At 65.4% G+C, this 42236-nt stretch carries 36 protein-coding genes; 29 read left to right on the top strand and 7 right to left on the bottom strand.

The genetic code is table 11. The features are described 5' to 3' along the window. The 10 genes from OXK16_14105 to OXK16_14060 all read left to right on the top strand — a co-directional run. The coding region (locus OXK16_14105; GenBank protein ID MDE0377078.1) for an aminotransferase class III-fold pyridoxal phosphate-dependent enzyme at window positions 1-350 on the top strand (350 nt) is incomplete at its 5' end. Continuing rightward, on the top strand, window positions 350-1735 hold the full coding sequence (locus tag OXK16_14100) for an amidohydrolase (protein ID MDE0377077.1): 1386 nt from the start codon (window positions 350-352) through the stop codon (window positions 1733-1735). The genes OXK16_14105 and OXK16_14100, both read left to right, overlap by 1 nt. Next, window positions 1732-3306, top strand: coding sequence for an NAD(P)/FAD-dependent oxidoreductase (locus OXK16_14095; GenBank protein MDE0377076.1), 1575 nt, complete (start codon window positions 1732-1734; stop codon window positions 3304-3306). The genes OXK16_14100 and OXK16_14095 overlap by 4 nt, the downstream gene beginning before the upstream one ends. Then, window positions 3303-4274 (top strand): methyltransferase, encoded by a 972-nt coding sequence (locus OXK16_14090; protein ID MDE0377075.1) that lies wholly within the window; start codon window positions 3303-3305, stop codon window positions 4272-4274. Before OXK16_14095 ends, OXK16_14090 begins: the two co-directional genes overlap by 4 nt. Before the next feature lie 232 nt (window positions 4275-4506). Next, window positions 4507-5856, top strand: coding sequence for an extracellular solute-binding protein (locus tag OXK16_14085; GenBank protein MDE0377074.1), 1350 nt, complete (start codon window positions 4507-4509; stop codon window positions 5854-5856). A 57-nt stretch (window positions 5857-5913) separates the two neighbouring features. Beyond that, a complete protein-coding gene (locus OXK16_14080) occupies window positions 5914-6966 on the top strand; it encodes an alcohol dehydrogenase catalytic domain-containing protein (GenBank protein MDE0377073.1) in 1053 nt (350 codons plus the stop codon). Window positions 6967-7069: 103 nt separating this feature from the next. Continuing rightward, a complete protein-coding gene (locus OXK16_14075; GenBank protein MDE0377072.1) occupies window positions 7070-8395 on the top strand; it encodes a M20/M25/M40 family metallo-hydrolase in 1326 nt (441 codons plus the stop codon). Continuing rightward, the gene (locus tag OXK16_14070) at window positions 8392-9525 is read left to right on the top strand and encodes an ABC transporter ATP-binding protein (GenBank protein ID MDE0377071.1); all 1134 of its coding nucleotides are present in this window, start codon (window positions 8392-8394) and stop codon (window positions 9523-9525) included. Before OXK16_14075 ends, OXK16_14070 begins: the two co-directional genes overlap by 4 nt. A 128-nt stretch (window positions 9526-9653) precedes the next feature. Further along, on the top strand, window positions 9654-10400 hold the full coding sequence (locus OXK16_14065; GenBank protein MDE0377070.1) for an ABC transporter permease: 747 nt from the start codon (window positions 9654-9656) through the stop codon (window positions 10398-10400). Beyond that, the gene (locus OXK16_14060; protein ID MDE0377069.1) at window positions 10397-11200 is read left to right on the top strand and encodes an ABC transporter permease; all 804 of its coding nucleotides are present in this window, start codon (window positions 10397-10399) and stop codon (window positions 11198-11200) included. The genes OXK16_14065 and OXK16_14060 overlap by 4 nt, the downstream gene beginning before the upstream one ends. Here the strand turns inward: OXK16_14060 and OXK16_14055 are convergent. Further along, window positions 11197-12192 (bottom strand): LLM class flavin-dependent oxidoreductase, encoded by a 996-nt coding sequence (locus OXK16_14055; GenBank protein MDE0377068.1) that lies wholly within the window; start codon window positions 12190-12192, stop codon window positions 11197-11199. The genes OXK16_14060 and OXK16_14055 overlap by 4 nt on opposite strands. A gap of 479 nt (window positions 12193-12671) precedes the next feature. Here OXK16_14055 and OXK16_14050 point away from each other — a divergent pair, with 479 nt between their 5' ends. Further along, window positions 12672-13661, top strand: a complete 990-nt coding sequence (locus OXK16_14050; protein ID MDE0377067.1) for a mechanosensitive ion channel family protein — start codon at window positions 12672-12674, stop codon at window positions 13659-13661. Between the two features lie 119 nt (window positions 13662-13780). Here OXK16_14050 and OXK16_14045 read toward each other — a convergent pair whose 3' ends face one another. From OXK16_14045 to OXK16_14025, 5 genes are all read right to left on the bottom strand, one after another. After that, window positions 13781-15133 (bottom strand): amidohydrolase, encoded by a 1353-nt coding sequence (locus tag OXK16_14045; protein MDE0377066.1) that lies wholly within the window; start codon window positions 15131-15133, stop codon window positions 13781-13783. Then, window positions 15130-15996 carry a carbon-nitrogen hydrolase family protein gene (locus tag OXK16_14040; GenBank protein ID MDE0377065.1) on the bottom strand — a complete coding sequence of 289 codons (867 nt, stop codon included), beginning with the start codon at window positions 15994-15996 and terminating at the stop codon, window positions 15130-15132. Before OXK16_14040 ends, OXK16_14045 begins: the two co-directional genes overlap by 4 nt. A gap of 4 nt (window positions 15997-16000) precedes the next feature. Beyond that, window positions 16001-17203 (bottom strand): hypothetical protein, encoded by a 1203-nt coding sequence (locus tag OXK16_14035; protein MDE0377064.1) that lies wholly within the window; start codon window positions 17201-17203, stop codon window positions 16001-16003. A gap of 79 nt (window positions 17204-17282) precedes the next feature. Next, the gene (locus OXK16_14030; protein MDE0377063.1) at window positions 17283-18140 is read right to left on the bottom strand and encodes an ABC transporter permease; all 858 of its coding nucleotides are present in this window, start codon (window positions 18138-18140) and stop codon (window positions 17283-17285) included. Beyond that, window positions 18137-18865, bottom strand: coding sequence for an ABC transporter ATP-binding protein (locus OXK16_14025; GenBank protein MDE0377062.1), 729 nt, complete (start codon window positions 18863-18865; stop codon window positions 18137-18139). Before OXK16_14025 ends, OXK16_14030 begins: the two co-directional genes overlap by 4 nt. Before the next feature lie 336 nt (window positions 18866-19201). Between OXK16_14025 and OXK16_14020 the strand changes: the two genes are divergently transcribed. The 13 genes from OXK16_14020 to OXK16_13960 all read left to right on the top strand — a co-directional run bounded on the left by OXK16_14020 (window position 19202) and on the right by OXK16_13960 (window position 33771). Beyond that, window positions 19202-20221 (top strand): histone deacetylase family protein, encoded by a 1020-nt coding sequence (locus tag OXK16_14020; protein MDE0377061.1) that lies wholly within the window; start codon window positions 19202-19204, stop codon window positions 20219-20221. Between the two features lie 176 nt (window positions 20222-20397). Beyond that, a complete protein-coding gene (ppk2, locus tag OXK16_14015; GenBank protein ID MDE0377060.1) occupies window positions 20398-21228 on the top strand; it encodes a polyphosphate kinase 2 in 831 nt (276 codons plus the stop codon). 18 nt (window positions 21229-21246) lie between these two features. Further along, window positions 21247-22053: a CoA transferase subunit A gene (locus tag OXK16_14010; GenBank protein ID MDE0377059.1), complete on the top strand. Its 807-nt coding sequence runs from the start codon at window positions 21247-21249 to the stop codon at window positions 22051-22053. A gap of 42 nt (window positions 22054-22095) precedes the next feature. Further along, window positions 22096-22821, top strand: coding sequence for a CoA-transferase subunit beta (locus tag OXK16_14005; GenBank protein ID MDE0377058.1), 726 nt, complete (start codon window positions 22096-22098; stop codon window positions 22819-22821). Between the two features lie 81 nt (window positions 22822-22902). After that, a complete protein-coding gene (locus tag OXK16_14000; protein ID MDE0377057.1) occupies window positions 22903-24045 on the top strand; it encodes an FAD-binding oxidoreductase in 1143 nt (380 codons plus the stop codon). A gap of 91 nt (window positions 24046-24136) precedes the next feature. Further along, complete coding sequence (locus tag OXK16_13995; GenBank protein MDE0377056.1) at window positions 24137-24814, top strand: AroM family protein; 678 nt, start codon at window positions 24137-24139, stop codon at window positions 24812-24814. A gap of 369 nt (window positions 24815-25183) precedes the next feature. Then, window positions 25184-26374, top strand: coding sequence for an ROK family transcriptional regulator (locus OXK16_13990; protein ID MDE0377055.1), 1191 nt, complete (start codon window positions 25184-25186; stop codon window positions 26372-26374). Next, a complete protein-coding gene (locus OXK16_13985; GenBank protein MDE0377054.1) occupies window positions 26371-27657 on the top strand; it encodes a M20 family metallopeptidase in 1287 nt (428 codons plus the stop codon). The genes OXK16_13990 and OXK16_13985 overlap by 4 nt, the downstream gene beginning before the upstream one ends. Further along, window positions 27654-29846 (top strand): substrate-binding domain-containing protein, encoded by a 2193-nt coding sequence (locus OXK16_13980; GenBank protein MDE0377053.1) that lies wholly within the window; start codon window positions 27654-27656, stop codon window positions 29844-29846. Before OXK16_13985 ends, OXK16_13980 begins: the two co-directional genes overlap by 4 nt. Window positions 29847-29925: 79 nt before the next feature. Next, a complete protein-coding gene (locus OXK16_13975; protein MDE0377052.1) occupies window positions 29926-30882 on the top strand; it encodes an ABC transporter permease in 957 nt (318 codons plus the stop codon). 6 nt (window positions 30883-30888) lie between these two features. Beyond that, window positions 30889-32094, top strand: a complete 1206-nt coding sequence (locus OXK16_13970; protein ID MDE0377051.1) for an alanine racemase — start codon at window positions 30889-30891, stop codon at window positions 32092-32094. Next, a complete protein-coding gene (locus tag OXK16_13965; GenBank protein ID MDE0377050.1) occupies window positions 32091-32885 on the top strand; it encodes an ATP-binding cassette domain-containing protein in 795 nt (264 codons plus the stop codon). The genes OXK16_13970 and OXK16_13965 overlap by 4 nt, the downstream gene beginning before the upstream one ends. Before the next feature lie 115 nt (window positions 32886-33000). Continuing rightward, entirely contained in the window at window positions 33001-33771 is a 771-nt protein-coding gene (locus OXK16_13960; protein MDE0377049.1) for a glucosamine-6-phosphate deaminase, read from the top strand. 134 nt (window positions 33772-33905) lie between these two features. On the opposite strand, the gene OXK16_13955 is transcribed toward OXK16_13960, so the two are convergent. After that, window positions 33906-35021: an NAD(+)/NADH kinase gene (locus tag OXK16_13955; GenBank protein ID MDE0377048.1), complete on the bottom strand. Its 1116-nt coding sequence runs from the start codon at window positions 35019-35021 to the stop codon at window positions 33906-33908. Window positions 35022-35174: 153 nt separating this feature from the next. Here OXK16_13955 and gcvPA point away from each other — a divergent pair, with 153 nt between their 5' ends. The 5 genes from gcvPA to OXK16_13930 all read left to right on the top strand — a co-directional run bounded on the left by gcvPA (window position 35175) and on the right by OXK16_13930 (window position 42067). Further along, window positions 35175-36551: an aminomethyl-transferring glycine dehydrogenase subunit GcvPA gene (gcvPA, locus tag OXK16_13950; protein ID MDE0377047.1), complete on the top strand. Its 1377-nt coding sequence runs from the start codon at window positions 35175-35177 to the stop codon at window positions 36549-36551. Next, window positions 36548-38104: an aminomethyl-transferring glycine dehydrogenase subunit GcvPB gene (gene gcvPB / locus OXK16_13945; protein ID MDE0377046.1), complete on the top strand. Its 1557-nt coding sequence runs from the start codon at window positions 36548-36550 to the stop codon at window positions 38102-38104. Before gcvPA ends, gcvPB begins: the two co-directional genes overlap by 4 nt. Before the next feature lie 7 nt (window positions 38105-38111). Next, window positions 38112-39842, top strand: coding sequence for an FAD-dependent oxidoreductase (locus tag OXK16_13940; GenBank protein ID MDE0377045.1), 1731 nt, complete (start codon window positions 38112-38114; stop codon window positions 39840-39842). A gap of 130 nt (window positions 39843-39972) precedes the next feature. Further along, window positions 39973-40905 (top strand): dihydrodipicolinate synthase family protein, encoded by a 933-nt coding sequence (locus tag OXK16_13935; protein ID MDE0377044.1) that lies wholly within the window; start codon window positions 39973-39975, stop codon window positions 40903-40905. 190 nt (window positions 40906-41095) lie between these two features. Beyond that, window positions 41096-42067, top strand: coding sequence for a 3-hydroxyacyl-CoA dehydrogenase (locus tag OXK16_13930; protein MDE0377043.1), 972 nt, complete (start codon window positions 41096-41098; stop codon window positions 42065-42067). The last annotated feature ends 169 nt before the right edge of the window (window positions 42068-42236 follow it).

Genomic DNA, 42236 nt, shown 5'->3' with positions numbered 1-42236 from the left:
CCTGCGCCGCCGCCATAGCCGCCTTCGACGTGATCCGGAACGAGGGCCTGGTGGAGCGGGCCGCGGATATGGGGGAGTACCTCCGGAGCGGCCTCCGTTCCGTCCGCCGGAACCATCCCGGGACGTTGGCAGGCATCCGCGGCATGGGCCTGTGGTGTGCGTTCGACGTCCAACCGGCCGAGCTGGCTCAGCCCCTGGTAGAGGAGATGGCCCGCCGCGGTGTAGTGGTCGGGTCGATGCTCAACTCGGCGGGAACGGTCCGGGTGGCCCCACCGCTGGTGGTCGAGCAGGAACACATCGACCGGTTCCTCGGGATCCTGGAAAGCTCCCTGAACGCCCTGGAGGGCTGATGCCGCCTTCCGTTCCTCCCGGCGAGCAGGTGATCGTCCGGGGCGCCTGGGTGCTGACCATGGGACCCGTTGGCGCCATCGAGGACGGGGCCGTCCATATCGAGGGTGGCGGGATCACCTCGGTGGGTCCCTACCGGGAGTTGAGGAGGCAGCATCCAGACGTAGCCGTGGTCGGCGACGAGCACAGCATCGTGCTTCCGGGTCTCATCAACGCTCACACCCACCTCTCCGAGGCGCTCATTCCGGGTATGGGCTCGGAGCTGAGCCTCTACGAATGGGGCGAACGCCTGGTCACTCCCGTTTCGAGGAACCTCACCGCGGAGATGGCGCGGGAGGGGACCATCCTGAAGGCCGCCGAGATGATCCGTTCCGGGATCACCTTCGTCAACGACATGTTCGTCCACTCGAATCCCGGGACCCGCGCTTCGCTGGGCGTGGTCGAGGGCCTCGTGGAAGTCGGCCTTCGTGGAGCGGTCAGCTTCGGGGCGGAGGACGCCCTGGGCGACACCTCCTCGATCCCCCCGATGGGGGTGGAGGAGGTCCTTGAGGAGCATCACGATCTGGCGACCGCTGCTCGGGAGTCCGGCCTGGTGGGATTCCGGTACGGGATCGGGACCCTGCTCGGGCAGTCCGACGAGTTGCTCGAAGCCGGAGCGGCAGCCTGCCGCGAGAACGGCTGGGGGGTTCACACCCATCTCTCCGAGGTACGGGAGGAGGTTGTCCACTCCTCCTTGCGGTGGGGGCGGCGCCCGGTATCGCAAGCCGCTCACCTGGGCTTTCTCGATGTCCCGCTCCTGGCGGCTCACGCCATCTGGGTCACCCAGGAGGACATCGAGATACTGGCCGGGGCGCAGGCGGGGATAGCCCACAACCCGGTCGCCAACATGATCCTGGGTTCGGGTGTGTGCCCGCTGGCGCGGCTCCGAGCCGCGGGCCTCGAGGTGGGGATCGGAACCGACGGGGCGGCTTCCAACGACTCCCAGAACATGCTCGAAGCCGTGAAGATGGCCGCGCTCCTCCAGAAGGTTCACGAGTTGGATCCGGCAGTGATCTCGGCCGATGAGGTCCTGGCGATGGCGACCATCGGCGGCGCCCGGGTGCTGGGCGTTGATAGCGAGGTGGGCAGCCTGGAGGCCGGGAAGCGGGCCGACCTGGTCCTGCTCCGTGGAACGGTCGAGTTGGCCGCAGTCCACGACCCCTACCAGCAGGTCGTCTACTGCGCCGGTCCGGGCTCGGTCAGCGATGTCTGGGTGGACGGGCGCCGGCTTCTGGCGGAACGATCCCTGACCACTATCGACGAGGCCGCCCAGATAGCCCGGGGGCGGTCGCTGGCCCGCGCGGTGGTCCGGGAAGCGGGGCTGAGCGGGGTTCACTCCCTCTTATGACCCGCGTGGCGGTCATCGGAGGGGGCCACAACGGCCTGGTCTGCGCATGCTTCCTTGCCAGAGCCGGCCTCGACGTTACCGTTTTCGAGGCCAACGCGACGGCGGGCGGGTGTATCTGGACCGACCAGCTTGCTTCCGGCTACCGCCTGGAGCGGGGCGCCATCGATCATGGCATGATCCTCGGCATCGCTGAAGAGCTGGGTCTGGCCCGGTTCGGCCTGGAGTACGCCTTCCGGGAGGTGTCGGTCGGGGCAGGCTTCGGGGACGGTACGCGGTTGCTGTTCCACAGGGACCTGTCAACCACCTTGGCGGGTTTCGGCGGCCTGGACTCCCGAGACGTAGAGGGCTACCGGCGGCTATCGGAGCTGGGAACCGGTCTGATGGGAATGATGGACGCCTTCGCCACCCCGCCTTCGCTGGCCCAGATCGCCGAGCTAGGACCCATAGCCGGGTTCGACCCGCTCCGGACGGTCCTGGCTTCGGCCGAGAAGGTGGTCGGCGCCCACATCGCCGATCCGCACTTGGCCGCTGCCCTCACCATGTACGGGGCGTTCAGCCAGCTTCCCCCGTGGCTGCCCGGCACGGGCCTGTTCGGCCTGCTGCTGGCCGGTTCGCACGGCCACGGGGCCGGGCGCCCCATCGGTGGCTCCGTCCAGCTGGTCAATGCCCTGGTCGGTGCCATCGAGTCGGCCGGCGGGAAGATCCTCACCGACGCTGCGGTGGCGTCGATCCATCGGTCGGGCGCCAAGTCAAGGGTCACCACTGCCTCGAGCGATACGGCCACCTTCGACATGGTGGTCTCGGCGCTCGACGTGGCGCGCACCGCCCGGCTTATGGCCGAGCCCGTGCCCGAACTCGACGAGGCGGCCCGGATGGTGACCAGCGGATCCCTCAACGTTGCCGAGTTCAAGGTGGATCTGGCGCTGTCCGCCGAGGCCGAGCCCGGTCAGTTCGGTCACCCCGAGGCGATCTGGCTGCTGCAGCAACACCCCGGTTCCATGGCCCGGTCGTTCGGCGAGATCGCCGCCGGCATCTGCCCGTCGGAACCGGCCATGCTCTGGGCCTCTCCGTCGGCTCTGGACCCGTCGGCCGCGCCCGAGGGAGGCGGCGTCGCCTGGTTGTCGACCTTCGTTCCGGCCCGCATCAGGCATGGGGAATGGACCGGGGCGGAGGTGTCGAGGCATGCGGAGCGGGTGATCGACGGCTACCAGGCCATCACGGGCGTCTCGCTACGGGAACGGATCGTCGACAAGCGGGTGGCCGGTCCCGTCGACTGGGAGAGGCGCACGGGCGCCAGGTTCGGCAATCCCAACCACATCGACATGACCATCGACCAGATGTTCTCGCTCCGGCCCGGCGCCGGCCGGGGCTACCGGACTGCCGTGCCCTGGCTCTACCTGACGGGGGCCGGCACCTTCCCGGGCGGAGGCTTGTCGGGTGTGCCGGGCAGGAACGCCGCGCTCACCGTGCTCGACGACTTGGGCCGCAAGCGTTCCCGGCAGGCTGAGCCGTCCACCATGTCGACGCTGGTCCGCGGTTGGCGAATGTACCGTTCCCTGAGGAAGCGATGATCGACAACGACTGGCAGCTCATCGACCTGATCACCGGGTACCAGCCTGCCGCGGCGATCACGACCGCCCATCGGCTGGGCGTGTTCTCGGTTCTCGGGCGCGTTCCCCGGTCGGCCGGTGACCTGGCAGCGGAGTTGGCGGTGGATGCCTCCAACCTCGGGGCCTTGCTGGAGGCGTTGGTCGGGATCGGCCTGCTGCGCAGGGAGGGCGACCGGTTCGCCGCCACGCCCTACACCGCGGAGCGCCTGGGCCCGGGCGGGGAGATGGGCCTCGTAGTGGCTAAGGAAGCAGTGTTCGCCGGGGCCTGGTCCTGCCTGGATGAGGTGGTGACGGCAGGGCGCCCGGTCATGGAACCCTGGCGATCCCATCTCGACCGGAATCCGGAGCAAGCCCGGGCGTTTCTGGACGCGCTCGATGTGTTGGCGAGGATCGGCGGACCGCCGCTCCATGAGCTCGGCGAGCTTGCTCCCGGGAAGCGGGTCCTGGACGTGGGCGGCGGTCTCGGAAGCTATGCACGCCCGCTCTCCGAGGCCGGCTGTCATGTCACCCTGGTCGACTACCCCCTCGTTGCCGGCTGGGCAAGCGAGGAGCTGGAGGGCACGGGAGTGGAGGTGGTCGGGGTGGACCTCTTCGAGCACCCTTCGTGCGGGGTCCTGCCCGGATCGATGGACGCGGCCCTGGTGTCCCATTTGATCCATGACCTCGCCGAGGACCAGGCGGTGGAACTGCTGCGCAGGGTGCGGTCGGCGATCGCACCGGGCGGCCACGTCGTGGTCAACGACTTCGCCGGTGACAGCGGTCCGGGAGCGTTCGGCGCCCTCTTCGATGTCATGATGAGGGTCGAGACCGGTGGAGCGGCCCATTCGAGGAAAGCCCTGGAGTCCATGCTGGCCGGGGCGGGGTTCGAGAGGATCAGGCGGTTGCCGTACGAAGATCCCCTCACGGTCTACATAGGCGTCAGGCCATGAGGTCCTCACCACTGAGACCCGCGCTCCTTTCCTAGCTGTTGGTTACTAGTGATATGTACCGGACACGGATCTCAGTAGCTAAGGGTCCGCTAGGCACGGTCACTCCCCACTGAATTCCGATGAGTTTCCAATTCTGACGACTAGTCGCGTTTGACTTTTCTCATAAAATGGTGTACCCTTTTGAGATTCGGCGCACGCGTTGGCGCGTGCGTTGATTTGAGGGAGGGTACTCATGGGGAAAACGGGGAGTCGACCAGCGAAGAGCAGGGCCCGGGTACTCGCCCTGGGGGTAGTGATAGCGCTTATGGCATCCGCCTGTGGCGCAGATGACAGCGACGACACGAGTGTGTCCGAGTCGCCGACGACGACCCAAGTCGATTCACCGGAGCCGACAGAGGCGTCCCCAGCGACCACAGAAAGCATGTCATTGCGTGATTCTCTTCTGGAGAGGCTTCCGGGGGAGGTTCACCCCCTGACCGAGGACATTCCGGACAATCTGTTGCAACTTCTCGTTGACGTGCGGGATCAGGGACCCGGGGAGCTTGTCTGGGTCGATGCGGGTGGTGAAGTGCACGAAGGGTGGAGCGAAGCCTTTCTCGACGATTGGGAGGCAATAACCGGTTGGAGTGTGATCGAGTCGGCCCCAGGGCTGGACCTCTCTACTGCAGCGGTGCAGGCGCAAGTCGACTCGGGCGCCACAGAGTGGGACGTGTTCGCCATCTTGGACTACGGAACGGCTGAGCGTCTTGCATTAGAAGGCTACTGGGAGCCTATTGATTACAGCCTCTTCGACGTTGCTGCCCTCCCCGACGTCGCCTTCTACTCGGATGAAGAAGGCAACCTCGTCAGGGGTGGCTCAGGAGGAGCTATTCCATCGCAGGGCTACTACGTGGGTGCCTCAGACTTCGGAATCGTCCTGCAATACAACACCGACGTGTTTGCGGAAGGCTCCCAACCCGACTCGACACTTGACTTCTTCGACGTAGAGCAGTTCCCCGGCAAACGGTGCGCGTTCAACTTCGCACAGTTCGGCGGCAACCTCGAGTTCGCCGCTATGGCCAACGGTGCTACGTGGGACGAGGTCTACGACGTACTAGCCACTGAAGAGGGGCTACAGGCAGCTTTCGACCGACTTGATGACATCTACGACGAGATCGTCTGGGCAAACAGCGGCGCTGATTCCATTCAGTTCCTGCTGGATGGCCAATGCGACCTTGGCATCACGTTCAACGGTCGACCAGCACTTCGCATCAAGCAGGAACCCGGACTGCCGGTGACGATTACTTGGGGTGGAAGCATCGTCAACGGTGGACCGTTTGCCATTCCCAAGGGCGCTCCCAACTACGATGCCGCCCTGTCCGTCTATGCGCTCTCCATGCTGCCCTCCCGGCAGTGTGCGGCACTGAACGCAATCGGCTACGGCGTCGTCATGAACGCTGATCCATTCCCGGGTTGCCTCGACGACTTTGGATCCGAGTGGGGACCGCAATACGGAGCGGCTGCCGGACTGGCCGATCCATTCTTCTTCTCCGACCGACCCGAGGTCGAAGAGGCTTGGGCGGAGTGGCAAAGCGGCCACTAGGAAGAAAGAGGTTTCATTACGCAGTTATGAATGCGTAGTGCCACGTTGAAGAAGGCAATGCGAGCGGCTCTGATGGTCGGGCAATACGAGCCGCTCGCGATATCCGAAGTTGATTTTCCACGAGTTCCCCCCGATGGCGTGGTCGTCAAGCTTGATGCTTGCGGCGTGTGCAGGACAGACTGGCACATCTGGAAAGGACACTGGGATTGGTTGGGGGTGCACCCACGGTTGCCTTTGATACTCGGGCACGAGATGGCTGGGGTTGTTGTGGAGGTGGGCGGCGAGGTCCGGAATCTTCATGTCGGCAATCGAGTTGTTGCGCCGTTCCACTACTCATGCGGGCTTTGCAATCGGTGTCAGGCGGGCTTTCAGAACCTCTGTAAGCGGCCCCAGTTTCCTGGATCTTCGCTCCAAGGCGGATTCGCAGAGTATGTACCTGTCCCACGTGCGGAAGTGAACCTTCTTGTGTTGCCGGACAGTGTCGATTCACTTGCCGCGAGCACCCTTGGCTGTCGATTCATGACAGCATTTCATGGAACGGTCGAGATTGCACAGTTACGGCCAGGAGAGCGGGTCGCTGTTTATGGATGCGGCGGGGTTGGTCTGTCAGCAGTGATGATCGCCTCTGCCTTGGGGGCCGAGGTCATTGCTGTTGACATCGACGATGTGAAGCTCGATAAGGCCCATGAGGTTGGCGCCAGCTTCAGTGTCAATAGCTCGAGCGAGGACCCAGTCTCAGCAATCAAGGAGTTCACCAACGGTGGTGTTGAAGTCACGATCGACGCTCTCGGTATAGAGGAGACGGTCCAGAACTCAATCGGCACGCTACGCGTGCGTGGGCGTCATGTTCAGATCGGACTTACCACGGCAAAGGAGCGAGGTCTGGTCGCGATGCCCGTAGACATCATCGTTGCCCAAGAGATCCGGATCGCTGGCTGTCATGGCATGCCGCGACGGCGCTATCCCGATCTACTGAGGATGGTCGACAAGGGGCTGATCCAACCGGCGTCCCTCATTGGCCAAGAAGTAAGTCTTGAGAATGTGAATTCTGTACTTGACGGGATGTCAAGCTTCGAGAACGTCGGGTTCTCAGTAATCACTACATGGTAAACGGGATTGGTAGCAATCTTGTCGTCTGACGGTCTGTTGAGAGCGGAGTACAATCCTCTGAAGAGCGACGTCTCGATGAGAAGAGCGACCAGGATGCTAGAGGATGGCTGAGGAGCCTCTCAATACGCGACCAAGCAGCTTCCAAGAGAGGACGCTGGGCCTTGTCGAAGAGTTGATCAGGCAAGACACATCGAACCCTCCTGGCAACGAGCATCGAGCGGCACGACCTCTGATGCGGTTTCTGTTGAACGAAGGGCTTGATGTCGAGTTGATCGAGTCCAGCAGCAGCCGCAGCAGCGTTGTTGCCCGCATGAGGGGCGTTTCGGCAAGTGCGGGGCCGCCGGGACTTCTGTTGTCCCATCTCGACGTGTCACCTGTGCAGCGTTCGTTCTGGTCCACTTCTCCCTTTACCCCCACCGTTCAGAGTGGTTATCTGTGGGGACGCGGAGCGATAGACCTGAAGACTCTGGTAGCAGCACATGCTGTGGGTTTGGCAGAGTTTGCGCGTCAGAACCCGTCTCCTCATGTCGACGTCATGCTGTTGGCCGCAGCTGACGAGACGCGTGGCGGCAAGGCGGGCATCCGCTGGATTGAGGAGCATCGCTCCGATATCTTGGACTGTGCCTGGGTCTTAGGAGAAGGTAGTTTCAGCTATCCAACGCTGCTGGGCAGCAAGGATCCTGTTTTCACGTACTGTCCACAAGAAAAAACTGCTCTTTGGCTTGTTGTGGAAGCTCAAGGTGCAGGTGGGCATTCCTCGGTTCCACGTGAGTCGACTGCTGTGACCAGACTCGTAGGTGCCCTTGCAGCCATCGGGTCTATTCAATCTCCACGCCACGCGGGCCACATACAGGAGGAGTTCATCGAGGTCATGATGCGTGCGTCTGAGTCCGACCGGAGCAGAGTCGAGATGGCGATTGCAGAATCTCCTGCGTTTTCGGCGATGTTCACAGACACAGTCAGCATCACGATTGTGGAAGCAGGAATGGAACCGAGTGTTGTGCCATCGTCGGCGAAGGCCACTCTCGATTGTCGACTATTGCCAGACACGGATCCGAGCCAGTTCATTGCCGATCTGGAGACCGTGATCGCCGAGTTTGGAGTCAGTGTGACTGAGACCTTTCGAGCCGTCAGCGGTGCTTCTGACCCAAGGGGGTTGGTACCCCGAGCGCTGGAACGAGCCCTTGCGGCGACTGTCCCAGGCGCGGCGATGGTTCCGGTGGTCTCTGCGGGCTATACCGACTTGCGGATCTTCCGAGCGCGAGACATTCCCGCCTACGGGTGTCACACAGCGCCTATCACCCTCGAGGATCGGGCCACTATTGCGGGTCACGATGAAAGGGTGCCGATCCGCAGCCTTGGGATCGCCGCCGAAATGATCTTCAACTTCCTCGGCGAGGTCAACGCCGATGCGGCCAAGGCCGCATGAGCGAGTCCATACCCTCGACGGAGTCGCGCTCCCTTCAGCCTTCGACGGGAGCCAGGATTGAGATAAGGGGTGTTCGGCACAGTTTTGGGGATGTGCTGGTCCTCGATGAGTTCGATCTGACTGTCGAACCGGGTGAGTTTCTCACCCTTCTGGGCCCTAGCGGATCGGGCAAGACGACTCTCCTCAGGATCGTTGGTGGACTAACGATTCCTGATGAGGGGAGCGTGATCGTCGGGGGTGTTGACATGACACTTCTACCGGCACGGGAGCGCGGAATGGGATTCGTATTCCAGAACTACGCCCTGTTTCCCCACATGACAGTCCAGGACAATGTCGCGTTTCCCCTTCAGATTCGCGGGATCTCCTCTGACCAGATCGATCGAGATGTCGAGCGAGCCCTAGATCTGGTCAACCTCCAAGGGCTGGGTTCCCGTCTTCCCAGAGAACTGAGTGGCGGCCAGCAACAGCGAGTGTCGCTGGCAAGAGCGCTGGTCTTTAACCCCACGGTTGTCTTGATGGACGAACCTCTTGGCTCCCTAGATAAGCGATTGCGCCAGTACCTACAGAACTCCATCAGACTCCTTCAGAAGGAGATTGGCTTCACGGCGGTGTACGTCACTCATGACCAGGAAGAAGCCTTCGCGATGTCAGATCGAATTGTGGTCATGCATGGAGGAACTGTACGACAATTGGGAGTCCCAGAAACCGTCTACCGCTCGCCGACGGAGCATTTCGTTGCGGACTTCGTTGGAGACATCAACGAGATGGAGGGCGTCTTGCGTGAGTCCGGTCACGGACTCGTCATCGAAATAGCTGAAGGCAACACCCTGATGGTGCCGCCATATCTGAGCCGGTCGCTGGGGGAAGGAGACCGCGTGCTTTGTGGCATTCGACCGGAGATGGTACTGATTCAAGAAGAGCCGATGGATAGCCCGCGCTTGCAGGCGACCGTAGAGTTGGTGTCGTTCCACGGAAACTCCTATCGAATCCTGTCCCGTCTCAGAGATGGTCGCCGCTTCATCGTTGAGTCAAGTTCATCACTGTCGGCACCCGCCGAAGGCTCAACTGTCTGGCTCCATTGGGACGAGGAACAGACGATTGTCCTCATCCCGCCAGACGGGCAACTATGAAGAAACGCGGGTGGCAAAGACGGACTCGGCGGCGTCCACACCGGGATTCCCTTGTTGGCCTGGCTCTATTGTTGCCGTGCCTGGTAGTCGTTCTGCTCTTTTTTGCCTATCCGCTCGTAGGTGTGTTCGTGAGAAGCGTCTCCGACCCGGCTCCAGGCATAAGCAACTACGTTGAGATATTTTCGTCACGGGCCTTTCGCAACATCCTGAGACTGACAGTTGAGGTATCGCTCCTAACAACTGTGGGTTGTCTAGTACTCGGATTTCCTGTCGCGTGGTACATCACGACCCTCGAGAAGAGAAGAGCGCAGCTGTTCCTGGTTCTGAGCACTGCTCCGCTATGGGTGGCGATTCTCGCCCGGCTCTATGCGTGGACAGTGATTCTTGGGAGAAGAGGACTAATAAACGACTCGTTGGCCGCTATCGGACTGGTTCAGGAACCACTCGAACTCCTTTTCAACACGCGGGCTATTCTCATCGGCATGATTCACGTGATGCTGCCATTCATGATCCTTGTTCTCTACTCGTCGATGAGCGGAGTAGATGAATCGCTTGTCGAGAGTGCGGACAGCCTCGGGGCGCGTCCTCGGCAGACATTCGTACGGATCTACCTACCCCTCATTAGCCCTGGGTTGATTGCCGGGTCATTGCTGGTCCTGATCATGTCTATGGGTTTCTTCATTCTTCCAGCTGTCTTGGGCGGAGGGGGAGATATCACCATTCCCATATATGTGCAGACGCAGATACGTCTCTTCAAATGGGGGATCGCCAGCGCAATGAGCATGATCCTCCTGATCGTAACCCTTGCGCTCTTCGCTTTGCTCACCAAGGTGTTCGATCCCAAGAGTGTGGTAGTTGGAGGTAGCAGGCGTTGAGGCTGGGCAAGATAGGGCAACGCGTATTGGCCGTTGTGGGCAACACTGTGGTCGCCTTCCTGATCCTGCCGATTCTGGTTGTGATTCCGTTGTCCTTCACACCGGGGACAGTCTTCGACTTTCCGCCGGACGGGCTTTCCCTTAGGTGGTACCAAGACTTCTTCGGCGACGTGCGCTGGACTAGTGCTGCTTGGTTGAGTATCAGACTTGGTGTGGCAGTCGCCATTACCTCGACGGCGCTTGGCTTGCTCGCAGCCATTGCCCTCACCCGATATATCAAGAAGGGGGCATTCCTGGTGCGCGGTCTTCTCGTCGCGCCGCTCATCGTTCCACCGATAGTCACAGCTGTCGCGGTCTTCGATATATACGTGAGGGTGGGGCTTCTCCGCACGTTCCCAGGGCTGGTCGTTGCTCACACGATCCTGGCCCTACCGTTTGCCGTGCTTCTCATCGAGAGTGCGCTCAGAGCCGTCGACTTCGGTCCGTTCGAGGCAGCACTCAGCCTCGGCGCGACGAACCGGCGGGCCTGGCGGATGGTCGTACTTCCAGGGATCACTCCCGCTCTCGTGGCTTCTGCCGTCTTCTCATTCCTCATTTCGTGGGATGAAGTGGTGCTCGTGGTCTTCATCGGCGGAGCGAGATCACAGACACTGCCTCTGCGCATGTTCGAGTTCATTGAGACACAAATCCGACCCACATTGGCAGCCGTGTCAAGCCTCATCGTCTATGTGATCGCGGCGGTGTTGACTATCGCCTATCTTCGGTACCGGCGATCGATATCATCCCCTGACCGCACCTAACCGCCGGATCCGTTATCATCAAGCAGCGGTATCAGTCGGCGTGAGGTCAACTCGAGATGTTCCATGGCGTCTTCGTGGGGCACACCAGGAAGACGATGCCAGAAGGCCAAATCATGCCAGGGAGCCTTCTCGTGGGTCGCACGTAGTCTCAGGGCAAGATCCTCCGGTGTACCCACCAGTACGCCCTGCCTGAGCGCCTTTGAAGTCATGCCCTCAAGGGCATCTTCATGTCCTGACCACTCAAGATACTTCTGCTGCCGGTAGGCCAGGGCCGGCTGAATCGTTGTGTCCCACGCGCGCTCAGGGTCGTCGCTCGCCCAAAGGACGACGCCTACTCCGAAAAAGAAACTACTGAGGTCCCTTCCGGAGTGTTGTAGGGCGGGGATCAACTTCTCGGCGTAGAATGCTGGGAGGTTCCGCTCTGGAGCTATGTAGTCGTATGGAAGGCAGCCGTCCGCCATCCGCACGGCCCGGTGCACAGCAGGCGAGGAGAGGCCTCCGTAGTAGATGGGCAGGTTGTCCTGAGCGGGGCGAGGACTAATCGGGACCGGCTGTCCATCCTTACCGTCATACAGTACTCCGGTAGTGAGTGCTGTCCGGAGGGCCCGAAGGGCACTCTCCGCCCTTCGGCCTCTCGTAGATGGAGAAACACCGAAGACGTCGAACTGGGCAGTCCGACCGCCTGCTCCAACACCGAGTTCCAGCCGACCTGAAGACAAGAGATCAACGACAGCAGCCTGTTCGGCAATCATCCGCGGATTGTGTAGAGCCAATGGGATGGCATACGTCATCAGCCTTATGGTGTTGGTCACCGCAGCGACTGCTGCCAGGACGGTCAGAGGAGCGGCTGCCATCCCATCGTCGTGCCCGTGAGACTCGGGTATGCGAACCGTTCGAAACCCAAGTGAGTCCGCGAACCTGATCTCCTCCAGACACTGGTCATAGTGCGTCACCCAGTCTTCACATCCAGGACCCGGACGCAGGTCCGTCATGATGCTGAGTGTGAAGGCAGTCTCGGGTGCCGACAACATGTTCAGATTTCGCCTCCTGTTGAGACTCTACCTATGAAGGGGGGGGGGGGGAAGTCGGAGTCCACCAGAAGTGAGGCGGACCCTCCATGATCGGGTGTTGAGAACCACATCCGAGACAAGAGGACCCCTGGGGAATCTGGTCCTACGCGCGTGAGCGAGTTGTTGGTAGGCCTAGGCGAGGTGGAGCTGTTGGGGATCGACGGCACAACCATCAACGACTCGTCTACCACCGACCTGGACGTTGCCGACCGGATGATCTACATGGACGCGGGAGTTGGTGGAGCAGGGTTCGCCCGAGGACCTGATCCGCAGGTCACGGAACAAGAGCCTGAAGAGGATCCTCGGCGCCATGTCCGCCCCGTGGCACCGTAAACCACTAGGATGCCTGCCCGAGTAGCGATGTCGGCTGTTACATCCCTGGATCAAGGTGGCGGTGCCGCATGATTCCCATAGCCCAGCAAGCCGGTAGTTCATCGGCCGCGTGCGCCGACAGTACGAGCTTCGTTTGCGACACTGTTTACGAGTGGACCGGCAACGAGGCCGTGGCCGGGATAGCGGCTTGGCTCTTTGGACGCGGGTTGGTCCTGGCCCTGATCCTGGTGGGTGGGTGGTTGGTCTCCAGGGCCGTCAAGAGGGCGATCGAGCACTTCACCGAACGGATAGGAAGGCCGGATCTGCGGGATGTGGGTCGGGACCCGGCTGCCAACGAGGAAGCGGAGACGGTCCGGGCAAAGGCCCGGGCCGAGACGCTGGCGGTGGTTCTTCGCAGCGTGGCCCAGACCACCATATGGGCGCTGACGGCGCTGCTGGCTCTCGGCCAACTCAATATCAACCTCGGGCCCCTGCTCGCCGGCGCCGGCGTGGTCGGTATAGCGATAGGTTTCGGTGCTCAGTCGGTGGTCAGAGACTTCTTGGCTGGGATCTTCCTGATGGTCGAGGACATCTATAGCGTGGGAGATGACATAGATTTCGGGCGGGGCCGGGGAACCGTGGAGAAGATAAGTTTGCGGTCCACCTCGATCCGTACCCGTCAGGGCACCGTCTGGAATGTTCCCAACGGCAAGCTCGACTTCGTGGCCAACTACTCGCAGCTGTGGGCCCGGGCGCAGATCGATGTGGAGGTCCCGTACGACTGCGACCTCCGCGAGGCCATGGAGGTGATCCGCCGAGCGGGTCAGGACATGTGGGAAGACCCGGAATGGGGTGAGGACGAACTCTCGGAGCCTCCCGAGGTCAAGGGCGTCCAGAACCTCGCCGAGTCCGGCATCTTCATCCGGGTGAGGGCGAAGACCCGGCCCTCCGTGCAGTGGAGGACCGAGCGGGAGCTGCGCCTGCGCATCAAGGAAGCCCTCGATGCCGCAGGCATAGAGATGCCCTTCCCCCACCGCACCGTGATCATCCGCGGTGATGACCACCACGGAGGATCCTGACCGCCCTCCCTCCTGAGGGTGCTGAGAGCCTTCCGCCGGATGGGCGGAGTTGACGGACGGGCTGCCATCACTTGCCTATGGAGTTCGCCCCATGCTTGGGGCTAGGTGGTGTTTCGATCTCAGGAAGGGGCCAGCAGGGAATGCTGTCCGAGCTGCGCGAGGCGGGCCAGCTTCTCAGCCAGGGGTCGCGACCGGTTTACGACGTCCACAGGATCGACGTTGGTGACCTTCCCGTTCGCTATCGACCTCGATCCTGCCACCCACACGTCGGAGACCTCTCGTGGACCGGCGCAGTAGACGACCTTCTGGAACGGGTCGTGGATATTGGCCAAGGCCGGGGAGGAGCCGTCGAATACCACCAGGTCGGCCTGCTTGCCGGGTTCTATGGAACCGAGTTCGCCATCGAGGCGCAGGGCTCGGGCGCCCTCGATCGTGGCCATCGCCATCGCATCACGAGCGGACAGAGCGGTCGCCTGGAGCCGGTCGACCCGCTGGAGGAGCACTGCCATCTTGATCGCTTCGAGCATGTTCTGGCTGTCGTTGCTGGCGGGCCCGTCCACCCCGATCCCGACTGCCACACCAAGGCGGCGTAGGGCGGGAACCGGGCACACACCGGATGCGAGGATCATGTTCGAGACCGGGTTGTGAGCCACCCCCACCCCGTGCTCCGCCAGCAGGTCTCGATCGCTCTCGTCCAGCCACACGCAGTGGGCGGCGATGGTGGGACCGTCGAACAGGCCCAGACGAGCGCACTGCTCGATGGGTGAGCGCCCCGTGGCGGCCCTCACCGCCGTCACCTCCTCGCGGACCTCGTGGAGGTGTATGTGGCTTCCGTGGGCTGCGGAGAGCCTCACAGAATGCTCGAAGAGTTCCTCCGATTGCGCGCCCATGAGGGCGATCCCGACTCGGAAACGGGACAGGCGGCTCGCTTCGCATGCCTCCCGTAGGGCGGCATGCTCTTCGAGAATCGCCGACACGGCAGCGCCCCTCCTGTCGGCGGCGCCGAAGGTGACCACGCCGCGCATCCCCAACTCGTCCAGCGCCCGGACGATCCCCGGGGTGACAGGTTGATCGGCCGGGTCGCAGACGTACATGTCACTCGCCACGGTGATTCCGGTCCGTAGCATCTGGATGCCGGCCAGGAGCGTGCCCACGTAGGCCATCTGGTGGTCGTGATGGGGCGCAGTGGGATTGATCACCGCCTCGATCCACTCCCAGAGGGTGAAGTCCTCGGCGATGCCTGTGAAGAGGCCTTCCGAGAAGTGTCCGTGGGTGTTGACGAACCCGGGTGTGATGATGGAGTGGCGGTCTCCCTGAACCTCATCGTCCGGATGACGGGCGCTTAGGTCGGTCCATGTCCCGACCTCGTCGATCAGGTCGCCGACGATACGAACCGCTCCGTCCTCGATCATCTCCGGTATCGAAGAGGTGAGGACGTAGCCGCCCCTGACCAGGATTCCTCGGTCCGTCACTGCGACGGGGGAGGGGTATGGAAGTCGTACAGGTCGGGACCCGGCTTCACCAACTCCTCGTAGAGTTCCGGACGGCGGGCCCTGAGCAGGCCGGGAATGGATGAGAAGCCCTTGGGCTCCACCATCGAGTCGTCGTGCGACCTGAGCCACTCCACCCGTTCCAGGTCGAGGTTGGCCAGGAGCAGTTCCTCCGTTCCCGAGCTCACCGCCACGTATTCCGGGCCGGCGATCATCGCCGCGCCCACCTCGTCGCGCCAGATGTTGTTGGTCATGGCCACGTAGCAGAGATTCTCCATGGCCCTGGCACGGACGATGGTCTGCCAGTTGTCCGTGAGAGAGGTGAATCCGCCGCCGGCCGGGGACAGGATCAGTTGGGCGCCTCGCAGGGCCAGCACGCGGGTGGGCTCGGGTATCCACAGTTCCGAGCACACGACGATCCCCATCCGGACCCCGTCAATCTCGAGAAGGGCCAGATCGGGCCCTGGCGCCACCCAGACCCTCGTCTCGTCGGGCGGGAGGGTGGCGGGATGGGCCCGTTCGTAACGGAGCAACTGCCGGCCGCCGCGGTCCACTACGTAGACCACGAGGCGGTACTTCCCGTCAGCGCATGATTCCATGCGGCTCCAGCACACGGAGATGCGGTGGTCCGCCGCTGCGGTCTCCATGGCCTCCGTTGCCTCGTAAGTGTCCCGGGGCTTGCCGAGCACCGGGCCCGGGTATCCCTCGGGGAACAGGATCAGGTCGGCCCCCAGATCGGCTGCCCGGGCGGCCAGCTCCACCGCCCGGGCAACGTTCACTTCTGCGTCGGGATCCACCACCGTGCGCGGCTGCGCAACGGCGAGCCGGAGGGATCCCGCCGCCATGTCCTTACAGCCCGATCGAGAAGTCGATGAACTCGTTGGTGACGAGGTCTTCCGGAGCGAGCCCGCTGACATCCGCCTCGGTGACCTGGTCGATGATCGCCAGGAGCCCGACGACCCGGTCCATGTCGAAGTCGCCGAGGGTGTCGTTGTCACCATTGCCCATGATGCCGAGTTCCAGCATCGTGGACACCGCGAAGTCGGCCACGCCCTCGGTGTAGATCCATCCGGTGTCGTAGACGTCCACCAATTCCAGGATCAACTGGTTGGTCGGATCCGGGTTGTTCAGGAAGTCCACGTGGGCCTGCTGGATGATGGGCACCACTTCCCGGAGGCAATCGGCCCGGTCGGTGGCATCTGCGGCCCGCACTCCGAGCGCCTGGAAGTACTCCTCGAAGCCGGTGTCATGGATCAACTGGGTCCTTACCGGCTTGCCCCACTCGGGCACCTCCACCTCGTAGATGTAGGGCTCGGCGGTGGCGAACCCGGCCTCGGCGACCTCGCCGCCGGCGCCGATGAACGCAGCCGGCTTGGGCGCGTCGGTCAGGTCCATCTGGGACTCGTCCATGATGCCCTCGGCGACCCACCAGTCCTGGAACACATCCGGGCGTCCGAGCAGGATGATCGCTCCCTCGTCCTTGAGGTCGGCGATCTCGTTGACGTTCGGGTAGGTCTCCGGGTCCCAGTAGATCGCGAAGGCGCTCTTCTCGAACGTTGCCATCACGCTCACGACCGGAACATCCGCATAGGTCGACATGGCTTCGGTAGCCCGGACGAAGCCCATGAAGATGTCCTGGTCCTGGTACAGCAGCGACTGCACCGGCTGGAAGCCGACCGCGAAGCCACCGATACGCACCTCGATGTCGATGCCGGTGTCCTCGCCGCCCGCGACCAGCGGACCACGGACGCTCTTGGCGTCGTTGTTGATCTCGTAACCGGGACCGACCAACTGGTAGATGCCGCCGTGCTCCGACTCGGGTTCCCAGTCGAGCTGGATCACGAGCGGGTCGGGGCAGACATCCGCCAGCGTCATCGCCGCAGCCTCTGTCGTAGCAGGCGCTGCGGTGGTGGCCGGCGCTGCGGTGGTAGCCGGCGCCGCCGTGGTGGCGGGGGCTTCCTCTTCGCCGCCGCACGCCGCTGCCACCAGCGACAGAGCGGCGATCAGGGCCAGCGTGGTAGCTGCCCTTCCTCCTATCCGATGTCTTCTCATGTCGGCCTCCTTTCCGATCTTCCGTTGCTACCTGTTCCATGGCTCCTGACCGCGCCCGACTCCGGTCGGATTCGCACGTCTAAGTGTCCTTGTTCCGCTCGTCAGCCCACGACGGATCCCAATGGCCGACGGCCCGGCGGCCGATCACGCCGAATATCCAGAAAGCCACCACGCCGAGCAGGCAGGCGGCGATGACCGCGGCCAGCAGTTCCTCGCTTCTGAGACGGCGGCTGTATCGGTCGAGCAGGATGCCCAGGCCGGGCTGGCCCCGACCGAAGAAGAAGTCGCCCACGATCGCTCCGATCACCGACAGGCCGGCCGAGGTGCGGAGGCCGGTGAAGATGAGCGGGCGGGCGGCGGGGACCTGGAGCTTCAGAGCCCGGGTCCACCGGCCGGCGTTGTGGAGCGTGAGCAGGTCGTGCAGTCTGGGGTCGGCACCCTGCAAGCCGGTCAGGGAGTTGATGACGATCGGGAAGAGAGCGATGATCACGCAAACCGTTACCCGAGACATCAACCCGAAGCCGAACCAGAAGCCGAGGAGCGGGACCAAGGCCAGGATCGGCACCGTCTGGCATACGACGGCCCAGGGGTACAGTGAGCGCTCGATCCATTTGGCCTGGCTCATCACCAAGGCCATCGAGAACCCCAACGCGAAGCCGATTAACAGCCCGAGGCCGGCGACCATGGCGGTCCGGTACAGGCCGCCCATGATCTCCGCTAACACCTCTCCGTCGAGAATCCCCTCCTCGATCACGCCGTGGGGCGGCGGGAGGAGAAAGCGCCGGTCGGGCTCGAGCACGAAGAAGGTGATTCCGTACCAGAGGAGGATTATGGCCAGGGCGACCAGAGCGGGTGGAATGGCAACGCCGAGCAGCTCCCGGATGCGGGCGGGGCCGGCGCGGGAGGCGTTGGTGGTCTCGCCGGTCCGGTTGCTCATGATGCCTCTGCCAGTGCGGCGGCGACCTGGCCGGCCAGCACCGCGAACTCCGGCTCGTAGCGGATTTCGGGCTGGCGAGGGAACTCGTAAGGGATTGCGAACTCGGCCACGAGCCTTCCCGGCCGCTTGCTCATCACGAGCAGGCGAGATGCCAGGAATACGGCCTCGTCAACCGAATGCGTGACGAACAGGGCCGCGAAGCGTCGCTCGGAGAACAGGGCACACAGCTCTGCGTTGAGCCGCGCCCGGCTGATCTGGTCCAGCGCACCGAGCGGCTCGTCGAACAGGAACAGGTCGGGATCGAGCAGCAACGACCTGGCGATACTGGTGCGCATCTTCATCCCGCCCGACAGGGCCAGGGGATAGTGGTCGCGGAACTCCTCGAGCCCGACTAGCGAGAGCACCTCGTCGGCGCGCCGCCTGGCCTCCTGGCGGCCCAACCCGTCCAGTTCGCCGAGGAAGGTCACGTTCTGTTCCACCGTACGCCACGGCATCAGCGTGGGCTCCTGGAAGATGTAGCCGACGTTGTCCGAAGACCGGCTCACTGTGCCTTTCGTGGGCTCGATTAGTCCCGATCCGAGCCTCAGAACGGTTGACTTCCCGCACCCGGACGGTCCCACTAGGGATACGAACTCGCCCTTGCGGATGGTGAGGCCGATGGGATCCAGGGCATCGATTGACCCGAAGGACTTGGTCACTTCGGTGAAGGCGATTACCGGATCCAAGGCCGAACGGGTCCTTCCTGCGACACACACCACCGTGATACCGAGTAGCACGTAGTGATGAACAGTTGACCAAGCCTAGCCCCAATTATTCATGGTCGGGGTTTGTCCGGGTGACGGAGATGGGTGCTTCGTGCTCCTGACCTGGGGTTATAGCCGTTTGACCCCCGATCTTCCGACCGGGTGTCAAATCAAACCGCTGCGTGAAGGGCGGCCGCGTTGCAAATGGTGTGGTTGAAGTGGCCTGATCCGCGTCGGTGTGCGGGGAACAGGAATAATCAGGGCTAGCAACCGGCCCTAGCATCCTCCCTGGCAGCCCGATGACCTCGGAGGAGCCCCGTGCAGGTCTATGTCCATCCCGACCACCGTCTCCATAATCCCTCGGAGCCCCACCGATTCGGGGGAGTCCTCTTGCCTCCGGCGGAGACCGCGGCGCGAGCCGACCGCATTCTCTCCGCCCTGGCACAGCTCGAAGCAGTCGACGTGGTCTGCCCCCCTCCTGTGGACGAGCAGGACTTGCTCCTCGTACACGAGCCCGAGTACCTGGAGTTCCTGCGCATGGCGCACGACCGCTGGCGGGCCGCCACCGGCGCCCCGGCCGACGGCGAAGCGGTGGCCTACATCCGTCCCATCCCCGGATTGCCGGGCCGTCCCCCTACCCACGTCGACGCTCAACTCGGCATCTACTCCAACGATGTCGATCCGATCCTGGAAGGCACCTGGCCGGCGGCGCTCTCGGCGGCGGCATCCGCTGTCGCCGCGGCCGGTGCCGTCCATGACGGAGGGCGGGTTGCCTATGCCATCTGCCGCCCTCCCGGCCACCATGCCGCTCCTGCGACCTTCGGCGGCTACTGCTACCTGAACAACACCGCGCTCTCGGCGGCGTGGCTGGCGTCACGGGGGGCCAGAGTGGCGATCGTGGATGTCGACACCCACCACGGCAACGGCACCCAGGCGGTGTTCTGGAGCCGTGGGGACGTGCTGACCATCTCGATCCATGGTGATCCCGAGGTACATTTCCCATTCTTCTCCGGATTTCCCGAGGAGCGGGGGGACGGGGCCGGGTCGGGCGCCAACCTCAACCTTCCCCTCCCGAGCGGGTCCGGTTGGCCGGCATACCGCCCCGCCTTGCAGGAGGCCGTCGAGGCAGTCGGTTCCTTCGGAGCAGAATTCCTGGTGGTGGCTCTGGGGGTGGACACCCATGTCACCGACGGCGTGTTGGCCCTGACCGACCAGGACTATCCGCTGCTGGGGGAGGCTCTGCGCACCGGCCTGCCCACGGTGATCATCCAGGAGGGTGGCTACGGTCCCGGCGTACTCGAGGCGGCAGTGCCTGCGGTGCTGGCCGCCTTTGTGTAGTAGCCAGTGGCCAGTCAGCGGCCTATGGGTGATCAAGTTCCCCTGGCCCCCCGGCCTGTGTTCCCTCCCCAACAATTCCGTTAGACCATTCACTGACCACTGACCACTGACCACTGACCACTGACCACTGACCACTGACGACTGGCCGCTCGGGGCTTCGTTTAGTCTTGGGCGGCATGAGTGTTGATTTCCTGGAAGCGCTCGACTCGCAAGCGCCCGACCAGGACCGACCCAAGCTCAAGCGGAAGGTCTACGAGGCGGAGTTGGGCCGGCTGCAGGAGGAGCTGGTCCGCCTGCAGCGCTGGATCAAGCACCAGGGTCTCAAGGTGGTGGTCATCTTCGAGGGCCGTGATGCGGCCGGCAAGGGTGGTGTGATCAAGCGGATCACGGAACGGCTGAATCCCCGCGTCGTGCGGGTGGTGGCGCTCGGCACCCCCAGCGACCGGGAGAAGACGCAATGGTGGTTCCAGCGGTATGTGGCCGAGTTGCCCGCCGCCGGCGAGATGGCCCTCTTCGATCGCAGTTGGTACAACCGCGGGGTCGTGGAGCCGGTCATGGGTTTCTGCACCGAGGAGGAATACCGTGAGTTTCTCCGCTCGTGTCCCGAGTTCGAGCGCATGCTCATCCGCTCCGGCATCATCCTGATCAAGTACTGGTTCTCCGTGAGCGACGCTGAACAGGAGAGACGTTTCCAGTCCCGGATCCACGACCCGAGAAAGCGTTGGAAACTGTCCCCCGTCGACGTGGAGGGGAGGTCCCGATGGGTGGAGTTCTCCAAGGCGAAAGACATCCTGTTCGCCCACACGGACATCAAGCAGGCCCCCTGGTACGTGGTCAACGCCGACAACAAGAAGCGTGCTCGCCTGAACTGCATCGCCCACCTGCTGGACCAGATTCCCTACGAGGATGTTCCTTGGGACGACATAGAGCTACCCGAACGTCAGTCGGGGGTCGGCTACGTCCGTCCGCCTATCACGGATCAGACCTTCGTCTCCGAGAGGTACTGAGGGCCTTTTCTCGGCAAGATGGCAGAGCACCTCGACCTGACGACCGCTATCTCCCGCCACGTCCGGGACGGCGACACGGTGGCGCTGGAGGGCTTCACACATCTGATCCCGTTCGCGGCCGGCCACGAGATCATCCGCCAGGAGAAGCGCAACCTGACCGTGTCGAGGATGACCCCGGACCTGATCTACGACCAGTTGATAGGGGCCGGATGTGTTCGCAAGCTTCTTTTCTCGTGGGGCGGGAACCCAGGAGTCGGTTCGCTGTACCGCTTCAGGGATGCGGTGGAGAACGGCTGGCCGACACCCCTCGAGTTGGAGGAGCACAGCCACGCCGGTCTGACCAACCGGTACGTGGCCGGAGCTTCCGGGATGCCGTTCACTGTCATGAAGGGATATCTCGGCACTTCGCTCGGCGAGATAGCCCCTCATGTCCGGTTTCTGGACTGCCCCTTCACCGGCGAGCCGGTGGCGGCGGTGCGCGCCCTGAACCCCGACACGGGGATACTCCACGCCCAGCGGGCGGACCGGACTGGCAACGTCCAGGTCTGGGGGATATCCGGGTGCTTCCGGGAGGTGGTCATGGCGTCCCGACGGGTCGTGGTGACGGTGGAGGAGATCGTCGACGTCCTGGAGCGGCGCCCCGGCGACTTCGTCATCCCCTCCATGGCTATCACCGCGGTGTGCGAGGTGACCGGGGGCGCCTGGCCATCCTACGTGCAGGACTACTACGACCGCGACAACGACTGGTATCGCAAGTGGCCCGCGCTCAGCAGGGATCGTGATGCCTTCCTGGCCTGGCTGGACGAGTACGTCATGGGAGCTTGAGCCGTGGCCGACCGCACGCCGGCGTGGGCCGCTGATGAGATCATGTCCGTGGTGGCATCCCGCCTCCTAAGGGACGGCATGTCATGCTTCGTGGGCATCGGCATCCCCAGCACGGTCGCCAATCTGGCCCGCAACACCCACGCGCCGAACCTGTTCCTCATCTATGAAGCAGGGCCTCTCGGCGCCAAGCCCTACCGCTTGCCGCTGTCGATTGGCGACGGCGAGTTGGCGGAGACCGCCGACGCGGTTGTTTCGGTGCCCGAGGTCTTCAACTACTGGCTACAAGGCGGACACATCGATGTCGGCTACCTGTCCGCCGCCCAGATCGATCGGTTCGGCAACCTGAACACCACCGTCATAGGCCCGGACTATCACGATCCGAAGGTTCGCCTACCCGGAGCGGGAGGCGCTCCCGAGATCGCCGCCCACTGCCATGAGGTGACGGTGATCATGCGCCACACCAGGCGGGCCTTCGTGCCCCGGGTCGACTTCGTGACCTCGGTCGGCCTGGGTCCGGCGCCCGACGCCAGGTCCCGGCTCGGCTTCCGGGGGGCTGGGCCTGTCAACGTCATCACCGACCTGGGGATACTGAGGCCGGATCCGCACGACAACGAGCTGACCCTGGTGGCGGTGCATCCGGGTGTCGACATGCAAGAAGTCCAGGATCAGACCCAGTGGCCGCTCAGGGTGGCATCACCCCTCGACGTGACGGATGCCCCGACCAGCGAGGAGTTGGCGGCGCTCCGGGACCTCAAGAGCCGTACCTAGTGGTAGGTCCGTGGAATGGCGGCGTGGGATGAACGCCAGAGCACGCCTGGTTGTTTCGCAGACGGACCACTGAGAGAAGGCATGGCCGGCCGCACCTGTGATGTCCTCGTGATCGGCGGGGGAGTGACGGGTTGCGCGACGGCCTGGAATCTGGCCGGGCTCGGCGCCGAGGTGCTGCTGCTGGAGCAGTTCGACCTCAACACCCAGGCGTCGGGGAGGAACGCAGGCAGCCTCCACGGCCAGATCCAGCACTCCTCGTTCCTGGAGTTCGGTGAGGAATGGGCCCGCGGCTTCCTGCCGGCCCTTCGATTCCTGGCCGACTCCCTGGAGATGTGGAGGGATCTGAGCGATGTGCTGGACACCGACCTGGAGGTCTCGCTCAACGGGGGCCTCCTCATCGCCGAGACCTCCGAGCAGATGGGGGACATAGAGCGGAAGGTCGCCATCGAGCGGTCCGCCGGCGTGGAATCCGACCTCCTCGGGCCTGCAGACCTCCAGCGGATCGCTCCCTACGTGTCCGAGTCGATGGTGGGCGCCCAGCTCACCCGGGTGGAGGGGAAGGTCAACTCGATGCTGGCGGCGCCCGCATTCGCCCGCGCCGCCGTGTCCAGGGGAGCGGTCATCCGGACCGGCGCCGAGGTGATCGGGCTGGAGTGGCATGACGGCACCTTCACCGCCTCCACGCCCGTCGGTCAGGTGAGTGCCGGCCGGGTGGTGCTGGTTACGGGCAACGACCTCAACCGGTTCGCCTCGATGTGGGGTGGTGACCTGGCCATCTCCGACGATCCGGCCCAGGTCGGCGCGACCGAACCCCTGGCTCCGATGGTCCACCACCTGGTCTACTTCGCAGGCGGCCAGTTGACCTTCAAGCAGGCCAAAGCCGGGACTTTGCTGATCGGCGGCGGCTGGTCATCGGACCTCGACCCCGTGACCGGCCACAACAGGGTCAATCCCCGCAACCTGGTCGCCAACATGAAGGTGGCGCTGCGGGTCGTGCCGTCGCTGGCCGGAGTCCGCCTGATACGCACCTGGCCCGGACGCGGCCTGGCCACCCCGGACCTGTCCCCGATCATCGGCAAGGTCGGCCCGCCCGGCCTCGTGGTCGGCGTCTATCCCCACATGGGCCTGACGGCGGGCCCGCTCATGGGCCGCGTGCTGGCCCAGTTGGCGCTGGACCGCACCCCCGAGGTCGACCTGACCCCCTTCGCCCCCGACCGCTTCTGACATCGATCGCCCGGGGTTCCCGGTGCGGACTCCGTCGGGGCCCGATGCGGGTCCTAGGAGTCATGATGGTGTGGAGCGGTAGTGTGTCCCCGTGATCGGAACTGTCTGCGTGGTCAACCCGAACAACTCGGAGAACATCTCCCTACAGATCGAGGATGCCGTGAGTGCCCTTGCTCACGACATGGGAGTCGAGGTGGAGGTGGTCACCTGCCGCGGCGGTCCCGCGGCCATCGAGTCGGACGAGGACGTGGCCGCCGCGGTCGGCCCCATGGTTGAGACCGCCCTGGCCCATCCCGCCGATGCCTACGTAGTGGCGTGCTTCTCGGATCCGGGGGTCGCCGAGTTGAGGAACGCGCTGGAGGCGCCGGTGTTCGGAATCGCCGAGTCGGCTGTACTCGCCGCCATGTCTCGAGGACGTAGGGTCGGAATCATCTCCGCCCTCGACATCGCCATACCGCGCCACTACCGCTACTGGGACCGCATCGGCGTGTCGGCGCGGATCGTGGCCGACATCGCCACAGGCAGGGGAGTGCTGGATCTCGAGAGCGAGGATGCCTACCAGGACGTGCTCGTAACCGGGCGGAAGCTGGCAGAGGCCGGCGCGGAGGCTGTGGTGCTGGGATGCACCGGTATGACCCACCTCCGCACCCGGCTCCAGAGCGACCTCGGGATGCCGGTCATCGAGCCATGCCTGGCGGCGCTCACCCTCGCCGCCTCAGCTCTCCGGGATGCATCTCCGGAAACCGGAACGGATTCGCCTCTCCGGTAGAAGCAAGGCCGGCAGCCCGCGTTTCCAACACCCCGGCGGCTCCAGCGCACCTCTGACCGAACATTCGGCACCCCTCGCCGCGTCTCCGCACCGCTCGACCGGCTTCGGGGGTCCTCCAGCCCTAACCGGTGTGCCCTTCTCCGGCGAAATAATTAGTAAAGTAACTTGACAAACTAACTCGAAGAGGGTGACAATAAGGCGAGTCGGCAACATCCACCCGGTCGCCAGGCCGCATGGATTGCCGTCAACGGATCACGAGGATGGGATGACGTCCGGCACCTGCGGCTACCGGTGTGTATCGGGTTTCCGGGACAGGCGGTCACCGGCGCGGCGCGACGCCCACTTCCGACACCTCGAGGAGCGCGAGACGTGATAGACGGATCCGGCTCCTGGGCACTTCGCCTCCGCAACGGTCAGGCGGTCTTCGACGAGTTCATGGAGGCTGCGCCGTTCCCGATCTCTCGCGCCACCCTTGCCCGCCGGACCGGCTTGTCGAAGCCGACCGTGTCCGCCCTGGTGTCCGACCTCGAGGACGCCGGCGTGGTGAGCCTCATCCCTCCCGAAGCGTCGCAAGGCCGGATCGGGCGCCCGGCCGCGCCCTACGCGCTGGTTCCGGACGCCGCGGTGGTGGTGGGAGTGGACATGGGGGCCACCAAGGTGATCGTGGGTGTCGCCGACCTCCTCGGGCGGGTACTGGCGGAGGACCGTATCGAGACCGCCTCCAATGCCCGGGCAGCGGTGGACACGGTCGTGGGGTCTACGACCCGGCTGCTCGCGAGCCTCGGCAAGGGCCACCTCCTGGAGTCCGGGTGTGTAGGCGTGCCCGGCGTGTACCGGCCGCGGCCGGACAGGGTGGAGATGTCCCCCAACCTCGCAGGATTCTCCGATCTCCCGATCCGTGCGGAACTCTCCGAGCGGCTCGGCGTGCCGGTAACGATCGAGAACGACGTGAACCTGGCGGCGGTGGCTGAGGCTGAGGCGATGGACGACCGTGGTGGGCTCGACTTCGTCGCCATCTCGGTCGGCACCGGAATAGGCGCCGGTCTGGTGATGGACGGGAGGCTGTACCGGGGAGGACACGGCGCCGCCGGAGAGCTCGGGTCGATCGACATCTCGGGCGTGACCGACAACCGGGCGGGACGCCTGACGCTGGAGGATCTGGCCTCCGCTCCGGCTATCCGTAGGCGGTTCCGCCATGCAATAGACACCGGCCTTACCTCCCGCCTCGAGCGCGATGCCGAGGTCTCGGAGATCCTCCTCGCGGCGTCATCGGATGACGAAGCCGCGTCCGAGGCCCTCGGCATCGCCGCCGAGGCGATGGCATCGGCGGTGGCCTGGCTTTGCTGGTTCAGCGATCCGGCCCGGATCGTCTTCGGGGGAGGGGTGGGATCCAATCCCATATTCGTCGATGCCGTGCGCTCCAGACTGGGCGGTTACCTGGACGAGACGCCCGAACTGGTCGCTTCGGCACTGGGGAGCCGGGCTGCCTTCATGGGAGCGATCTCAACCGCTCGGGCCTCGGTGAGGACCACGTTCGTACGGGGCCGGTTGGGCCGATGAAGGCGAACCTGAGGTCATCGGCCGACGAGATCGCAGCCGCGGTCAACGAGGAGGAACTGGTCGGACTGGTTCTGGAGGCCGTAGGGATCCCCAGCGTCACTCCGCACGAGCAGGCCTTCGCCGAATGGGTCGGGAGCCGGATGGAGGAGGGGTCCTGGGACCGGGTGCGTCTTGTAGAGGCAGAACCGGGACGGCCCAACGTCTACGCGGAGACCGGCCGGGCACGAGGACGTTCCCTGGTACTGGCCGGGCATCTCGACACGGTGCACGCGGACGACTGGGTGCGGGAGTGGGGCGGGACCGACCGTTCCGACCCGTTCACCGGACGCATTGTCGACGGCGAGATATGGGCCCGAGGCGTCACCGACCAGAAGGCGGGAGTCTGCTCGATCATCGAGGCGGTTAGAGCAGTAAACCGGGCCGGATACCGCCTGTCCGGCAGCCTCACCGGACTGCTTGTGTGTGATGAGGAATCCGGTCAGCCCGGCACCGGGCTCTCCGTGGGAATGCGGGCAGCCGTGTCGCACCTCTTCGACGGTCCCGGTGAGGCACCTGACTTCGCCATCTACACCGAGCCGACCACGGGGGCGATCTACACCGCACAGATGGGTTTCCTGATCGCCGACGTGACCCTGACCGGCCGCTCGGCCTACTTCGGATCCCCCGAACTCGGAGTGGATGCGCTGCGGGCCGGCCACGCGCTGCTGAGCGAGCTATGGGACCGGGACGAGACCCTGCGGGTCGGGGAGGCCCATGACCTGCTCGGTGAGCGCTTCCTGCTGGTCACCCACGTCGAATCCGGGGGCAACATCGCTGTTCCGGGGGATTTCCGGCTGTCGCTCATCCAGAAACTACTTCCCGGTGACGACCTCGACCGCCAGGCCGACGCATTGCGGGACATAGCCGCGCAGGTGGCGGACCGCCACGGCGTATCGGCCGAGGTGGTCTTCTCCGCCTCCCGCGATCACCCGGTGGGCGGAACACCCGACGAGGTCCCGGCGGATCATCCGGGCGTCCGCTCGTTGATGGACTCGATCGAACACACGACCGGAGGACGCGCCCGGATCGAGGGCGCCCCCTACTGGTCCGAGAAGCCACTGCTCCGGGCGGCCGGGATCCCCGGCGTGTACTTCGCTCCCGGAGACATAGCTACCTGTCACACCCCATTCGAACGGCTCCCGATCCAGGAGTTGATCTCCGCTACCCGCACCCTCGCGCACTTCGTGGCGTCGTGGTGCGGAGTGGAGGCGCCAGGGAGAGGTCGGCCGGAGGAGGAACAATGAAGACAAGAACAAGGACATCGAGGCGGCGGATGTTCATTGCCACGATGGCGGTGCTCGGCCTGCTGGCTGCGGCCTGCGGCGGTGATGACGTAGCCGAGGAGACGACGACCACCAGGGCAGCGACCACCACCCAGACCCCCGGCACCACCGCGGCGCCTGCTGCGCCGGTGGCGCCTGTGACTCGGGGGCCGGGGGGTGAGTCGGCTACGCCGTCGGGTGAGATTGCGCTTTCGGCGGATGAGATCGCTGAGGTGAAGGCGGGTGGTTACACGGCTGCGTTGTTGTGGCATACCGCGGGTGCGTTCACTGATGCGGTGAGCCAGGGAGCTCGGGACGCGTTCGCCGAGTTGGGTATCGAGGTCATTGCTGAGACCAACGCGCAGTTCGACGCGGCGCAGCAGGCCAACGACGTGGAGACGGTGATGGCTCAGAACCCTGACATCATTATCAGCTTGGTTCTGGATCCGGTGTCGGGCGCGGAGGCGTTCCGCCCGGCTGTGGACGCGGGCGTGCAGCTGGTGTTCTTGAGCAACGTGCCCGAGGGATACGTGCATGGGACCGACTATGTCGGGGTGGTGACCGATGACCTGGCGGCGATGGGTATCGCTGCGGCCGATCTGCTGGCTGACGCGTTGGGGGGTCAGGGAAAGGTGGGGTTCATCTTCCATGATGCTGCCTATTACGTGACGAATCAGCGGGATCAGGCGTTCAAGGCCTGGATCGAGGCTGCTTATCCGGGCATCGAGATCGTCGATTCCCAGGGTTTGGCGGACCCGGCGGCTGCTGAGGAGATCGCGGCGTCGTTGTTGACCCGCAATCCTGACCTCAACGGCATCTACGCGCCGTGGTCGGCTGGGCCGGCCGATGGTGTGTTGGCGGCTTTGCGGGCGGCGGGCGCTTCCGATGTGGCGGTGGTGACGCTCGACTTGGACACGAACGTGTCGTTGGATCTGGTGGAGGGTGGCAACATCGTGGGGATCGCCGCTGACGAGGCTTATGCGCTGGGCCGGACGATGGCTCTCGAGGGCGCCTACGGCCTGGTCGGCAAGCCGGCGCCTCCCTTCGTGGTCGTTCCCGCCATCAAGGTCACCGCTGACAACATCGTCGACGCCTACCGCCAATCTCTGGCAACCGACCCACCAACCGAAGTCATGCAAGCCCTCGGCGAGGCGCCTGCTGCGCCGGTGGCGCCTGTGACTCGGGGGCCGGGGGGTGAGTCGGCTACGCCGTCGGGTGAGATTGCGCTTTCGGCGGATGAGATCGCTGAGGTGAAGGCGGGTGGTTACACGGCTGCGTTGTTGTGGCATACCGCGGGTGCGTTCACTGATGCGGTGAGCCAGGGAGCTCGGGACGCGTTCGCCGAGTTGGGTATCGAGGTCATTGCTGAGACCAACGCGCAGTTCGACGCGGCGCAGCAGGCCAACGACGTGGAGACGGTGATGGCTCAGAACCCTGACATCATTATCAGCTTGGTTCTGGATCCGGTGTCGGGCGCGGAGGCGTTCCGCCCGGCTGTGGACGCGGGCGTGCAGCTGGTGTTCTTGAGCAACGTGCCCGAGGGATACGTGCATGGGACCGACTATGTCGGGGTGGTGACCGATGACCTGGCGGCGATGGGTATCGCTGCGGCCGATCTGCTGGCTGACGCGTTGGGGGGTCAGGGAAAGGTGGGGTTCATCTTCCATGATGCTGCCTATTACGTGACGAATCAGCGGGATCAGGCGTTCAAGGCCTGGATCGAGGCTGCTTATCCGGGCATCGAGATCGTCGATTCCCAGGGTTTGGCGGACCCGGCGGCTGCTGAGGAGATCGCGGCGTCGTTGTTGACCCGCAATCCTGACCTCAACGGCATCTACGCGCCGTGGTCGGCTGGGCCGGCCGATGGTGTGTTGGCGGCTTTGCGGGCGGCGGGCGCTTCCGATGTGGCGGTGGTGACGCTCGACTTGGACACGAACGTGTCGTTGGATCTGGTGGAGGGTGGCAACATCGTGGGGATCGCCGCTGACGAGGCTTATGCGCTGGGCCGGACGATGGCTCTCGAGGGCGCCTACGGCCTGGTCGGCAAGCCGGCGCCTCCCTTCGTGGTCGTTCCCGCCATCAAGGTCACCGCTGACAACATCGTCGACGCCTACCGCCAATCTCTGGCAACCGACCCACCAACCGAAGTCATGCAAGCCCTCGGCGGATAGGCTGTAGACGTCCGAGTGTCCGAAGGAACTGCCGGAAGTGAAGGCGGTCCGTAAGCCGCTTCGAGCCGTAGCCAGGTCGATGCGGTTGCGGGCACGCCAAGGCGACGATGGCGGGTTTCGACAGTACGTCGTTTACCTGGCCTTCGTCTCGATCCTCGCCGTCTTCGCCCTGTTCCTGTGGGACGACGGGTTTCTCAGCACTTCCAACCTGCTGAACATCGGCCGCCAGGCTGCGCCCATCGCGGTGATGGCGGTGGGGATGGCCTTCGCCCTGGCGTCCGCGGAGATCGACCTGTCGGTGGGGTCCACGGTGGCGCTCTCCTCCCTGGTGGCGGCGGTGGTGGTGGGCGATCACGGGTTCCTGGCGGGTGCCGCCGCGGCGGTGGCCACCGGGGTCGTAGTCGGCCTGTTCAACGGTCTGATCACCGTCAAGGTCCGGATTCCCTCCTTCCTGGTCACCCTGGGCACGCTGGGCATCATCAGCGGCATCGCCCGCAACGTGAACAACCTCCAGTCGATGCCGATCCGGGACGACACCTTCTCGGCTCTGTTCGGCGCCGGCTCGTTGGGCCCGGTCTCGTCCCTGGTCGTCTGGACGATCATCGTGTTCGCGCTGGGCCACTTCGCGCTACACCACCTGCGCTGGGGCCGCCACGTCCTGGCCACGGGGGCGAACCGGGAGTCGGCTAACGCATCCGGGCTCAACACGGACCGCATCAGGGTCAGCGCGCTGGTGGCGAGCGCCACCGCCGCCGCCTTCGCGGGGGTGTTGCTGGCAGGACGGCTGGCCATCGGCCGCCACGACCTGGGCGAGAACGACCTGCTGACCGTGATCGCGGCGGTCGTCATAGGTGGCACCAGCCTGTTCGGGGGGCGCGCCTCGATCGCGGGGGCGGTGACCGGGGCGGTCATCATGGCGATGCTCAACAACGGGCTGATCCTGATGGGGCTGGAGGTGGCGGACCAGCTGATCGCCCGCGGCGTCATCATCATCCTCGCCGTGGCGCTCAGCATGCGAGCACCGCAAGAAAGTTGAGTGACGATGTTCCTGAGGACACTTCTGACGCGTAACCGGCCCTTCGTAGAGGCGGCCATCCGGCTCCACCAGGAGGGGAGCATCCCCGCCAACAGCTACGTCCTGGATCTCGACACGATCGAGGCCAACACCCGCTACTTCTCGGTCCAGGCCCACCGCCGGGGCCTCACCGTCTATGCGATGAGCAAGCAGTTGGGCCGTGCCGGGGGTGCGTTGGATGCGATAACCCGGGGCGGCGCCGACGGTTACGTGGCGGTCGACATGGCCTGTGCCCGGCCCATCGTGGCCGGCGGGCACAGGCTGGGCAATCTGGGGCATCTCGTCCAGATCGCGCGGGGGGAGACCGGTGAGGCGGCCGGCATGGCCCCCGAGTACTGGACCATCTTCTCCCGCACCAAGGCGTCGGAGGCCTCCCGCGCGGTGGCGAGGCTCGGACGGACCCAGGATGTGCTTCTCCGGATCTGGAACGAGGGTGACACCTTCTACCCCGGGCACGAAGGGGGGTTCCACATCGACGAGTTACCGGCCGCCATCGCCTTCGTGAACCGCACCGACGGGCTGCGGTTCGCCGGTATCACCACCTTCCCCGCGCTTCTCTACGACAAGGAGACCAGGAAAGTGGCCGCCACTCCCAACGTAGAGACCCTCGCCCGGGGAGTGGAGGTGGCCGCCCGCACGCTCGGGGACGGGGCCCGCATCGAGGTCAACGCTCCCGGCACTACGTCCACTGCGGTCCTCGATCTGCTGGCGGACATCGGGGCTACTCAGGTGGAACCCGGCCACGGCCTGACCGGTTCGACGCCGCTGCACGCGGTGGAGGAGCTACCCGAACAGCCCGCCGCCCTCTACCTCACCGAGGTCGCCCACCTGCACCAGGGCGTTCCGCTGTGCTTCGGCGGCGGCTTCTACGTCGACCCGGTCTTCGACCCGTACGGCGCACGGGCACTCGTGGCGGCCGCCCCCGAGGACGCGTCCACCGAGCCGGTGCCTCTCGACATGCCCGACCCGGCCGGCATCGATTACTACGCGAGGCTCCATCCACCGGCATCCCGCACCGTCGAGGAGGGGGACACGGTGATCTGCGGCTTCCGTGTTCAGGCCTTCGTGACTCGGGCCTGCGTGGTGGGATTGACGGGCGCCCGGACGGCCACCCCGGTGGTGTCCGGCGTCTGGAACACCCTGGGCGACCCGATACCGGAGCGGCAGGGATGACCTCTCCCGCCCTCGAGGTACGGAACCTGTCGAAGGCGTTCCGGGCCGTGCAGGCACTGGATGGCGTTTCTCTCGATCTTCACAGTGGACGGGTGACGGCGCTGCTGGGTGACAACGGGGCCGGTAAGTCGACGCTCGTGAAGTGCCTGGCCGGGATATACCAGCCGGACTCGGGCAGCATACGCATCGACGGGGCCGAGCATCGGATCTCCTCTCCGGATGTGGCCCGCTCGCTGGGCGTCGAGTCCGTCCACCAGGATCTGTCGCTCATCGACACGCTGAACGTGGCCGAGAACCTTTTCCTGAACCGGGAGTACACGCGCGGCGGGCGGTTCGGGTCTCGGTTGGGGTTGCTGAACAAGCGGCGCATGCAAGAGGAGTGCGGCGAGACCCTGGCCCGTCTCGGCATCGCGCTCCCGTCGCTGCGCAAGCCGGTCGGCCTGCTGTCAGGCGGTCAGCGTCAGGCCATCGCCATCGGCAGGGCGGTGGCCTGGGGTCAGCGGATCGTGCTCCTGGACGAGCCCGCCGCGGCGTTGGGCGTCGAGCAGGCCCGCCGGGTGCTGGACCTGATCCGGACGCTGCGGGACGCGAACGTGGCGGTGCTGCTCATAACACACAACATGGACCGGGTCACGGCGGTGTGCGACACGGCCGTGGTGCTACGACAGGGCCGCAAAACGGCGGAGGTCGACGTCAGCCAGGCGACGCAGGACGACCTGGTGGCTTTCATCACCGGCGCGCGGGCCACCGAGTCCCCGGCAGGAGAGCCTCGGGTAGGTTCGAGCCCGTGAAGGCCGGCGCAGGTCGGTCCGCCCGGTCCGGGAGCCCGTCCGCAGAGCACCCTCCCACACCGGACGGGCGCACCCCCCGGGTCGAGTAGTCCGGCTGCGAAGGACTGCGCTGCAAGTGGAGGTCATCGTCGCCTCGGACAGCGATGTAATGGCCGGCCGCGCGGCGGATATCGTCCAGGCGTTCCTCGCTTCCACTCACTCGCCGGTGCTCGGCCTGGCTACCGGCGCGTCCGTGCAGCCCCTCTACCGGGAACTGGTCCGCCGTTACCGCGAGGAGGCGTTCTCGTTTGCCGCGGCCCGAGCCTTCCTGCTCGACGAGTACGTGGGGCTCGATCCCGACCATCCGCAGCTGTACCGCAACGTCGTCCGCAGCGAGTTGACCGGACAGGTCGGCCTCCGACCCGCCCACCTGTTCTCGCCCGACGTCTGCTCGGCCGAATTGGAGGAGGAGTGCGCCCGCTACGACCGCATGATCAGCCGGGCACGGATCGGGCTCCAGATCCTCGGGATCGGGCGCAACGGCCATCTCGCCTTCAACGAGCCCGGCTCGGCCTTCGACTCCCGCACCAGGGTCGTGAGCCTCACCGCGACTACCCGGGCTGACAACGCCCGGTTCTTCGACACCCCGGATGAGGTACCGCGCCGCGCGGTGACGCAGGGTCTCGGCACGATCATGGAGGCCGGCCATCTGATGGTCATGGCATCCGGCGCGGCCAAGGCCGCTCCGGTGCTGAAGGCCCTGCGCGGCCCGGTGACAGAATCCGTGCCGGCCTCGATCCTCCGGACTCACCCCCGCGTCACCCTCGTCCTCGACTCTCAAGCAGCAGACGCGGTTGTGAACTGTGCCGGCGCACCGATGCGTAGCCCGACCAGACAGCAGCCGTAGGAGGGCTCGGACCGGTCCTGTCGTCGGCGGTTCAGGAGGGTGCTGAAAAAGACGGGGATAGCTTGGCCCACGATGCGTTGACCGGGGGTCTCATCGCCGGATAACGGGCCAACTCGACATTCTTCAGTACCCTCCTAGGTGACCACTTTCATGACCGTGCTGCGACCGGGGGCGGTGTGGACCCTGCGATATCCCAGCATGACCGGCCGGGCCGCTTCCACGCCGGTGTCCACCCGGAGGACGGGCGGGTCCAGGAGGCTTACCTTCTCCTCGCCTGCCAGGATCGTTACGTTGTCCTCCCCGACCCGGCTGACCACCTCAGGGCTGATCTGCTGGTTGCCTCTGCCGAGCAGGAAACCCTGGCCGCCTATCACCCCTAGGTAGATCGTGGCCGGAACGCCTGGCGACAGAAGGGCGACCAGTTCGGAGGCTGTGACGTTGGCGGCGACCATCCGGCGGTCGCGAACCACGTCCACTCCGGCCAGGGTCCCCTCCAGGTCCAGGTGGTCGAGGATCCGGGCCACCGTGGTGCCGGGTCCGAGCACGTAGAGATGATCGGGCGCCATTTCGTCGGCGAGCTTCTTGCACAGGCGGTCCAGGCTGGCGTCGTCCCCGAGCGCCGTGGTGGCCTTGCCCGGCTGGAGAAGGTCACGGACGAAGGGGACGGATGCTACCGAGAAGCCGGCTACGTGGCCCGGGTCGTCCCCGGCGTCCAACACCTCTCGCCTGGTCAGAGGGACCTTGTCAGGCGTCGCCAGGTAGCGGGCCGCCATGGCGCCGGCCGCCTCCGGCGTGTTCCCGAACACGGCGGAATGCATCTTGACACCGGTGGGGATGCCCACCACTGGAACCTCGGTACCGACCACCGCCACGATGTCGCGGGCGGTCCCGTCCCCTCCGGCGAAGGCGATCAAGCCGACGCCCCCCTCCAACATCCGGGCGGCTACCCGGCGAGTGTCGGACGAGGTGGTCGGGCCCGACCGCACCGGCACCACCTCCGGTAGGAACCCGGCCTCTCGAGCGACGGTCTCTCCCATGTCACAGCCGCCGGCGAGAATCGGCAGGTCTGGTAGGGCGTCCGCCAGCAACCTGACGGCCCGGCCCGCCCGCCGGTGGGCGATGGGGACCGCTCCGAGGGCGGCGGCCTGCCGGTAGGTGTCACCGTCGGTGCCGTGGAGGCCCACCGATCCCCCCATTCCCGCGATCGGGTTGACGATCAAGCCCAACCGGATGGGCCCAGCTTGCTCCATGACGCACCAAGCTAGTGGTCCGCCGGTGGAAGGTGCGAGATTGCGTGCGGTCCACCACCTGGTCCGCGGCGCAGGCTCCATCGGTAGAGTTAGGGGTCAGCAAGATCAGCGCGAGACCGAAGGTGTGATGGAGTGAACAGAGCCCACCCCTACATGGCCAACTCTACGGAGGAGACCAAGAAGCACATGCTCAACGCGATCGGCGCGGCCACCGTCGATGAACTGTTCGAGCAGATACCCGACGAACATGTGACCACCCGGCGGTTCGAACTGCCAGAGCCCCTCGTCTCGGAGGTGGAGCTGAAGCGACATATGACCGGGGTGCTCGGGAAGAACGAGCACTGCGAGGACAACCTCAGCTTCCTGGGAGGCGGCACCTGGCAGCACCACGTGCCGGCCATTTGTGATGAGATATGGACCCGCAGCGAGTTCCTGACCTCGGTGTGGGGTACAGGTTCATCCGACTTGGGCCGCAATCAGGCCTGGTTCGAGTTCGCCAGCCAGTTGGGGGAGTTGGTGGGGATGGAATTCGTGGGCCTGCCCGTATACAGCTGGGGCGCCGCCGTGGGCCACTCGATGCGGATGGCGACCCGGATGACGGGACGCGGCCGGGTCCTGGTTCCGGCCCTCATGGATCCGCAGCGTCTGGACGTGGCCCGCACGTACGCCGGGTTCCCGGAGCAGGAGGGCCACATCGAGATCGCCCATGTGGGTTACGACCCGGCCACCGGACGCCTCGACCTGGCCGACCTCGACAGCCGTCTTGACGACGGAGTTGCCGCGGTCTACTTCGAGAACCCCGCCTACCTCGGTGTGATCGAGGATCGGGCCGCCGAGATCGCGCGTATGGCCAGAGCCGCGGGGGCCGAGACCATCGTCGGCGTCGATCCGACCTCGCTCGGCGTGATCGTCCCGCCCTCCGACTACGGCGCCGACATCGCGGTCGGGACCACCCAGCCGCTCGGCATCCACATGAACGGCGGCGGCGGGGTCGGGGGCTTCATCGCCACCCGGGACGAGGAACGCTACGCCCGGGAGTACCCCACTCTTCAGGTCAGCCTCACCGACACCACCCACGAGGGGGAGCGGGCGTTCGGACTCGCTCTCTTCCAGCAGAGTTCATACGGCTCCCGGGAGGACGGCAAGGACTGGACCGGGAACTCGGTCTATCTGTGGGCGATCGCCAACGCCGCCTACATGTCGGTACTGGGACCGGCCGGCTTCGAGGAGTTGGGCGGAGCGATCCTCCGGAGGAGCCACTACGCGGCCAGGCGACTGGCAGCCGTGCCGGGGGTGTCGTTGCCATGGCCGACCGGCTTCTTCAAGGAGTTCGTGGTCGGTTTCGACGGCACGGGCATCCCGGTGGCCGAGATCAACCGGCGCCTCAGGGACCACGGCATCTTCGGCGGCCGCGACCTGAGCAGCGACTTCCCCGATCTGGGCCAGAGCGCTCTCTACTGCGTGACCGAGGTGCATAGCCGGGCCGACATTGACCGCCTGACCGCTGCGCTGGAGGAGGTGACCCGATGACCACCAACGGATTGAGGAAGTACCACGCCGCGGTCTGGGACGAGCCTCTGGTGATGGAGATGGGCGCCCCGGGCCGCAGGGGGCAGCTCTTCCCCGTGGACGAACCCGATCTCGACGGGGTGGTGGGTGACACCTCCGACCTGATCCCCGAGTCCCTGCGCCGGGGCCGCCCGGCCGACCTACCCGAGCTCTCGGAGCCCGAGGTGCTGCGCCACTACCTGCATCTCAGCCAGGAGGTGCTGGGGATGATGGGAATCAGCCTGTTCGGCACCTGCACCATGAAGTACAACCCGCGCGTTACCGAGGCGCTCACCCGGCAGCCTTTCGTGGCCGAGACCCATCCCGATCAGGACGTCGAGACCCTCCAGGGCACGCTAGAGGTCATCCATGGGCTCGACCGGATGCTTCGGGATCTGACCGGCATGGACCAGTTCGTGTTCCAGCCGGGAGGAGGCGCCGACGCCGCCTTCCTCCACGCCACGGTGACCAGGGCCTACCACGAGGCCCGCGGAGATCTGGCCCAACGGCGGGAGATCATCACCACCGTCCAGGCCCATCCATGCAATCCCGCCACCGCCGCGGCGGCCGGATTCGACGTGATCAACCTTCCCCTCGAGGAGAAGGGCTACGCGTCGGTGGAAGCGCTCCGGGCGGCGGCATCCGAGCGTACAGCGGCCCTGATGGTCAACAACCCGGACGACATCGGCATCTACAACCCCCACATCAAGGAGTGGGTGGACATCGTCCACTCCGTGGGCGGGCTCTGCTTCTACGACACCGCCAACTTCAACGGCGTGATGGGCCGGATCCGGGCCCGGGATCTGGGCTTCGATGCCTGCATGATGATGCTTCACAAGACCTTCGGCGCTCCCAAGGCGGGCGGCGGACCGGCGGTGGGCGCCTACGGGTGCTCGGAAGAGCTGGCCCCGTACCTGACCGCGCCGGTGGTGGTCAAGGGAGACGACGGAGCGTTCGCCATCAGGGTGCCCGAGCACGCCGGCAGCACGCAGGTGCGCGAGTACCTGGGCAACATCCCGGTCATCATCAAGGCCTACTCGTGGCTCCGGGCGCTGGGCGCGGCGGGGGTCAAGGAGGCGGCCGACCTGTCGCTGCTGGCCAACAACTACATGGAGACCCGCCTACTCCGGATCCCCGGTGTGTCCAAGGGCCTACCCCATCTGGACGAGTACCGGATGGAGATGACCCGCTACAGCCTGGGCGAGCTCACGGAGGAGACCGGGGTCACCACCGTCGACGTCGCCAACCGGATGGTCGACTACGGCGTGGATGCCTTCTGGATGAGCCACGAGCCCTGGTTCATCCCGGAGCCGTTCACGCCCGAAGCGGGGGAGATGTGGTCGGTCGAGGACCTTGACTACTGGATCGATGTCATAGCGGCCATCTGCGAGGAGGCACGCACCGATCCCGAGTTGGTCAAGACCGCTCCCCACAACCAGCCCATCCACCGGGTGGTCGGGAGCGGGCTGGACGATCCCGACCGGTGGGCCACCACCTGGCGAGCGTACCGCCGCAAGAACGGGCTCGAAGGCTGATCCGAGCGTGCGGGTCGGCGTACCGGGGGTCGAGCCTCCCGCAGAATCGGTCCGGCTGACCTTCGAGGGCCATCCGGTGGAGGGGGTGGTGGGCGATACGCTGGCGTCGGCGCTGGTCGCTGACGGCGAGATGGGTCTGCGCGAAGCGGTGGACGGAGGCCGGCGGGGTGTCTTCTGCGGGATGGGCGCCTGCCACGAGTGCGCGGTGGTGGTCGATGATCGGCCGGGGACGCTGGCCTGCATGACCGGCGTGGAGGACGGGCAGGAGGTAAGCCTGCAGCCGGCCGCTCCCGGACCCCCGGACGTCTCCCCGGGCGACCGACCGAGGCGTGAACTCTCGCCGACGGTTCTGGTGGTCGGTGGCGGGCCGGGAGGTCTCTCGGTGGCTTCGGTCATCGCCGGGCACGGGGTTGACGTGGTGGTCATCGACGAGCGCTCCAAGCTCGGAGGCCAGTTCTACAAGCAACCTCCGCCGGAGCGGGCCATCGACGATTCGCGGATCGATTCCCAGTACCGGGCCGGACGCAAGCTGATCGCTCGGGCGCACGAAGCCGGGGTCCGGTTTCTCAACGATGTCACCCTGTGGGGGGCCTTCGCGCCCGACTCGCTGGCCGCCAGGAGCGAGGACTGCGACTGGGTGTTCCGGCCCCGGCGGCTCGTGCTCGCGACCGGTGCCCACGAGCGACCCGTTCCCATCCCGGGCTGGACCCTGCCCGGCGTGATGACGACCGGGGCCGCCCAGACCCTGCTCAGATCGAGCCAGGTCGCCCCGGGGGAGCGGGTGGTCCTATCCGGCAACGGCCCGCTCAACATGCAGGTTGCGGCCGAACTGGTCAGAGCCGGGGTCGAAGTTGTGGCGCTGGCCGAGCAGGCGGATCTCCGGTGGTGGCGCAACCTCGGCAGCGGCGCCGGGATGCTTGCCGCAGCGCCGGAGTTGGTCGCCAAGGGGTTCTCCTACCGGACCACCCTGGCCCGGGTTCCGGTCATCGACCGCGCCTCGGTGGTGGAGATACGAGGCGACGAGCGAGCGGAGGCGGCGGTCGTGGCCCGCCTGGACGCTTTCGGCAGTCCGGTACCGGGAACGGAGCGGGAGTTCGCCGCCGACGCGGTCTGCCTCGGTTACGGGTTCATCCCGGCCAACGAGATCTCCCGCGCCCTGGGGTGCGATCATCGCTACGACCCGGGCTCCGGCACGCTGGTTGCGGTTCGCACAGCCACCGGGCGGACGTCGCTCGACTCGGTCTGGGTGGTGGGAGACGCCGGGGGGATCAACGGCGCCTACGTGGCGACCGCCCTCGGCGCCATCGCCGGCGGCGATGTCCTGGCGGACCTCGGAGCCGTGTCGCCCGACCACCTGGACCGAGCCTTGTCGCCCGTCCGCAAGACCCTCCTCCGGCACCGGCGCTTCCAGCACCACCTCCGCGGCCTCTATCGGGCGGAGCCACTGACAACCGAGTTGGCCCACGACACCACCCTCGTCTGCCGGTGCGAATCCGTCACCCTCGGCGAGTTACGAGAAGCAGCGGCCGGCGGCGCCACGTCTGCCGGTGCGACCAAGCGCCTGACGCGGGCCGGCATGGGCAAGTGCCAGGGCCGCTACTGCAGCCCGTCGGTGCTCGCCGTGGCCGCCGAGGCATCAGGACTGGCGCTCGGGGAGTTCTCCGGCTTCGCCCCCCAGGCCCCGATCCGCCCCGTGTCCATCGGCGAGGTCGCCGGGACTGCTATAGCGCCCGATTAGGAGGTGCTGAGAGAGACGGGGCTAGCTTGCCCGCCATGTCTCGACCCGGGGATTTGTTGCCGGCTATGGGGCCAACCTGGAGATTCTTCGGTACCCTCCTAGAGTGGCAGGACTGGCGACTGGAGGAATGATGGCCAAAGAGTTTCGGGGCAGTTACACGGTATCGGTCACTCCTTTCACGGAGGACGCCTCGGGCATCGACTTCGGAGCGTTGAAGAACTTCCTGGACTGGCAGCTGGAGGTCGGCGTGCCGGGAATCATCGCGCTGGGCAGCACGGGGGAGTTCCTGACGGTGAGCGACGAGGAGCGCCGCCAGATCGTGGAGACGTACGTCAACCACATCGATGGGCGCATGCCGGTGATCATCGGCACGATGAACGCCCACACGCCGAATGCGGTCCGCCACAGCCGCCAGGCGGAGGATCTGGGCGCCGACGGCGTGATGATCATCCCGCCCTACTACTACACGCCCACCGACGACGAGATTTTCAGGTACTACGAGGCGATCGACGCGGCCATCTCGATCCCGATCATGCTCTACAACAACCCGGTCACCTCCAATGTGGACATGTCGGCCAAGCTCCAGGCCAAGCTGTGTTTGGAGTTGGAGTCGGTGCAGTACGTCAAGGAGTCCAGCATGCATCTCTCCCGCGTGCCGGAGGTGATAGAAGCCTCCGGGGGCCGGATGAAGGTATACGCCGGTGAGTGGGTGGTCGACTCCTACCTGCTTGGGGCGATCGGCTACGTCAACCCGTTCGGCAACTACCTACCTCGGGCTTCCGGCCGTATCTTCGAGCTGCTCGAGGCCGGCCGTATCGACGACGCCCGGGCCATCTGGCGCCCGATCGACCGGATCGAGCACGCGATCGCCGAGGGCCATCCGACCTATGGCCACCAGTGCTACTCCAAGGCGCTCGCGGCCGCGGTCGGTCACCCGATGGGTGACGTGAGAGCGCCGCTGACCACCTACGCCGAGTTGGGCGAGGAGGGCCGCGAACGGATGGCGAGGCTGATGCCGCTGGTCGAGGAGGCCGATTCGCTGGCCGAGTCGTTCGGTCTCTAGTGGTCTGTCTGTGTAATGGCGGTGTGGTATGGCGTCGGCAGCGGTGTTCCTCGCAAGGCCCGCTGACGAAGGCGTACCCGCAGGGTACGTTGAGGAAGCGGAACGCAGCGACGGGGCGCCGATGGCCGCCAGAGCACCCGGTTGTTTCGCAGACAGACCACTAACCACTACCCCGCTCGCGCTTGAGTAAGTGGGAGGATCGGACTCCCCGGCTCGGCATGACCGTGGCCGCGGTCGAATAGGCATAGTCGGGGGAGGGTCGATCGGTGTCGGCTGGGCGATCGTCTTCGCTCGGGCCGGCCACGTCACCACGGTGTTCGAACCGGAGGGGCGCCGTCGCGGGGTCCTGGTCGAGGAGGTGAAGGTCCGGCTGGGCGAGTTGGACGGCTTCGGTCTTCTGGACGAGGCGCCCGGCGAGATTGTCGCCCGGCTGGCGGTCACCGGCGATCTGAGCGAGGCGATGGACGGCGCCGTCCATGTCCAGGAGTGTGCTCCCGAGTCCCTTCCCCTCAAGCTCGAACTGTTCGAGAGGATGGACGAGGGCGCGGATGACGCCACCACGCTAGCCAGTTCCTCCTCCTCCATGACCATCTCCGGGATAGCCGCCGGGCTTGCCGGACGCTCTCGGTGCCTGCTCGCCCATCCCGGCAACCCGCCCTACCTGATCCGGGTGGTCGAGCTGGCGCCGGCGCCGTTCACCGCCGGGGAGACGGTGGATGCGGCCCGCGAGCTGTTCTCTGCCGCCGGGATGCTGCCGGTCACGGTCCACCACGAGATCGATTGTCTGGTCTTCAACCGGCTACAGGGCGCGCTGCTCCGGGAGGCCCTGTTGCTGGTCAGGGACGGAGTGGTCTCGCCGGCTGATCTCGACCTGGTGGTGTCCGAGGGATTGGCCCGGCGGTGGTCGGTGATCGGCCCCCTGGCCGTCGCCGAGTTGAACATTCGGGGCGGCATCGTCGCCCATGCCGGGTTCATGGGCCCCGTATACGGTCGGATCGGGATGGAGCGCGGTCAGGAAGACCCGTGGGCATCCGACGTGGTGCAGCGGGTGGCCGAGGACCTGGAGTCCAGATTCCCGTCGTCCCGCCGGGACGATCAGGTGCTCTGGCGTGACCGGGAGTTGATGCGTCTGGAGTCTGATCGGCGCCGTCGGTCAGATTGACTGTGGTCCTCCTAAGGGCGGGCATCACCGGTTCAAGGTCGGTGCTTCCACGCTTCCGTACCGATGGGATCGTGAGAACGCGAAGAATAGGGGGTTCTAAGGCAGCGATTAGAATGATACGTTCATGGACATGGACGCCATCACCAACCTGCTGATCTCGCTGGTCGCC

The sequence above is a fragment of the bacterium genome, from assembly GCA_028821235.1.
In the GTDB taxonomy this organism is placed as follows: Bacteria; Actinomycetota; Acidimicrobiia; order Spongiisociales; family Spongiisociaceae; genus Spongiisocius.
Note: the sequence above shows the minus strand (reverse complement) of the source record. Positions and strands in the feature narration are given on the sequence as shown.

Excerpts from the sequence above, each read along its gene's own strand:
- OXK16_14100 (MDE0377077.1), top strand. The coding sequence starts at position 350 with ATGCCGCCTTCCGTTCCTCCCGGCGAGCAGGTGATCGTCCGGGGCGCC.
- OXK16_14095 (MDE0377076.1), top strand. The coding sequence starts at position 1,732 with ATGACCCGCGTGGCGGTCATCGGAGGGGGCCACAACGGCCTGGTCTGC.
- OXK16_14090 (MDE0377075.1), top strand. The coding sequence starts at position 3,303 with ATGATCGACAACGACTGGCAGCTCATCGACCTGATCACCGGGTACCAG.
- OXK16_14085 (MDE0377074.1), top strand. The coding sequence starts at position 4,507 with ATGGGGAAAACGGGGAGTCGACCAGCGAAGAGCAGGGCCCGGGTACTC.
- OXK16_14080 (MDE0377073.1), top strand. The coding sequence starts at position 5,914 with ATGCGAGCGGCTCTGATGGTCGGGCAATACGAGCCGCTCGCGATATCC.
- OXK16_14075 (MDE0377072.1), top strand. The coding sequence starts at position 7,070 with ATGGCTGAGGAGCCTCTCAATACGCGACCAAGCAGCTTCCAAGAGAGG.
- OXK16_14070 (MDE0377071.1), top strand. The coding sequence starts at position 8,392 with ATGAGCGAGTCCATACCCTCGACGGAGTCGCGCTCCCTTCAGCCTTCG.
- OXK16_14055 (MDE0377068.1), bottom strand. The coding sequence starts at position 12,192 with ATGACGGACCTGCGTCCGGGTCCTGGATGTGAAGACTGGGTGACGCAC.
- OXK16_14050 (MDE0377067.1), top strand. The coding sequence starts at position 12,672 with ATGATTCCCATAGCCCAGCAAGCCGGTAGTTCATCGGCCGCGTGCGCC.
- OXK16_14040 (MDE0377065.1), bottom strand. The coding sequence starts at position 15,996 with ATGGCGGCGGGATCCCTCCGGCTCGCCGTTGCGCAGCCGCGCACGGTG.
- OXK16_14035 (MDE0377064.1), bottom strand. The coding sequence starts at position 17,203 with ATGAGAAGACATCGGATAGGAGGAAGGGCAGCTACCACGCTGGCCCTG.
- OXK16_14030 (MDE0377063.1), bottom strand. The coding sequence starts at position 18,140 with ATGAGCAACCGGACCGGCGAGACCACCAACGCCTCCCGCGCCGGCCCC.
- ppk2 (MDE0377060.1), top strand. The coding sequence starts at position 20,398 with ATGAGTGTTGATTTCCTGGAAGCGCTCGACTCGCAAGCGCCCGACCAG.
- OXK16_14010 (MDE0377059.1), top strand. The coding sequence starts at position 21,247 with ATGGCAGAGCACCTCGACCTGACGACCGCTATCTCCCGCCACGTCCGG.
- OXK16_14005 (MDE0377058.1), top strand. The coding sequence starts at position 22,096 with ATGTCCGTGGTGGCATCCCGCCTCCTAAGGGACGGCATGTCATGCTTC.
- OXK16_14000 (MDE0377057.1), top strand. The coding sequence starts at position 22,903 with ATGGCCGGCCGCACCTGTGATGTCCTCGTGATCGGCGGGGGAGTGACG.
- OXK16_13985 (MDE0377054.1), top strand. The coding sequence starts at position 26,371 with ATGAAGGCGAACCTGAGGTCATCGGCCGACGAGATCGCAGCCGCGGTC.
- OXK16_13980 (MDE0377053.1), top strand. The coding sequence starts at position 27,654 with ATGAAGACAAGAACAAGGACATCGAGGCGGCGGATGTTCATTGCCACG.
- OXK16_13975 (MDE0377052.1), top strand. The coding sequence starts at position 29,926 with ATGCGGTTGCGGGCACGCCAAGGCGACGATGGCGGGTTTCGACAGTAC.
- OXK16_13970 (MDE0377051.1), top strand. The coding sequence starts at position 30,889 with ATGTTCCTGAGGACACTTCTGACGCGTAACCGGCCCTTCGTAGAGGCG.
- OXK16_13965 (MDE0377050.1), top strand. The coding sequence starts at position 32,091 with ATGACCTCTCCCGCCCTCGAGGTACGGAACCTGTCGAAGGCGTTCCGG.
- OXK16_13955 (MDE0377048.1), bottom strand. The coding sequence starts at position 35,021 with ATGGAGCAAGCTGGGCCCATCCGGTTGGGCTTGATCGTCAACCCGATC.
- gcvPA (MDE0377047.1), top strand. The coding sequence starts at position 35,175 with ATGGCCAACTCTACGGAGGAGACCAAGAAGCACATGCTCAACGCGATC.
- gcvPB (MDE0377046.1), top strand. The coding sequence starts at position 36,548 with ATGACCACCAACGGATTGAGGAAGTACCACGCCGCGGTCTGGGACGAG.
- OXK16_13935 (MDE0377044.1), top strand. The coding sequence starts at position 39,973 with ATGGCCAAAGAGTTTCGGGGCAGTTACACGGTATCGGTCACTCCTTTC.